Source organism: Kocuria sp. CPCC 205263, assembly GCF_040981075.1.
In the GTDB taxonomy this organism is placed as follows: Bacteria; Actinomycetota; Actinomycetes; order Actinomycetales; family Micrococcaceae; genus Kocuria; species Kocuria rosea.
The window spans coordinates 451,962-507,655 of sequence record NZ_JAVKPV010000001.1; the positions used below are offsets into that span (position 1 = coordinate 451,962).

The 55,694-nt window shown below is 72.9% G+C and carries 52 protein-coding genes, 3 pseudogenes and 1 riboswitch (2 of these 56 cut by a window edge); of the genes and pseudogenes, 33 read left to right on the forward strand and 22 right to left on the reverse strand.

All coding sequences use genetic code 11. The features are described 5' to 3' along the window. The 4 genes from RF647_RS02130 to RF647_RS02145 form a co-directional block, all read left to right on the forward strand. A protein-coding gene (locus RF647_RS02130; protein WP_368810290.1) for a succinate dehydrogenase crosses the window boundary here: on the forward strand, positions 1-75 show its 3' portion. 684 nt of this gene lie to the left of the window's left edge; 75 of the gene's 759 nt are visible here — the last part of the coding sequence; the start codon falls outside the window, past its left edge; its stop codon occupies positions 73-75. A 5-nt stretch (positions 76-80) separates the two neighbouring features. Next, positions 81-203: a hypothetical protein gene (locus RF647_RS02135; protein WP_368810291.1), complete on the forward strand. Its 123-nt coding sequence runs from the start codon at positions 81-83 to the stop codon at positions 201-203. Continuing rightward, positions 200-922: a 2Fe-2S iron-sulfur cluster-binding protein gene (locus RF647_RS02140; protein ID WP_368810292.1), complete on the forward strand. Its 723-nt coding sequence runs from the start codon at positions 200-202 to the stop codon at positions 920-922. Before RF647_RS02135 ends, RF647_RS02140 begins: the two co-directional genes overlap by 4 nt. A gap of 79 nt (positions 923-1,001) precedes the next feature. Further along, on the forward strand, positions 1,002-2,621 hold the full coding sequence (locus RF647_RS02145; RefSeq protein WP_368810293.1) for an SLC13 family permease: 1,620 nt from the start codon (positions 1,002-1,004) through the stop codon (positions 2,619-2,621). 67 nt (positions 2,622-2,688) lie between these two features. Here RF647_RS02145 and RF647_RS02150 read toward each other — a convergent pair whose 3' ends face one another. Beyond that, positions 2,689-3,756, reverse strand: a complete 1,068-nt coding sequence (locus tag RF647_RS02150; protein WP_368810294.1) for a tartrate dehydrogenase — start codon at positions 3,754-3,756, stop codon at positions 2,689-2,691. 332 nt (positions 3,757-4,088) lie between these two features. On the opposite strand from RF647_RS02150, the gene RF647_RS02155 reads away from it, so the two are divergent. After that, positions 4,089-5,501: an O-acetylhomoserine aminocarboxypropyltransferase/cysteine synthase family protein gene (locus RF647_RS02155; RefSeq protein WP_368810295.1), complete on the forward strand. Its 1,413-nt coding sequence runs from the start codon at positions 4,089-4,091 to the stop codon at positions 5,499-5,501. Further along, the gene (locus tag RF647_RS02160; protein ID WP_368810296.1) at positions 5,498-5,992 is read left to right on the forward strand and encodes a CoA-binding protein; all 495 of its coding nucleotides are present in this window, start codon (positions 5,498-5,500) and stop codon (positions 5,990-5,992) included. The genes RF647_RS02155 and RF647_RS02160 overlap by 4 nt, the downstream gene beginning before the upstream one ends. 66 nt (positions 5,993-6,058) lie before the next feature. Here the strand turns inward: RF647_RS02160 and RF647_RS02165 are convergent, their stop codons facing one another. The 3 genes from RF647_RS02165 to ilvD form a co-directional block, all read right to left on the reverse strand. After that, complete coding sequence (locus RF647_RS02165; RefSeq protein ID WP_368810297.1) at positions 6,059-6,580, reverse strand: OsmC family protein; 522 nt, start codon at positions 6,578-6,580, stop codon at positions 6,059-6,061. A 71-nt stretch (positions 6,581-6,651) separates the two neighbouring features. Beyond that, complete coding sequence (locus tag RF647_RS02170) at positions 6,652-8,136, reverse strand: alanine/glycine:cation symporter family protein (protein ID WP_368810298.1); 1,485 nt, start codon at positions 8,134-8,136, stop codon at positions 6,652-6,654. 178 nt (positions 8,137-8,314) lie between these two features. After that, the gene (gene ilvD, locus RF647_RS02175; RefSeq protein WP_368810299.1) at positions 8,315-10,147 is read right to left on the reverse strand and encodes a dihydroxy-acid dehydratase; all 1,833 of its coding nucleotides are present in this window, start codon (positions 10,145-10,147) and stop codon (positions 8,315-8,317) included. A 216-nt stretch (positions 10,148-10,363) separates the two neighbouring features. Between ilvD and RF647_RS02180 the strand changes: the two genes are divergently transcribed. Beyond that, positions 10,364-11,890 (forward strand): gluconokinase, encoded by a 1,527-nt coding sequence (locus tag RF647_RS02180; protein ID WP_368810300.1) that lies wholly within the window; start codon positions 10,364-10,366, stop codon positions 11,888-11,890. 210 nt (positions 11,891-12,100) lie between these two features. After that, positions 12,101-12,394 carry a hypothetical protein gene (locus RF647_RS02185; protein WP_368810301.1) on the forward strand — a complete coding sequence of 98 codons (294 nt, stop codon included), beginning with the start codon at positions 12,101-12,103 and terminating at the stop codon, positions 12,392-12,394. 69 nt (positions 12,395-12,463) lie between these two features. Here the strand turns inward: RF647_RS02185 and RF647_RS02190 are convergent, their stop codons facing one another. From RF647_RS02190 to RF647_RS02205, 4 genes are all read right to left on the reverse strand, one after another. Further along, complete coding sequence (locus RF647_RS02190; RefSeq protein ID WP_368810302.1) at positions 12,464-13,831, reverse strand: short-chain fatty acid transporter; 1,368 nt, start codon at positions 13,829-13,831, stop codon at positions 12,464-12,466. Positions 13,832-13,947: 116 nt separating this feature from the next. After that, positions 13,948-15,168 (reverse strand): fumarylacetoacetase, encoded by a 1,221-nt coding sequence (gene fahA, locus RF647_RS02195; RefSeq protein WP_368810303.1) that lies wholly within the window; start codon positions 15,166-15,168, stop codon positions 13,948-13,950. 83 nt (positions 15,169-15,251) lie between these two features. Next, positions 15,252-16,124 carry a hypothetical protein gene (locus RF647_RS02200; RefSeq protein WP_368810304.1) on the reverse strand — a complete coding sequence of 291 codons (873 nt, stop codon included), beginning with the start codon at positions 16,122-16,124 and terminating at the stop codon, positions 15,252-15,254. After that, positions 16,121-17,347 carry a homogentisate 1,2-dioxygenase gene (locus tag RF647_RS02205; protein WP_368810305.1) on the reverse strand — a complete coding sequence of 409 codons (1,227 nt, stop codon included), beginning with the start codon at positions 17,345-17,347 and terminating at the stop codon, positions 16,121-16,123. The genes RF647_RS02200 and RF647_RS02205 overlap by 4 nt, the downstream gene beginning before the upstream one ends. Positions 17,348-17,444: 97 nt before the next feature. On the opposite strand from RF647_RS02205, the gene RF647_RS02210 reads away from it, so the two are divergent. Together RF647_RS02210 and RF647_RS02215 are read left to right on the forward strand one after the other, a co-directional pair. Next, complete coding sequence (locus tag RF647_RS02210; protein ID WP_368810306.1) at positions 17,445-18,056, forward strand: MarR family winged helix-turn-helix transcriptional regulator; 612 nt, start codon at positions 17,445-17,447, stop codon at positions 18,054-18,056. 306 nt (positions 18,057-18,362) lie between these two features. After that, the gene (locus tag RF647_RS02215; protein WP_368810307.1) at positions 18,363-19,280 is read left to right on the forward strand and encodes a type IV toxin-antitoxin system AbiEi family antitoxin domain-containing protein; all 918 of its coding nucleotides are present in this window, start codon (positions 18,363-18,365) and stop codon (positions 19,278-19,280) included. A gap of 73 nt (positions 19,281-19,353) precedes the next feature. Here RF647_RS02215 and RF647_RS02220 read toward each other — a convergent pair whose 3' ends face one another. The 3 genes from RF647_RS02220 to RF647_RS02230 are packed head-to-tail and all read right to left on the reverse strand — an operon-like array spanning position 19,354 to position 21,976. Then, positions 19,354-20,544 carry an acetyl-CoA C-acetyltransferase gene (locus RF647_RS02220; RefSeq protein WP_368810308.1) on the reverse strand — a complete coding sequence of 397 codons (1,191 nt, stop codon included), beginning with the start codon at positions 20,542-20,544 and terminating at the stop codon, positions 19,354-19,356. Continuing rightward, positions 20,541-21,242, reverse strand: a complete 702-nt coding sequence (locus tag RF647_RS02225; RefSeq protein WP_115163072.1) for a CoA transferase subunit B — start codon at positions 21,240-21,242, stop codon at positions 20,541-20,543. The genes RF647_RS02220 and RF647_RS02225 overlap by 4 nt, the downstream gene beginning before the upstream one ends. Beyond that, positions 21,239-21,976 (reverse strand): CoA transferase subunit A, encoded by a 738-nt coding sequence (locus RF647_RS02230; protein ID WP_368810309.1) that lies wholly within the window; start codon positions 21,974-21,976, stop codon positions 21,239-21,241. The genes RF647_RS02225 and RF647_RS02230 overlap by 4 nt, the downstream gene beginning before the upstream one ends. Before the next feature lie 142 nt (positions 21,977-22,118). Between RF647_RS02230 and RF647_RS02235 the strand changes: the two genes are divergently transcribed. Continuing rightward, positions 22,119-22,898 (forward strand): IclR family transcriptional regulator, encoded by a 780-nt coding sequence (locus RF647_RS02235; protein WP_368810310.1) that lies wholly within the window; start codon positions 22,119-22,121, stop codon positions 22,896-22,898. 103 nt (positions 22,899-23,001) lie between these two features. Here RF647_RS02235 and RF647_RS02240 read toward each other — a convergent pair whose 3' ends face one another. Further along, a complete protein-coding gene (locus RF647_RS02240) occupies positions 23,002-23,766 on the reverse strand; it encodes a 3-hydroxybutyrate dehydrogenase (protein ID WP_368810311.1) in 765 nt (254 codons plus the stop codon). Positions 23,767-23,958: 192 nt separating this feature from the next. Beyond that, positions 23,959-24,062: riboswitch (SAM riboswitch) on the forward strand. A gap of 13 nt (positions 24,063-24,075) precedes the next feature. Between RF647_RS02240 and RF647_RS02245 the strand changes: the two genes are divergently transcribed. From RF647_RS02245 to RF647_RS02260, 4 genes are all read left to right on the forward strand, one after another. Continuing rightward, complete coding sequence (locus RF647_RS02245) at positions 24,076-25,278, forward strand: cobalamin-independent methionine synthase II family protein (protein ID WP_368810312.1); 1,203 nt, start codon at positions 24,076-24,078, stop codon at positions 25,276-25,278. Between the two features lie 40 nt (positions 25,279-25,318). Then, positions 25,319-26,536 (forward strand): cobalamin-independent methionine synthase II family protein, encoded by a 1,218-nt coding sequence (locus RF647_RS02250; RefSeq protein ID WP_368810313.1) that lies wholly within the window; start codon positions 25,319-25,321, stop codon positions 26,534-26,536. Between the two features lie 249 nt (positions 26,537-26,785). Continuing rightward, positions 26,786-28,195 carry an MFS transporter gene (locus RF647_RS02255; protein ID WP_368810314.1) on the forward strand — a complete coding sequence of 470 codons (1,410 nt, stop codon included), beginning with the start codon at positions 26,786-26,788 and terminating at the stop codon, positions 28,193-28,195. 139 nt (positions 28,196-28,334) lie between these two features. Further along, the gene (locus RF647_RS02260) at positions 28,335-29,999 is read left to right on the forward strand and encodes a thiamine pyrophosphate-binding protein (protein WP_368810315.1); all 1,665 of its coding nucleotides are present in this window, start codon (positions 28,335-28,337) and stop codon (positions 29,997-29,999) included. Between the two features lie 48 nt (positions 30,000-30,047). Here RF647_RS02260 and RF647_RS02265 read toward each other — a convergent pair whose 3' ends face one another. Continuing rightward, positions 30,048-30,851 carry an alpha/beta fold hydrolase gene (locus tag RF647_RS02265; protein WP_368810316.1) on the reverse strand — a complete coding sequence of 268 codons (804 nt, stop codon included), beginning with the start codon at positions 30,849-30,851 and terminating at the stop codon, positions 30,048-30,050. Between the two features lie 88 nt (positions 30,852-30,939). Between RF647_RS02265 and RF647_RS02270 the strand changes: the two genes are divergently transcribed. Both RF647_RS02270 and RF647_RS02275 read left to right on the forward strand, forming a co-directional pair. Next, positions 30,940-32,253: a condensation domain-containing protein gene (locus RF647_RS02270; RefSeq protein WP_368810317.1), complete on the forward strand. Its 1,314-nt coding sequence runs from the start codon at positions 30,940-30,942 to the stop codon at positions 32,251-32,253. A 103-nt stretch (positions 32,254-32,356) separates the two neighbouring features. Continuing rightward, the gene (locus tag RF647_RS02275) at positions 32,357-32,629 is read left to right on the forward strand and encodes a hypothetical protein (RefSeq protein ID WP_052132991.1); all 273 of its coding nucleotides are present in this window, start codon (positions 32,357-32,359) and stop codon (positions 32,627-32,629) included. A 24-nt stretch (positions 32,630-32,653) separates the two neighbouring features. On the opposite strand, the gene RF647_RS02280 is transcribed toward RF647_RS02275, so the two are convergent. The 3 genes from RF647_RS02280 to RF647_RS02290 all read right to left on the reverse strand — a co-directional run bounded on the left by RF647_RS02280 (position 32,654) and on the right by RF647_RS02290 (position 35,833). After that, positions 32,654-33,034, reverse strand: a complete 381-nt coding sequence (locus RF647_RS02280) for a DUF1622 domain-containing protein (protein WP_368810318.1) — start codon at positions 33,032-33,034, stop codon at positions 32,654-32,656. A 77-nt stretch (positions 33,035-33,111) separates the two neighbouring features. Next, positions 33,112-34,821: an FAD-dependent monooxygenase gene (locus RF647_RS02285; protein WP_368810319.1), complete on the reverse strand. Its 1,710-nt coding sequence runs from the start codon at positions 34,819-34,821 to the stop codon at positions 33,112-33,114. Positions 34,822-34,864: 43 nt separating this feature from the next. Next, positions 34,865-35,833, reverse strand: a complete 969-nt coding sequence (locus RF647_RS02290; protein ID WP_368810320.1) for an MBL fold metallo-hydrolase — start codon at positions 35,831-35,833, stop codon at positions 34,865-34,867. A 256-nt stretch (positions 35,834-36,089) separates the two neighbouring features. Here RF647_RS02290 and RF647_RS02295 point away from each other — a divergent pair, with 256 nt between their 5' ends. From RF647_RS02295 to RF647_RS02310, 4 genes are all read left to right on the forward strand, one after another. Further along, positions 36,090-37,298, forward strand: a complete 1,209-nt coding sequence (locus tag RF647_RS02295; RefSeq protein ID WP_368810321.1) for an acetyl-CoA C-acyltransferase — start codon at positions 36,090-36,092, stop codon at positions 37,296-37,298. Next, positions 37,298-38,083 carry an enoyl-CoA hydratase/isomerase family protein gene (locus RF647_RS02300; protein ID WP_368810322.1) on the forward strand — a complete coding sequence of 262 codons (786 nt, stop codon included), beginning with the start codon at positions 37,298-37,300 and terminating at the stop codon, positions 38,081-38,083. The genes RF647_RS02295 and RF647_RS02300 overlap by 1 nt, the downstream gene beginning before the upstream one ends. Before the next feature lie 13 nt (positions 38,084-38,096). Next, positions 38,097-38,966: a 3-hydroxyacyl-CoA dehydrogenase family protein gene (locus tag RF647_RS02305; RefSeq protein ID WP_368810323.1), complete on the forward strand. Its 870-nt coding sequence runs from the start codon at positions 38,097-38,099 to the stop codon at positions 38,964-38,966. Between the two features lie 79 nt (positions 38,967-39,045). Continuing rightward, positions 39,046-39,756, forward strand: coding sequence for a tyrosine-protein phosphatase (locus RF647_RS02310; RefSeq protein ID WP_368810324.1), 711 nt, complete (start codon positions 39,046-39,048; stop codon positions 39,754-39,756). Positions 39,757-39,816: 60 nt separating this feature from the next. On the opposite strand, the gene RF647_RS02315 is transcribed toward RF647_RS02310, so the two are convergent. After that, positions 39,817-40,254, reverse strand: coding sequence for a PaaI family thioesterase (locus tag RF647_RS02315; RefSeq protein WP_017833096.1), 438 nt, complete (start codon positions 40,252-40,254; stop codon positions 39,817-39,819). A 157-nt stretch (positions 40,255-40,411) separates the two neighbouring features. Here RF647_RS02315 and paaZ point away from each other — a divergent pair, with 157 nt between their 5' ends. From paaZ to RF647_RS02330, 3 genes and pseudogenes are all read left to right on the forward strand, one after another. Next, positions 40,412-42,502, forward strand: a complete 2,091-nt coding sequence (gene paaZ, locus RF647_RS02320; protein WP_368810325.1) for a phenylacetic acid degradation bifunctional protein PaaZ — start codon at positions 40,412-40,414, stop codon at positions 42,500-42,502. 239 nt (positions 42,503-42,741) lie between these two features. Continuing rightward, positions 42,742-42,891, forward strand: a pseudogene (locus tag RF647_RS02325) (gamma-glutamyltransferase); the annotation flags it as partial. A 73-nt stretch (positions 42,892-42,964) separates the two neighbouring features. Then, a pseudogene (locus tag RF647_RS02330) lies at positions 42,965-44,253 on the forward strand (gamma-glutamyltransferase family protein). 70 nt (positions 44,254-44,323) lie between these two features. Here RF647_RS02330 and RF647_RS02335 read toward each other — a convergent pair. From RF647_RS02335 to RF647_RS02345, 3 genes and pseudogenes are all read right to left on the reverse strand, one after another. Next, entirely contained in the window at positions 44,324-44,947 is a 624-nt protein-coding gene (locus RF647_RS02335) for a TetR/AcrR family transcriptional regulator (RefSeq protein WP_368810326.1), read from the reverse strand. Between the two features lie 87 nt (positions 44,948-45,034). Further along, positions 45,035-46,378, reverse strand: a complete 1,344-nt coding sequence (locus tag RF647_RS02340) for a phenylacetate--CoA ligase family protein (RefSeq protein ID WP_368810327.1) — start codon at positions 46,376-46,378, stop codon at positions 45,035-45,037. Positions 46,379-46,490: 112 nt separating this feature from the next. Beyond that, positions 46,491-46,883, reverse strand: a pseudogene (locus tag RF647_RS02345) (hotdog fold thioesterase); the annotation flags it as partial. Positions 46,884-47,095: 212 nt separating this feature from the next. Between RF647_RS02345 and paaA the strand changes: the two are divergent. The 7 genes from paaA to RF647_RS02380 all read left to right on the forward strand — a co-directional run bounded on the left by paaA (position 47,096) and on the right by RF647_RS02380 (position 53,997). Continuing rightward, positions 47,096-48,112: a 1,2-phenylacetyl-CoA epoxidase subunit PaaA gene (gene paaA, locus RF647_RS02350; RefSeq protein WP_017833091.1), complete on the forward strand. Its 1,017-nt coding sequence runs from the start codon at positions 47,096-47,098 to the stop codon at positions 48,110-48,112. A gap of 2 nt (positions 48,113-48,114) precedes the next feature. Further along, positions 48,115-48,432 carry a 1,2-phenylacetyl-CoA epoxidase subunit PaaB gene (paaB, locus tag RF647_RS02355; RefSeq protein ID WP_017833090.1) on the forward strand — a complete coding sequence of 106 codons (318 nt, stop codon included), beginning with the start codon at positions 48,115-48,117 and terminating at the stop codon, positions 48,430-48,432. Continuing rightward, positions 48,429-49,256, forward strand: coding sequence for a 1,2-phenylacetyl-CoA epoxidase subunit PaaC (paaC, locus tag RF647_RS02360; protein ID WP_368810328.1), 828 nt, complete (start codon positions 48,429-48,431; stop codon positions 49,254-49,256). Before paaB ends, paaC begins: the two co-directional genes overlap by 4 nt. Positions 49,257-49,263: 7 nt before the next feature. Beyond that, entirely contained in the window at positions 49,264-49,809 is a 546-nt protein-coding gene (gene paaD, locus RF647_RS02365; protein WP_017833088.1) for a 1,2-phenylacetyl-CoA epoxidase subunit PaaD, read from the forward strand. Further along, positions 49,809-50,969 (forward strand): 1,2-phenylacetyl-CoA epoxidase subunit PaaE, encoded by a 1,161-nt coding sequence (gene paaE, locus RF647_RS02370; protein WP_368810329.1) that lies wholly within the window; start codon positions 49,809-49,811, stop codon positions 50,967-50,969. Before paaD ends, paaE begins: the two co-directional genes overlap by 1 nt. A gap of 144 nt (positions 50,970-51,113) precedes the next feature. Next, positions 51,114-51,890, forward strand: coding sequence for an enoyl-CoA hydratase/isomerase family protein (locus tag RF647_RS02375; RefSeq protein ID WP_368810330.1), 777 nt, complete (start codon positions 51,114-51,116; stop codon positions 51,888-51,890). A 124-nt stretch (positions 51,891-52,014) separates the two neighbouring features. Then, the gene (locus RF647_RS02380; protein WP_368810331.1) at positions 52,015-53,997 is read left to right on the forward strand and encodes a M13 family metallopeptidase; all 1,983 of its coding nucleotides are present in this window, start codon (positions 52,015-52,017) and stop codon (positions 53,995-53,997) included. A 31-nt stretch (positions 53,998-54,028) separates the two neighbouring features. Here the strand turns inward: RF647_RS02380 and RF647_RS02385 are convergent, their stop codons facing one another. Next, complete coding sequence (locus tag RF647_RS02385; protein WP_368810332.1) at positions 54,029-54,214, reverse strand: hypothetical protein; 186 nt, start codon at positions 54,212-54,214, stop codon at positions 54,029-54,031. A gap of 48 nt (positions 54,215-54,262) precedes the next feature. Continuing rightward, a complete protein-coding gene (locus RF647_RS02390; protein ID WP_368810333.1) occupies positions 54,263-55,069 on the reverse strand; it encodes a carbon-nitrogen hydrolase family protein in 807 nt (268 codons plus the stop codon). Positions 55,070-55,221: 152 nt separating this feature from the next. On the opposite strand from RF647_RS02390, the gene RF647_RS02395 reads away from it, so the two are divergent. Further along, positions 55,222-55,608 (forward strand): YidH family protein, encoded by a 387-nt coding sequence (locus RF647_RS02395; protein ID WP_133408975.1) that lies wholly within the window; start codon positions 55,222-55,224, stop codon positions 55,606-55,608. 1 nt (position 55,609) lies between these two features. After that, positions 55,610-55,694, forward strand: the 5' end (the start) of a protein-coding gene (locus tag RF647_RS02400) for a DUF202 domain-containing protein (protein WP_368810334.1). It continues 284 nt past the right edge of the window; only the first 85 of its 369 coding nucleotides appear in the window; it begins with the start codon at positions 55,610-55,612; its stop codon lies off the right edge, out of view.

Sequence of the window (55,694 nt, forward strand, 5' to 3'; positions counted from 1 at the left end):
AACGCGTTCGGCGCCGCGGTGGCCGCCGGCAACACCACGATCCCGGTGGCCGTGCTGACCCGCGCGGTGCGCTGAGCCCCGTGGCCGCCCTCCCCCGCCTGCGGGACGACCTCCCGCGGGACGCCCTGCTGCGGGACGACCTCCTGCAGGACGACCTTCTTCGAGACGACTTTCTTCGAGACGACAAGGACCCGAGCGAGTGAGCACCTTCTCCCTGACCGTGGACGTGTGGCGCCAGCCCTCCCCGGAGGAGCCCGGGGACTTCACGGCCTACGACGTCCCGGACGCGAGCCCCGACATGACCGTGCTCGAGCTGCTCGACCGGATCAACGCGCAGCTGGAGGCCTCCGGCGAGGACCCGGTGGTCTTCGACGACGGCTGCCGCGAAGGGGTCTGCGGCAAGTGCGGGGTGACGGTCGACGGCGTGGCGCACGGCCCCGAGCGCAACGCCGCGAGCTGCATGCAGCACCTGGGGGCCTACCGGGACGGGGACCGCGTGCGCATCGAGCCGCTGCGGGCGGCGTCCTTCCCGGTCAAGCGGGACCTCTCCGTGGACAAGAAGGCGCTGCGCCTCGTGGCGAAGGCGGGCAAGTTCCCGGTGGCGATGAAGGCCCTGGCCAACGGCGGCTGCATCAGCTGCGGGGCGTGCGTGGCGTCCTGCCCCAACGGGTCCGGCCAGCTGTTCGTGGGCACGATGCTGCGGGAGCTGCCGCCGCTGGCCAAGGACGACGCCGAGCGCCGGGAGCGTTCCGCCCGGGTGATCGACGCCTCCGAGGAGCAGTTCGGGCCCTGCTCCTTGCTCGGCGACTGCGTGGAGGTCTGCCCGGCCGGGCTGCCGATCGAGAACCTCTCCGCGGTGGCGCAGGAGAACCTGCGCAACCGTTTCCCGCGCCGGAGCAGGGACACCCCGGACCCCGGATGACCCGGCGCGGCGCGCCTTGCCGCCCGGTGACGTGACTGCTACCTTTCGGGCACACCCCCGAGACCATGAGGTGGATCACATGAGCGAGCGCCCCGGAAAGATCGTCCCCGAGCAGGGCGAGTTCGACTACGAACCCGACGACCGCGAACCTGCCCGTCCGGCGGCGAAGACCTGGCTCTTCCGCGGCCTCGGCCTGCTGCTGGCCTTCCTGGTCTGGTTCCTGCTCGGCGGCGCGGACGTCTCGGCCGACGCCCGGGTGGTGGGTGCGGTCGCCACGCTGATGGCGGTCTGGTGGATGACCGAGGCGGTGCCGCTGTCCATCACCTCGCTGCTGCCCATCGTGCTCTTCCCGGTGCTCACGGCGCTCACCGTGGCCGAGACGACCGCACCCTACGCCAACCCGATCGTGTTCCTGTTCCTCGGCGGCTTCCTCATCGCGATCGCCATGCAGAAGTGGAACCTGCACCGCCGGATCGCGCTGCTGACCCTGCGCCGGGTGGGCACCCACCCGCGGCAGATCATCCTCGGCCTGATGATCTCCACGGCCTTCCTCTCCATGTGGGTCTCCAACACCGCGACCACGCTGATGATGCTGCCGATCGGGCTCTCCGTGCTGACCCTGGTGGTCGAGAACAGCCGCAACGCCGGCACCCAGGCGGAGTCCGACGCCATGACCGAGGACATCCGCGGCGGCAAGGCCATCAGCGACGTCATCGACGACCGCGACGTGCGCCTGTTCGGCGTGGCCCTGGTCCTGGCGATCGCCTGGGCCGCCACCATCGGCGGCCTCGGCACCCTGCTGGGCTCCCCGCCCAACGCCATCGTGGCCGGCTACATCAGCGACGAGCTGGACCGGACCGTGGGCTTTGCGCAGTGGATGATGCTCGGCGTGCCGATCGTGGTGGTCTTCATCGGTCTCGCCTGGCTGCTCATCACCCGCGTCATCTTCCGCTTCAACCTGGCGGAGGTGCCCGGCGGCAAGGAGCTGATCAACCAGGAGATCGCCGCCCTGGGGCCCATGAGCAAGGGCGAGAGGACCGTCCTCGCCGTGTTCGTCATCGCGGCGTTCTTCTGGATCGTCCCGGGGCTGCTGTCCGGCATCGGCACCATCGGCGAGCAGCTGCCCTGGCTGGACCTCTTCGACGACACGGTGGTCGCCATCGGCGCCGGCGTGCTGCTCTTCCTGCTCCCCGGGGACAAGCAGGGCAACATGACCCTGGAGTGGAAGGACGCCGAGGAGGGCCTCCCGTGGGGCGTGCTCCTGCTCTTCGGCGGCGGCCTGTCGCTCGCCGCCGCCGTGGCCGGCACGGGCCTGGACGCCTGGTTCGGCGCGCAGGTCTCCGGGCTCGGTGCGCTGCCGATCGTCCTGCTGCTCGCGGCGGTGGTCACGATCGTCCTGCTCCTGACCGAGATCACGTCCAACACCGCCACGGCGGCCACCTTCATCCCGATCCTGGGCGGCGTCGCCGTCGGCATCGGAGTGGATCCCATGACGCTGCTCATCCCGGCGGCGCTGGCGGCCACGTGCGCGTTCATGCTCCCCGTGGGCACTCCGCCCAACGCCATCGTCTTCGCCACCGGCCAGGTCAAGATCGCCGAGATGGTGCGCGGCGGCATCGTCCTCAACATCGTGGGCGTCATCCTGATCACGATCTTCACCGTGCTCATCGGGCCCTTCGCCCTGGGCCTGGTGATCTAGCCCGTCCTCGTCCCGGCACAGGGGGCCCGTGGTGTCCACGGGCCCCCTGGTCGTGCCACCGGCGCCGTCAGGGCGCGATGGTGCATCGGGCCAGCACGGCCTGCGTGAACTGCTCCGTGCTCGCCGTCCCGCCGAGGTCGCCGGTGCGGGTGCCGTCGGCCAGGGCCTGCTCGAAGGCGGACTCCAGGTGCCGGGCCGCCCCGGTCTCCCCGAGGTGGTCCAGCATCATGGCGGCCGCCCACATCGTGCCCACGGGGTTGGCGATGCCCTGTCCTGCGATGTCGGGGGCGGAGCCGTGCACCGGCTCGAACATGGACGGGTGGGACTTCTCCGGGTTCAGGTTCGCGCTGGGTGCGACACCGATCGAGCCGGCGGCCCCGGCGGCGAGGTCGGAGAGGATGTCGCCGAAGAGGTTGGAGGCGACGATCACGTCGACGCTCCGCGGCTTGAGGACCATCCGGGCGGCCAGCGCGTCGATGAGAACCTTCTCGACCGTCACGCCCGGGTACTCGGCGACCGTGGCCTCCACGACCTCGTCCCAGAACGGCATGGTGTGGATGATGCCGTTGGACTTCGTGGCCGAGACCAGCCGGCCCGTGCGGCGCTGGGCCAGCTCGGCGGCGTAGCGAGCGATCCGGGTGACGCCGGCGCGGGTGAACACGGACTCCTGGACGGCCATCTCCTCGGGCCGGCCGCGGTAGAGCCGGCCGCCGACCTCGGAGTACTCGCCCTCGATGTTCTCGCGGACGACGACGAGGTCCAGCTCGTCGAGCCCGCGCAGGGGCGAGGTCACGCCCGGGAGGATCCGGATCGGCCGGAGGTTGACGTACTGGTGGAACTCGCGGCGGATGGGGATCAGCAGGCCCCACAGGGTGACGTCGTCGGGGATGTCAGGGGCGCCCACCGCCCCGAGCAGGACGCCGTCGCCGGAGGCGAGCTGCTCGATGCCGTCGACGGGCATCATCCGGGAGTGGGCCCGGTAGTGGTCGGAGCCCCACCCCCGTTCGCGCCAGTCGACGGTGAAGCCGTGCGCCTGCGCCAGCGCGTCGACGCAGCGCAGCGCGGACGGCATGACCTCCTGGCCGATGCCGTCGCCGGCGATCACGTCGATGGTGTAGTGCCGTGTCCTCGTCACCAGGTCCTCCGCAGCGTCGTGGGCGCGGGAAAGGCGGGCGCCTTCCGCGCATGGCGCAGATCATAGCGCCCCGGCCGGCCCGCCCGGTGTGCGGGCGGCCCGCCCCGGGCCCGCGGTTGGCGCGGGGCGGCCCCGGGCAGCACAATGGGAGGCAGCCATCCCGAGCGGCCGAGGGACCTGGACCGACGACGCCGCAGCAACCGTGGTCGACGTCGCAGACCGCACGGTGCTACCGCCAGGACCGATGGGGCACCGCACCCCCGGCACCCCCGCCGGGACCCTCCTGACGCCCGGGACCGTCCAGCGGCACCACTCGCACGAGGAGCTTCCCCATGGCCGACCACCAGTTCGGGTTCCGCACCCGCGCCCTGCACGCCGGGGGCACCCCCGACGCCGAGCACGGCGCCCGCGCGGTCCCGATCTACCAGACCACCTCGTTCGTCTTCAAGGACGCCGACGACGCCGCCAACCTGTTCGCCCTGCAGAAGTACGGCAACATCTACTCCCGCATCGGCAACCCGACCGTCGCGGCGTTCGAGGAGCGCATCGCGTCCCTCGAGGGCGGCATCGGCGCCGTGGCCACCGCCTCCGGCATGTCCGCCGAGTTCCTCGTGTTCGCCGCGCTCGCCCAGGCCGGGGACCACATCGTGGCCTCCGCCCAGCTCTACGGGGGCACGGTCACCCAGCTGGACGTCACCCTGCGCCGCTTCGGGATCGAGACCACGTTCGTCCCCGGCACCGACCCCGCCGACTACCGGGCGGCGGTGCGCCCGGGCACCAAGGCCGTCTACACGGAGGTCGTGGCCAACCCCTCCGGCGACGTCGCGGACCTGGAGGGCCTGGCGGCGGTCGCGCACGAAGCCGGCGTGCCGCTGGTCGTCGACTCGACCATGACCCCGCCGTACCTGGTCCGCCCGATCGAGCACGGGGCGGACATCGTCATCCACTCGGCCACCAAGTTCCTGGGCGGGCACGGCACCACGCTGGGCGGGGTCGTCGTCGAGTCCGGCCGCTTCGACTGGGCGAACGGCAACTTCCCGTCCATGACGGAGCCGGTGCCCACGTACAACGACGTCACCTGGTGGGGGAACTTCGGGGAGTACGGATTCCTGACCCGGCTGCGCACCGAGCAGCTGCGGGACATCGGCCCCGCCCTGGCGCCCCAGTCTGCCTGGAACCTGCTCCAGGGCGTGGAGACGCTGCCGCAGCGCATGGACGCGCACCTGGCCAACGCGCGGGCCGTCGCGCGGTGGCTGGAGGAGGACCCCCGGGTCTCCTACGTCAACTGGGCCGGGCTGCCGAGCCACCCCCACCACGAGCGGGCCCGGCGGTACCTGCCCCTCGGCCCGGGCTCCGTGTTCGCGTTCGGGGTCTCCCCCACGGACCGACTCGGAGGGCGGGAGGTCGGCGCGCGCTTCATCGAGAACCTGCAGCTGGCCAGCCACCTCGCCAACATCGGCGACGCCCGCACCCTCGTCCTGCACCCCGCCTCGACCACGCACCAGCAGCTGAGCGCCGAGCAGCTGGTCGGCGCGGGGGTGCGGGAGGACCTCATCCGCCTGTCGGTGGGCCTCGAGGACGTCGAGGACATCCTCTGGGACCTCGACCAGGCCCTCACGGCGGCCACGGGCCTGCCTCGGGAGACCCCCGGCCGCGCGGCCGGCGCCCCGGCCGGTGCCACCGCCGACGACACCGCCGCTGCCGACGTCCCTGCCGACGTCACGACCGAAGGAGCGCTCCGATGACCGCCGAGACCCGCACGTGGACGGGGCCGAGCGCGCCCGAGCGGCTGAGCATCCTGCACGGCACCGAGTCGATCGCCGTCGTGGGCGCGTCCGACAAGCCGTCCCGCGCCTCCTACTTCGTCTCGACCTACCTGCTGTCCTCCTCGCCGTACCGGGTGTACTTCGTCAACCCGACGCTGCGGGAGATCATGGGCCGGCCCGTCTACCCGTCCCTCGCGGACCTGCCGGAGACTCCCGACGTCGTCGACGCGTTCCGGCGCCACGACGATCTCCCCGGCGTGGCCCGCGAGGCCGTGGCCGTCGGGGCGAGGACCCTGTGGCTGCAGCTGGGGTCCTGGCACGAGGAGGCCGCCCGGATCGCCGAGGAGGGCGGGCTCTCCGTGGTCATGGACCGCTGCCTGAAGATCGAGCACGCCCGCTTCCACGGCGGGCTCCACCTGGCCGGCTTCAACACCGGGGTCATCTCGTCGAAGCGCCAGGTCCTGTCCTGAACGCGGAACGGCTCCGTGCGCCCCGGGGCGCACGGAGCCGTTCCGCGTCCGGCGAGGGTGCGGCCGCTACACGCGCTCGACGACGAACGCCACGTCCGTGTTCAGGCTCTGGCTGACCACGCAGTACCGCTCGGTCGACTTGGCCAGCCGCTGGAGAGTGGCGTCGTCGGCGTCGGTGTCGAGGCGGACGGTGAGGACGACGTCCTGGACCCCCACGGCCACGGACCGGTCCAGGCCCAGCGTCCCGCGGGCGTCGAACATGCCCTCCGCGCGGAGCTCGGCCGACCGGATCGGCACGCCCATGGCCGTCGCCACGCTGCGCAGGGTCACGCCCGCGCAGGCTGCGAGCGCGTCGAGGAGCATGTCCCCGGAGCAGGCGTCGCTGCCGTCACCGCCGGTGGCGGCGTGCAGGCCGGCCCGCACCGGCCCGGCCCACGTGTCGACGGTGCTCGTGAGCCCGGGGTCGCGGAAGTCGCCGCGGGCGCCCAGGGGCGTGCGGGCCTCCTCGGGGTGCTCCCGGTAGTGTTCCTTAAGGGGGGCCTGCAGCTGTCGCAGGGCCGAGGCGTCGATGTCCGTACGAGATTCCATGGCCCCACTGTAGATGGGCCGGGGCCGGGGCCGCCACGCGGTCCCGGCCCCGGCCTGTTGCTCCGTGCCCGTCAGCGGGTCCTCGTGGGCTTCTGCGCCAGCTCCTCCCAGTAGCCGCGGGTGGTGACCACGTCGGTGCCGTCCCACGCGCCGAGCCCGGACAGGCCCGGGACGTCGCCGCTGTGGAAGATCGGCTCGAGCCCCTGCTTGCGCTGGGCCTCGTAGTTCCGGAGCACCCGGACGGCCACGCCGGCGAGCAGGACCAGGGCCACCAGGTTGATGGTGGCCATGACCGCCATGAACAGGTCGGCCAGGGACCAGACGAGGTCCAGGGCCAGCACGGCGCCGCCGAAGACGAACACCAGCACGAGCACGCGGTAGGCGGTCATCGCCGCGGGCGAGCCCGTGAGGAAGCGAACGTTGGACTCGCCGTAGTAGTAGTTGCCGATCACGGACGTGAACGCGAACAGGAAGATCGCCACGGTCAGGAAGTGCACCGCCCAGCTGCCCAGCTGCAGGGCCAGCGCGGACTGGGTCAGGGACGCGCCCTCCCGGCCGCCGAACTCGGGGTTGGAGAGGAGCACGATGAACGCGGTGATCGAGCAGATCAGCCAGGTGTCGAAGTACACGCCGAGGGCCTGCAGGAAGCCCTGCTTCGCCGGGTGGGACACGGACGCGGTGGCGCCGGCGTTGGGGGCCGACCCCATGCCGGCCTCGTTGGAGAACAGGCCGCGCTTCATGCCCTGGATGATGACGCCGATCAGCCCGCCGGTGACGAACTCACGGATGCCGAAGGCCCCCTCGAGGATCCGGCCGAGCACGGCGGGGACCTCGCCGAGGTTCAGGAAGACCACGAGCAGGCCCAGCAGGAGGTAGAGCACCGCCATGATCGGGACGACGATCTCGGAGACCGCGGAGATCCGGCGGATGCCGCCGAAAATGATCGCGGCGGTCAGCCCCACGAGCACGGCGCCGACCAGGATCCGGAACCACAGGGCCTCCGCCGCGGCGATGTCCACGCCGAGGGAGCCGCCGAGCGCGTCCACGATCGAGTTGGACTGCACGGAGTTGAACACGAACCCGTAGGTGAGGGTGATGACGACCGCGAAGAGCAGCCCCATCCAGCGCGCGCCGAGGCCGCGCTCCATGTAGTAGGCGGGCCCGCCCACGTAGCCGGTGGGCGCCTTGATCTTGTAGAGCTGGCCCAGCAGGGACTCCGTGAACGCGCTGGCCGCGCCGATGCCGGCGATCACCCACATCCAGAACACGGCGCCCGGCCCGCCCAGGCTGATGGCGATCGCGACGCCGGCGATGTTGCCGGTGCCCACCCGGGACGCGGCGGAGACGGTGAAGGCACGGAACGCGGAGATGCCCTTCTGGCCGTCCTCGGCCAGACCGGGCTTGTCGTTGAGCACCCGGAACATCTCCGGGACCAGCCGCAGCTGCACCACGCCGGTGCGGACGGTCAGGTAGAGGCCCACCCCGATGAGGATGGCGAAGACCACGTTCCACACCCAGCCGCCGAGGGTGCCCACGAGATCGGTGACGAGTTCCATTGCAGCTCCGAACTGTGACGGACGCGGGTCCCCGGCGTGGGGTCTGCGGGGCCCGCGTGAACGACCGGGCGCAGCGGTTGCGCGCCCCGACGGAACTCTAGTGGAAGTGACCCGCGTCTCGATGCCCCCGCGGGCCCCGCGATCACGGCCGACGGCGACCGGCACGGGCCGGAGCGGGTCAGATCACGCGCACGGCGCCCTTGTCCGCGGAGGTGACCATCGAGGCGTAGGCGCGCAGGGCCTTGGAGACCTGACGCTCGCGCGGCTTCGTGGGGTACCACGGGGCCGGCCCCCTGGCCTGCCGCCGGGCGGCCAGCGTCGCGTCGTCCACGTTCACGCGCAGCACGCGCCGGGCGACGTCGATCTCGATCTCGTCGCCGGTCTCAATGAGGCCCACGGCGCCGCCGGCGGCGGCCTCCGGGGAGATGTGCCCGATCGAGAGGCCGGAGGTGCCGCCGGAGAAGCGGCCGTCGGTGATGAGCGCGCACTCCCGGCCGAGGCCGAGACCCTTGAGGTAGGAGGTCGGGTAGAGCATCTCCTGCATGCCCGGACCGCCCTTGGGGCCCTCGTGGGTGATGACCACGATGTCGCCGGGCTCCACGTTCTTGGACAGGATCTCGAAGACGGCCTCGTCCTGGGACTCGACCACGAAGGCCCTGCCCACGAAGTGGAACAGCTCCTCGTCGATGCCGGCGGTCTTGATGACCGCCCCGTCCTCGGCGATGTTGCCGTAGAGGATCGCCAGGCCGCCGTCCTGCGTGTAGGCGTGTTCCACCGAGCGGATGCAGCCGTCCTCGCCGTCGAGGTCGAGGGACTCGAACGTGTTGGCCGTGGAGAACGCCTGCGTGGTGCGCACGCCGCCGGGCGCGGCGTGGAAGAGCGCCCGGGCACGCTCCGAGGACCGGCCGCTGCGGACGTCCCACTCGTCCAGCCAGGTGGCGAGGTCCGGGGCGTGCACCGCGTGCACGTCCTCGTTGAGCAGGCCCGCACGGCGCAGCTCGCCGAGGAGCGCGGGGATCCCGCCGGCGCGGTGCACGTGCTCGATGTGGAACCGGGTGGAGTTCGGCGCGACCTTGCACAGGCAGGGCACCCGGCGGGACAGGGCGTCGATGTCCGGGAGGGTGAAGTCGACCTCGCCCTCCTGTGCCGCGGCGAGGATGTGCAGGATCGTGTTGGTGGATCCGCCCATGGCGATGTCCAGGGCCATGGCGTTCTCGAACGCGGCCTTGGTGGCGATGTTGCGCGGGAGCACGGACTCGTCGTCCTGCTCGTAGTACCGGCAGCACAGGTCCACCACCCGGCGGCCGGCCTCGAGGAAGAGCTCCTTGCGGGCCACCTGGGTGGCCAGCGTGGTGCCGTTGCCGGGCAGGGACAGGCCGAGGGCCTCGGTGAGGCAGTTCATGGAGTTGGCGGTGAACATGCCCGAGCAGGACCCGCAGGTGGGGCAGGCGTTGCGCTCGATCTGGCCCAGCTGCTCGTCGGTGACGGACTCGTCGACGGCCATGGACATCGCGTCCACGAGGTCCAGGCGGTGCTCCACGACGCCCTCGACGCCCTCGCCGGACTCCATGGGCCCGCCGGAGACGAAGACCACCGGGATGTTCAGCCGCAGCGCGGCCAGCAGCATGCCCGGCGTGATCTTGTCGCAGTTGGAGATGCAGACCAGGGCGTCGGCCCGGTGGGCGTTGACCATGTACTCCACGGAGTCCGCGATGATGTCGCGGGAGGGCAGGGAGTAGAGCATGCCGTCGTGGCCCATCGCGATGCCGTCGTCGACCGCGATGGTGTTGAACTCCTTGGCCACGCCCCCCGCCTCCCGGATCGCGGAGGCCACGAGGTCGCCCATGTCCTTGAGGTGCACGTGGCCCGGCACGAACTGCGTGTAGGAGTTCGCGATCGCGACGATCGGTTTCCCGAAGTCGTCGTCGCCCATGCCGGTGGCGCGCCACAGGGCGCGGGCGCCGGCCATGTTGCGGCCGTGGGTCGAGGTGCGGGAGCGGAGGTGGGGCATGGCGGAGCTGGGTCTCCTCGGTCGGGGATGTCCGGTGGCGGGGCGGGCGACGCACGGGCCGTGGGGCGCCCGGGCCGGCCGCCGGCGGTCCGCCGTCCAGAATACGCTTCTCGACCGCAACGTCCTGGTGGGCGGACCCGCGTCTCACGATGTGACCGTTGCTCCGCGCCGCCTCCTACACTGGGGCCAGCCGCGCAGCCCCAGGAGGAGCCGACCATGAGCCACCACCCGACGCCCCCACGGCCGGACGACGGCGCCGCGTTCAGCGTGGACCTGCGCGAGGCCCTCGACCCGCTGGTGATGGCCCTGGACGTCGGCTCCACGGGCAGCCGGGGCGGTCTGCACGACGCCACGGGGACCCCCGTGCGGGGCTACCGGCACAAGATCGAGCACGAGTTCACCACCGCGGCGGACGGGACCTCCGTGATCGACCCCGACCAGGTGACGGAGGAGCTCGCGGCGGTCCTCGACCTCGTCCTGGCCGACCCCGCGCTGGCCGGCCGGGTCGCGGGCGTCGCCCTGGACACCTTTGCGTCCTCGCTGGTCGGCGTCGGGGCCGACGGCGCCGCGGTCACCACGTGCTTCACCTACGCCGACTCCCGGTGCGCCGAGCAGCTGGCCGGGCTGCGCGGCGAGCTCGACGAGCCCGCCGCCCTGCAGCGCACGGGCGCCCGCCTGCACACCTCGTACCTGGCCCCGCGGCTGCGGTGGCTCCGGGAGACGGACCCGGAGGCGTGGGGGCGGGCCCGGCGGTGGATGTCCCTGGGCGAGTACGTGCACCTGCGCCTGCTGGGCACCGCGCGCGCCGGGACCGCCACGGCCGCGTGGACCGGGATGCTGGACCGCCGCACGGGCCGGTGGGACGAGCCCCTGCTCCTGGCCTGCGGGCTGGACGCGGAGCAGTTCAACCCGCTCGCCGACCCGCACGAGCCGATCCCGGACGTCGCCGCGTCCGTGGCCGAGCGCTGGCCGGTCCTCGAGGGCGCGGCGTGGTTCGCGCCGGTGGCCGACGGGCTGAGCGCGAACCTCGGCACGGGCGGCACCGACGCCTCGACGATGGTCGTCTCCACCGCCACCTCGGGGGCCGCGCGCGTGCTGCTGCACCACGTCCCCGAGCGGGTGCCGGCCGGGCTGTGGTGCTACCGCGTCGACGCGCGGCGGTGCCTGCTGGGCGGGGCTCTCAACGACGTCGGCCGCGCGCTCGCCTGGCTCGAGCGCACGGTGACCCTGCCGGAGGGCACCACGCTCGCGGACGTCGCCGCCGCGGACGTGTCCGGATCCACCCCCGTGGTCCTGCCGTTCTTCACGGGCGAGCGCTCGACGGGCTGGGCCGGCGGCGCCCGGGCGGTGTTCACCGGCGTCTCGGCCTCCAGCACCGGGGCCGACCTGGCCCGCGGGGTGCTCGAGGGCGTCGCGGTCTCGTACGCCCGGGTGGCCGAGCAGCTCGAGGACGCCGCCGGCGGCGTGGACCGCGTGGTGGCCTCCGGCAGCGCGTCGCAGGACGTGCCGGAGCTGCTGCAGCTGCTCGCCGACGCCCTCGGCAAGCCGGTGGCGCGGGCCGAGTTCAAGCGGGCGACCCTGCGCGGCACCGCCCTGCTCGCCCTCGAGAGCCTCGCCCCGGGCGTGGAGCGGGCCTCCCCGCCCTACGGGCCGGAGCACCGGCCGGTGCCCGGACGCGCGGAGCACTACCGCGCCGCGCGCGCCCGCTTCGAGGAGCTTTACGGCGCGGTCGTCGGCTCCTGACCCGGCCGGGCGGCTCGGCGTCGCCTGGGTGCCGGCCGGGCGTTCCCTCACACTCGGACACAATGGTGTACCTCCGCTAATACCGTGGCCCCGGCACGGCCGCTTTCCTACCGTGGAGCCTGTGGGTGCGGGTGGGTGCTCCCTCCGGAGCTCGAGCACCCTGCTGCACCCCCTACCCCCGCACCCCCGCACCGCACGGAAGGAACCACGATGGAGGACTCCCTGGGCCGGGAACAGGCCGTCGGACTGCACCGGGCGCTCGAGCGGGCGTCGATCGGGCACCGCCGGCTCTGGATCCGCTACCTGTACCTGGGCGGGACGGCCGACGAGCTCGAGGTCAGCGCGTACCTGCACCAGTGCCTGGACCTGCCGGTCCGTGAGCGGGACCTGCTGAGCTGGGCGGCCAACACCCTCCTCGACCGCCGGTACCACCCGCGCGTGCCCTCGAGCGCCGACCTCCTGCGCCACGGCACCGGCCGCGGCGCCCCGGAACGCACCGCCTGAGCGCACGCCCCCCGGCCGCCGCGGCACGGATCCAGCGGCGCGGACCCGGCGGCACGGGCCGAGGCCGACTCAGCCCGCGCCGACGAGCAGCAGGGTCGCCCCGAACACCAGGCCCGAGACCACGAGCACCACGGTGGTGTAGCCCAGGATGTCGCGGATCTTGAGCCCGGCGATGGCCAGCAGCGGCAGCGCCCAGAACGGCTGGATCATGTTGGTCCACTGGTCGCCGTAGGAGATCGCCATGATCACCACGGCCGGGTCCACGTCGAGGCGGGCGCCGGCGTCCAACAGGATCGGGGCCTGCACGGCCACCTGCCCGCCGCCGGAGGGGACGAAGAAGTTTACGAACCCCGCCGAGAGGAACGCGAGCAGCCCCAGCGTCTGGGGCGTGGCGACGGCCACGACCGAGTCGGAGAGCACCTGGATCAGACCGGTCGCCGCCATCATCCCCATGATCCCGGCGTAGAGCGGGAACTGCAGGAGGATGTCGCCCACGTTCGCGGCGGCGTTCTTGATCAGCGCCATGACCTCGAAGGCGTTGCGCGCGAGCAGGAAGATCAGGCCCAGGAACATCCAGTTCACGACGTCGAGCGTCACCGTCCCGCCCTCGGCGAAGTGCAGCACCAGGTAGCCGGCGAGCGCCAGCCCCACGACCAGGGTGGGGGCCCGGCTGGCGTCGAGCCGGTCGGCGGGGGTGACGACCTCCTCCTCGGTGACCGTCTGCTCCGAGGCGGCGAGGGCGGCGGCGGTCATCCGGTGGGCGGGTTCCACGGCCCGGGGCGCGATGAGCCACAGGGCCAGCGCGACGAGGACCACGGTGGCGACGACGGCGGTGAGGTTCCAGGCGGAGAACGTGGTCTCGGTGATGGGCACGGTGCGTCCGAGCTGCTCCTCGATGAAGGAGCCGGGGGTGGCCGCGGTGAGCGGCCCGGACCCGGAGTAGCCCATGTGCCAGACCACGAATCCGGAGAACCCGGAGGCCACGAGCATCGGGAAGCTCAGCTCCAGGCCGCGGCGGTCCCCCGCGGCGGCGACGTCGCGGGCGAGCAGGGCGCCGACGACGAGGCCGAGCCCCCACGTGATGAGGGAGGCGACCGCCGCGACCAGGAACACGAACACGTACGCCTGGAGGGGAGTCCGGGGCACCTGCGCCAGGGCGCCGAGCAGCCGGCGCACGGGACGGGTGTTGGCGAGGGCGTGGCCCAGCAGCAGGATCAGCGCCATCTGCGTCATGAACGCGAGCAGCCCGGCGAGCCCCTCGCCCCAGCCGCGCAGCACGTCGGCGGGTCCGGCGTCGGTGAGCAGCAAAGCCATGAGCCCGACGGCGACGCTCAGCAGGATGGCGAAGTTCAGCGCGGACGGGATGTACTTCTCGACGACCGAGTTGACGGGCCGCATCGCCCGGGCGATCGCGGGTTCACGGGTGCCGGTGCTCATGGCGGGGACTCCTGCTGTCGGCGGGCGCGCGGGCGACCACGCCCTCCCCCGCCGGCCGCGGCGCGGCGGGGTCGGCGGGGGTGATCGTGGTCACCGGCGGGGGACGGGACCAGTATTCAGGTGGCGGGCAGGATCGTGGCGGTGCACTCGCCGAAGTCGATGACGGAGGCGCCGGGGCCGGGCGCGGTGCCGGTGAGGGTCACGCTCTGGCCGTCGGCCAGGAACGTCATCTCGGTGCCGCCGGGCAGGGCGAACGGCTCCTTGCCGCCCCAGGAGAGCTCCAGGAAGGACCCGCGCTGGTCCTTCTCCGGGCCGGAGACGGTGCCGGAACCGAAGAAGTCCCCCGGGCGCAGGGACGCGCCGTTGACGCTCATGTGCGCGACCATCTGGGGTGCGGTCCAGTACAGGGTGGACGCCGGGGGGTGCGAGACGGTCCGGCCGTCCACGCTCACGCCCAGGGTGATGTCCAGCCCCCACGGCTCCTTGCCCTCGTCGTCGAGGTAGGGGGCGAGCTCGTGCTCGCGCGCCGGGGGCGCCACGCGGGCCGCGGACAGGGCCTGCCAGGGCACGACCCACAGCGAGATCGAGGACGCGAAGGACTTGCCCAGGTAGGGGCCCAGGGGGACGTACTCGTAGGCCTGGATGTCGCGGGCGGACCAGTCGTTGAACAGCACCACCCCGAAGAGGTGCTCGGTCGCCGCCTGCTCCAGGGAGACCTCCCCGGCCGGGGCCGCCCCGCCGAGGACGAAGCCGAGTTCCGCCTCGATGTCCAGGCGGCGGGAGGGGCCGAAGCGGGGCGGCCCGTCCTGCTCGGGGCGCAGGCCCTTGGGCCGGGGGAAGTCCATGCCGGAGGGGATCACGGTGCCGGCCCGGCCGTGGTAGCCCACGGGCAGGTGCTTCCAGTTGGGCAGCAGCGGGGCCTGGTCCGGACGGAACATCCTCCCCACGTTGGAGGCGTGGTGCTCGGAGGCGTAGTAGTCGACGTAGTCGGCCACCGTGAACGGCATGTGCAGGGTGATCCCGTCCACCGGGTGGGAGGCCTGCTCCACCGTGTCCGCGAGCCCGTCGGCGGTCACGACCTCGACGAGCCACGCCCGCAGCGCGGTCCAGGTCCCGTGGCCGGCCGCGAGCAGTGCATCCAGGTTCGGGGCCGACACCGCCGTGCGCGCGGCGCCGTCGAGCCCCTCCACCGTGGCGGCCAGGGCGGCGACGTCGATCGCCCGGTCTCCCAGGCGCACCCCCAGGCGCGGGTCCCCGCCGGTGGGCGAGAAGGAGGCGTAGGGCAGGTTCTCGGGGCCGAAGCCCTCGGCGGCGAAGCGGTTGGCGGCGGTGCTCACGGGGTGGATCTCCTTGGACGTGGGGGACGGTGGTGACACGGCGCCCTCCCGCCCCGGTGGTCCCGGGGCGGGAGGGCGCCGTGTCAGGTGAGGCCGTGCGGGAACAGGCCCAGGCGCTCGAGGCTGGCGGCGGGCTCGCCGACACTGCACGTGCCGAACGAGACGAAGGATTCACGCCAGGCCCCGTCGGAGGCCCGGGCGAGCTCGACCAGCGGTTCCGGGTCGGTCTCGGTGAGCAGCCGGGCCACCCGTTCGGCGGGCTCGTGGGCGCGGGCGGCCTCGGTGGCCATCGCGATGTTGAGGAAGCCGTGGTGGGTGAACCCCGTGGCGGGGTTCGTGTGCCGCACGGCCTCGTGCAGCCCGGCGGTGAGCTTGAACGGGATCCTCGCGGCCACGGCCCCGGTGAGCACCGCGGCCAGCTGCTCGGGGCTGGGGAACAGGTGCGCCTCGATCCCACCGGTGCGGTGCTTGAGGCGCAGCCCGGTCCCCTCCAGCAGCTCCAGCGCCCCGCCGCGGACCTGGTCCGCAGTCAGCTCCACGTAGACCGGGAGGTTCTGCACCCGGGCCGCTTCGGCGATCTGCGCCCTCCAGGTGTCGGTGTCCGACGGGTCGGTCCTGAGCTCGACCGAGACGACCTGCAGCTCCGGACCGAGCTCCCCGGCCTCTTCCAGGGCTGCGTGCAGCTGCCCGGCGGGAACGACGGCGGAGACCTCCACGGGCCTCCCCTCCCGGTCGAGGCCGGCCGCGATGCGCCGGGCCTCCGGCAGGTCGTGCAGCGCCAGCACGGCCGGCCCCACGGCGGCGACGAGCGGGTCCGCCCACCGCGCCACGTGGTCCGCGACGGCCTTCTGCAGCGGGGCGAGTCCGGGCGGGAAGGTCGCGGCGTCGTCGAAGAACCCGACGAACTGGGCCGGGACGCGCCGCTCCGCGGTCTCCGTGGTCGGGGCGGCGCTCACGAGTTCGACCAGAGCCCGCCGGTCCACTCCCGGCCGGGGGTCCAGGACGTGACGTACTTGCCGTCGTCGCCGGCCAGGCCGGCCTCGCCCAGCTCCAGCGGGGCGAAGGTGTCGACCATGACGGCGGTCTCGTCGAAGTACTCCACGCCCAGGGACTTCTCGATCGCCCCGGGCTGCGGGCCGTGCGGGTGCCCGCCCGGGTGCAGGGAGATCGACCCCCTGCCGATGCCCGAGCCCTTGCGCGCCTCGTAGTCCCCGTCCACGTAGAACATGACCTCGTCCGAGTCCACGTTCGAGTGGTAGTAGGGCACCGGGACGGCCAGCTCGTGGTAGTCGACCTTCCGGGGCACGAAGTTGCAGATCACGAAGTTGCGCCCCTCGAAGACCTGGTGCACGGGCGGCGGCTGGTGCACCTTGCCGGTGATCGGCATGTAGTCCTTGATGTTGAAGGTGTACGGGTAGAGGCACCCGTCCCAGCCCACCACGTCGAAGGGGTGCTGCGGCAGGACGTGGACCGTCCCGTCCAGGCCCGAGGGGCCGCGGCCGCGGTGCTTGACGTAGACGTCCACGTCGGTCTCGTCCCGCAGGAGCACGCCGGAGGGACCGTGCAGGTCGCGCTCGCAGTAGGGGGCGTGCTCGAGCAGCTGCCCGTACTTGGAGAGGTAGCGGTGCGGCGGAGTGATGTGGGAGTTCGCCTCCACGAAGTAGAGCCGGGCCGTCTCCCCCTCCCGCAGCACCCAGCGGTGGATCGTGGCGCGCGGGATCATGACGTAGTCGCCCTCGACGGCCTCGAGCGGGCCGAACTGGGTCTCCACCAGGGCGGAGCCGCGCTCCACGTAGACGCACTCGTCGCCCACGGCGTTCTTGTACAGCGGGGAGGTCTTCCCCACCCAGGCGTAGGAGAGCCGCACGTCCGGGTTGCCCATCACCAGCCGGCGGCCGGTCACCGCGTCGGTCCCGGCGGCCTGCTCCTCGGTGCACAGCTCGTGCAGCTTCACGTGGCGCGGCAGCAGCGGGTCGTTGGGGGTCAGGGTCTGGTCGGGCAGCTCCCAGCCGCGGGTCCCGACGATCGCCGAGGGGATGTGCCGGTGGTAGAGCAGCGACGAGTCGGAGGAGAAGCCCTCCTCGCCCATGAGCTCCTCGTAGAGGATCCTGCCCTCGTCGTCCTTGAACAGGGTGTGACGCTGCCGGGGCACCGGGCCCAGCTGCCGGTAGTAGGCCATGGCCGTCTCCTTGCGTGTGGCGGTCTGTGATCCAGCTCTCCCCCAGATAGTAAAGCGTTGTATTATATGGGGCAACCCCTCCCCTAGAATCGACACCATGCCCCTCGCCGACCGCACCGAGCCCCCAGCGACGCCCACCGAGGCGCCCACCGAGGCGCCCACCGAGGCGTCCACCGCGACGCCCTCCGCCGCCGCGCTGCCCGACTACTGGTCCTTCGTCCGGGCCGCCCAGCGCCGGATCTCCGAGGAGTTCCCCGACGCCGACCTCGCGGCCAACCGGGTGTTCCTCTCGCTCAACCGGTCCTCGTCCACCGCGGTCTACGACTTCGAGTCGTCGATCCACCGCCCCGCCGGCGGGACCTGGTCGAGCTTCCGGCTGCTCCTGGCCCTCTGGGTGGCCGGCCCCCTCAACCCCCACGAGGCCGCCCGCCTGACGGGGATGAGCCGCGCGGCGGTCTCCAACCTGACGGGCACGCTGGTCGGCAAGGACCTGCTCCGGCGCGAGGCCTCCGCCGCCGACGGCCGGTCCGTGACCCTGCACCTCACCGAGGCCGGGCAGGAGAAGATCCGCACGGCGTTCCGGGCCCAGAACGACCGGGAGAGCCAGTGGGCCGAGGCCCTCACCGAGGAGGAGCAGCACACGCTCGTGACGCTGCTGGAGAAGCTCATGGAGCAGCGCGAGCGGATCGGCGCCCGCGCCCGCAAGTAGCCCCGCGGGCGGAGCACCCCCGGGACCGCAGATCTGCCCGGGCGCACCGCCGAGGCCCAGGAAGCGCTCGTCCTGGCGGCCCAGCAGCGCTGACCACCCTCTCGCCGGATGACCCGCCGGGGCCCGGGCGACCACGAAAAATCGTGGTCACCCGGGCCCCGGCGGGTCATCGGGCCATTCCGGGGTCAGGAGCGTCGAGCTCCGTCCGCACTGCACTCCGGGCGCCCACGCATCCCCCTCCGGGCACCGTCCCCGTGCCGGGCCGGACCTCGGACGGACTGGCCCCGCCACGGTGAGCCTGGCCCCATGACCACGCTGCCCGGCCGGCTCCTGACCCTTGAAGCGCTGCAGGACCTCGGCCTCTCGCCGTCCACCGTCACCCGGGCCGTCCGCCGGGGCGACCTCCTCCGGATCCGGCAGGGGGTGTACGCGACACCGTCCTGGTGGCGGGACCTGGGAGCGGAGGGACGGCTGCGGCAAATGCACGCCGCCCTGGCCCTGCGCGCCGCCACCGCCCCGGTGTTCGGGCACTCCTCGGCGGCCCTGCTCCACGGCCTGGACCTGCTGCACCGACCGGCGGCACCGCACGTCGTCTCTCCTCCCGGCCGCGGTTCCCGGAACAACCGGACCTGCGTCCACCACTGGGCCGAGCTGCCGCCGGAGCACATCGTCCGGGTGGGCGGGCTGCTGGCCACGTCCGTGCCCCGCACCGTGCTGGACTGCGCGTCCACCCTGCCCCTCCGCGAGGCGGTGGTGACCGCCGACCACGCCCTCCGCCGGGGCACCGAGCGCGCGGAGCTGCTCGCCCTGCTCGAGCGCCGCGCCGGCGCGCCGGGGTGCCGCCGGGCCCGGCGGGTGCTCGACCTCGCCGACGGTCGCTCCGAGTCGCCCGGCGAGACGCTGACCCGGCTGGTGCTGCTCCGCGCGCGACTGCCCCGGCCGGAGCTGCAGGTGCGCATCCGGACGCCGCACGGCCTGTACCGCGGGGACTTCGGGTGGCGGGTGCAGCGCCTGCTCCTGGAGTTCGACGGCGACACCAAGTACTACGACCACGGCCCCACCGACCGGGTCCTCGTGCAGGAGCGGCGGCGGGAGAAGGACCTCGCCAATGCCGGGTGGCGGATCCCGCGGACGGACTGGGCCACCGTGGTACACCGGCCGGACGACCTGGTGGCCCTCGTGCGCAGGGAGCTCGACGCGCGTGACCTCAGGATCATCGAATGACCCGTGGGGGCCCGGGTGACCACGAGAATTCGTGGTCACCCGGGCCCCCGCGGGTCGGCGGACGGGACGCGGGTCAGTCGCGGTAGAGCAGCAGCGCCTCGCCCTGGCCGCCGCCGCCGCACAGCGACACCGCGGCCCGGCCGGAGCCCCGGCGGGAGAGCTCGAACGCCGCGTGCAGCGCCAGCCGGGCCCCGGAGGCGCCGATCGGGTGCCCGACGGCCACGGCGCCGCCGTGGATGTTGGCCTGCTCCTGCGGGTAGTCGAGGTCGCGCAGCGACTGGATCAGCACGGACGCGAACGCCTCGTTGATCTCGATGAAGTCCAGGTCCTGCACGGACCAGCCGGCCCGCTCGAGCGCGGCCTCGATCGCCCGTGACGGCTGGGAGTGCAGCGAGGTGTCGGGCCCGGCCACCTGGCCCGGGGCACCGACCACGGCCAGGTACTCGAGGCCGTGGCGCTCGGCGTACTCCCGGCTGGTCAGGACCACGGCGGCCCCGCCGTCCGAGAGCGGCGAGGAGTTGCCGGCGGTGATCGTGCCGTCCTTCGCGAACGCGGGGCGCAACCTCGCCATGGACTCCGCGCTGGAGTCGGGGCGCACGCCCTGGTCGGTGTCGACGACCAGCGGCTCGCCCTTGCGCTGCGGGACGGACACGGGGGCGATCTCGTCGCGGAAGACGCCCTCCTCCGCGGCGCGGGCCGCGCGCTGGTGGCTCCGGGCGGCGACCTGGTCCTGCTCCTCGCGGGAGATCGAGCGCTCGCTGTTGCCGGACTCGGTGAGCGAACCCATGGACACGCACGCGGCGACGTCGACGAGCCCGTCCTTGGCCACGGCGTCCTCGAGCTTGAGGTCGCCGTAGCTCTTGCCCTGCCGCACGCCCATCGCGAGGTGCGGGGCGTTGGTCATGGACTCCTGGCCGCCGGCCACGACGATCTCGGCCTCGCCCGCGCGGATCATCCGGGCGGCGTTGGTGATCGCCACGAGCCCGGAGAGGCAGACCTTGTTGACGGTCTCGGCGGGCACGCTCAGCGGGATGCCCGCGGTGACGGCCGCCTGGCGGGCCGGGTTCTGCCCGGCGCCGGCCTGCAGGACGTGGCCCATGAGCACGTAGTCCACCTGTTCGGGGGCGATCCCGCCGCGCTCGAGCGCGGCCCGGATGGCGTGGGCGCCCAGCTCGGCCGCGGTGAAGGACGCCAGGTGGCCCAGGATCTTGCCCTGGGGCGTGCGGGCGCCGGACAGGACGACGACGTCGGTGGCGGTGCTCATCGGTTCTCCTCAGCGCCGCCGGCGGCGGCGGTCTCGGTGGGGACGGTGTCGGGGGTGACGTCCTGCAGGTCCGTGCGGAAGGACGCCTCGGTCTTCTCGCGGATCTCGTCCTCGGTGACCCCGGGGGCGAGGCTGCGCAGCACGAGCCCGCCGTCCTCGACGTCGAACACGCACAGGTCCGTGACGATGCGGTCGACCACGCGCACCCCGGTGAGCGGGAGGTCGCACTCGGTCTTGATCTTGGCGGAGCCGTCCTTGGTGACGTGCTCGGTCAGCACGACGACGCGCGGGGTGCCGGCCACCAGGTCCATGGCGCCGCCCATCCCCTTGACCATCTTGCCGGGGATCATCCAGTTGGCGAGGTCGCCGGTGCCGGAGACCTGCATGGCGCCGAGGATCGCGATCTTGACGTGGCCGCCGCGGATCATCCCGAAGGACGTGGCGGAGTCGAAGATGGAGGCCCCGGGCAGCAGCGTGATGGTCTGCTTGCCGGCGTTGATGAGGTCCGGGTCCTCGTCGCCCTCGTAGGGGAACGGGCCCATGCCGAGCACGCCGTTCTCGGACTGCAGCACCACGTCGACGCCCTCGGGCAGGTTGTTGGCCACGAGGGTGGGGATGCCGATGCCGAGGTTGACGTAGTCGCCGTCGGAGAGCTCGACGGCGGCGATCGCCGCCATCTCGTCGCGGGTCCAGCTCATGCCTGGTCTCCGTTCTGCTGGGTGGTCCGCCCGGCGGGGCGGGGGCGGACGGTGCGCTGCTCGATGTCCTTGGGCGCGCCGCTGTACTGCGCGACGTGCTGCACGTAGACGCCCGGGGTCACGATGTGGTCGGGGTGGATGTCGCCGACCGCCACGACGTGCTCGACCTCGGCGAAGGTGACCTTCCCGGCGGTCGCGACGATCGGGTTGAAGTTGCGCGCGGTGTAGCGGTAGACGAGGTTGCCGTCGGTGTCCCCGGTGTGGGCGTGGACCAGGGCGATGTCGGCGACGATGCCGCGCTCCTGCACGTAGGTCTCGCCGTCGAACTCGGCGTGCGGCTTGCCCTCGGCCACCAGGGTGCCGACCCCGGTCTTCGTGTAGAAGGCGGGGATGCCCGCGCCGCCGGCCCGGAGCCGCTCGGCGAGGGTGCCCTGGGGGTTGAACTCGACCTCGAGCTCGCCGTCCAGGTACTGCTGGGCGAACAGCTTGTTCTCGCCCACGTAGGAGGCGAGGACCTTCTTCACTTGGCGGTTCTCGAGCAGGACCCCGAGGCCCTTGCCGTCCACGCCCATGTTGTTCGAGACCACCGTGAGGTCCGTGGCCCCGGAGTCCCGCACCGCGTCGATGAGATCCCGGGGGATCCCGCTCAGCCCGAACCCGCCCACGGCGAGCGTCATGCCGTCCCGCAGGCGTTCCGCCAGCAGCTCGGCGGCGTTGTCTCTGACCTTGGACACCCTTGTCCCTTCCTCTCGTCCGACTGTGACCCAGCACTCAATCTAGGGAGCCTCCACATGCCGGTCAACAGATTTGGCGGGATGACGGCGCTTCTCCTCAGCATCCGGCCATTCGTCCCCCGACTGTCCATATAGTGGAGCCATGGGAGAGGAGCGGACGACGGGCCAGGGGACCCAGGTGGTCCACCGGGTGGGGCAGCTGCTGCGGGCCGTCGCGGGGCGGGAACGGGGCACCACGGTGGCGGAGCTCGCCGCCGAGACCGGGCTGACCCGCCCCACCGTGCACCGGCTGCTCACGGGACTGGCCGAGGAGGGCCTCGTGGACCGCGACGCCGGGACCGGGGCCTGGCAGCTGGGTCCCGAGCTGTACGTGCTGGGCGCGGTGGCGGCCCACCGCTATCCGATCCGGGAGCTGGCCGGGCCCTCGCTGCGCCGGCTCGCGGAGGCCACCGGCGAGAGCGCGTTCCTCTCGGCCCGCCGGGGGCTGGAGACCGTCTGCCTGGCGCGCGTGGAGGGCGCGTTCCCCATCCGCTCCCACGTCCTCTACGAGGGGCTGCGGCTGCCGCTCGGCGTGGCCTCGGCGGGGCTGGCGGTCCTGGCCCACCTCCCGGACGCGGAGGTGGACCGGGTCCTCGCGGCCACGGCCGGGGCCCGCGCCGAGTGGGGCCCGCTGCACACGCCCGAGCGGATCCGGGAGCTGCTCGCGGACGTCCGGCAGGAGGGCTTCGCAGTGAACCCGGGGCTGATCGTCGAGGGCAGCTGGGGCATGGCCGCCGCGGTCTTCGACGCGACGGGCGCGCCGGTCTACGCGCTGAGCCTCACGGGCATCGAGCCCCGGTTCAGCGGCGAGCGGCGGCAGCTCCTGGGCCGGGCCCTGCTCACGGAGGCCCACCGGCTCTCCCGGGAACTGGGTCACCGCTGAGCGGCCCGGACCGGCGGCGGGCCGTCCGGGCCGCCGGACGGTCCGGGCCGCCGGGCTGTCCGGACGGCGGCGCCGCAGTGCGCCGCCGCGGCTCGGGGCGGGCTCAGCGCGCCGTCCAGCCGCCGTCCATCGTGTAGGAGGCCCCGGTGACCATGGACGCGTGCGGTCCGGCCAGCCACGCGACCAGGCTGCCGACGTCCTCCGGGTCCACGAGCTTCTTGATCGGCGTCTCGCCGAGCATGATCCGCTCCACCACCTCGGACTCGGGGATCCCGTGCACCCTCGCCTGGTCGGCGATCTGCTTCTCGACGAGCGGGGTGCGCACGTAGCCGGGGTTGATGCAGTTGCTCGTCACCCCGTGGGCCGCGCCCTCCACCGCGACGGTCTTGGACAGCCCCTCCAGGCCGTGCTTCGCCGAGACGTAGGCGCTCTTGTAGGGGGACGCCCGCAGCCCGTGCACGGAGGAGACGTTGATGACGCGCCCCCACCCCCGCTCGTACATGTGCGGCAGCGCGGCGCGCACCAGCAGGAACGGGGACTCCAGCATCAGCACCAGGATCCGGTGGAAGTCCGCGGGGTCGAACTCCTGGAGAGGGGCGACCTTCTGGATGCCGGCGTTGTTGACCAGCACGTCGACCTCGAGGCTCAGCTCGGCGAGCGCCGCGGTGTCGAGCAGGTCGACGGCCCACGCGCGGCCGCCGAGCTCGTCCGCGACGCGCTGCGCCCCGGCCTCGTCGACGTCGGCCACGACCACGTGCGCGCCGGAGCCGGCGAGGGCCCGGGCGGCGGCCAGGCCGATGCCGCTCGCGCCACCGGTGACGAGCGCCGTGCGGCCCTCGAGATCCTCCTGCTGGGGCGTCTGGGACATGGGGGTCCTTCCTCTGGTCCGTCGTGCCCGCGGGGTGAGGGGCACGGATCACCGCCACGGTATGTGATCCAGGCCATATTCGCGAAGGACAGCGCCGCCCGGGAGCGCGCGCCGGGTTGCGTCACACGGCGTCATGTCCGTCATCCGGGCGCCGAATGGCGCAGCGCGCACGGGTGCGCTTGGATGACAGGGTCACCATCCAGAGCGGCCGAGAGATCTGGCTCGACGACGCCGCAGCAACCCGGGCGACGGTTCCCCCGTCCCGCCTCCGGTGCTACCGCCAGGACCGATGGAAAGGACGCACGAACCATGCTGCACAGCGCCGACCGCATCCGCACGACCCACGCCGGGTCCCTCCCGCGCACCCCGGCGCTGCTCGAGGCCAACCGGGCGAAGGGCGCCGTCCCGGAGGCGGAGTACGACCGGCTCCTGCAAGACTCGGTGGTCGACGTGGTCCGCCGGCAGGCCGAGCTCGGGATCGACGTGGTCAACGACGGCGAGTACGGCCACGTCATGGCCGCGGAGGTCGACTACGGCGCGTGGTGGCACTACATCTTCGCCCGGATTTCGGGCCTCACCCCCGGCGACGTGGACCTGTGGGAGCAGGAGCCGCAGCGCTCCTCGCCAGGCAAGGTGGTCCTGACGAGCTTCGGGGACCGCCGGGACCGCCGGCTGTTCCACGAGGCGTACACGGACCCCTCCTCGGGCATCACCACGGGCAAGCAGGCGCCGTTCCCCAGGATCACCGGGAAGCTGGAGTACACGGGCCACGCGGCGCTGGAGGCGGACATCCGCAACCTCAAGGCCGGGCTGCAGGCCACGGGCGCGAGCGAGGGCTACCTCGCCGCGCTGTCCCCGGGCTCGTGCGCCCGGCTGGAGAACACCCACTACGCGGACGAGGACGAGGTGCTGACCGCCTGCGCCGAGGTGATGCGCGAGGAGTACCGGGCGATCACCGACGCCGGGCTGATCGTGCAGATCGACGACCCCTCCATCGCGGAGAACTGGGACCAGGTCAATCCCGAGCCCGGCGTGGAGGACTACCTCGCGTTCACCCGCAAGCGGGTCGAGGCCCTCAACTACGCCCTCGAGGGCATCCCGGAGGAGCAGGTCCGCTTTCACCTGTGCTGGGGCTCCTGGCACGGCCCGCACACCACGGACCTCGGGTTCGAGCACCTGGTGGAGCTCATGCTCTCCATCAGGGCCGGCGGCTACAGCTTCGAGGCCGCCAACGCCCGGCACGAGCACGAGTGGAAGGTTTGGCAGGACCACGAGCTGCCCGAGGGCAAGGTCATCATCCCGGGGATCGTCTCCCACGCCACCAACGTGGTGGAGCACCCGGAGTTGGTGGCCGACCGGATCGAGCGCTTCGCCCGCCAGGTGGGCCGCGAGAACGTCATCGCCTCGACCGACTGCGGCCTGGGCGGGCGGATCCACCCGCAGATCGCCGCGGCGAAGCTCGAGACCCTCGCCCGCGGGGCCGAGCTCGCCTCCCGCCGGCTCTGGTCCTGACCGGCCCCCGACCTTCCCGCAGACCCTCAGGAGGACACGCATGACCATGCAGAACACCGACCACGTGCAGACCACCCACGTGGGCTCCCTGCCGCGGACCCCGCGGCTGCTCGAGGCCAACCAGCGGCACGCCGAGGGCGCCATCACGTTCGAGCAGCTCACCGCCGAGCTCGCCGCGGGCGTCGAGGACGTGGTCCGCCGGCAGCGCGAGATCGGCGTGGACGTGGTCAACGACGGCGAGTACGGGCACACGATGTCCAGCGCGGTCGACTACGGCGCGTGGTGGAACTACTCCTTCTCCCGCCTCGGCGGGCTCACCCCCTCCGACGAGGACCGGTGGGCGTCCACGGAGAAGAAGCGCTCCTCGCCCGGCAGCATCGTGCTCACGAGCTTCCCGGACCGCCGGGACCGCGAGCGCTTCCGGGATGCGTACGAGGACCCGTCGTCGGGCATCCTCACCGGGCGCTCCTCGACCACGCAGCCCAAGATCACCGGGCCGCTGACCTACACGGGACAGGAGGCCGTGGCCTCGGACGTCCGCAACCTCCGGGCGGCCATGGCGGCCACCGGGGCGCAGACCGGGTTCGTGGCCGCCCTCTCCCCCGGCTCCGCCGCGCGCGTGACGAACGAGTACTACAGGACCGACGAGGAGCTCGTCTACGCGTGCGCCGACGCGATGCGCGAGGAGTACCTGGCGATCACGGACGCCGGGCTGACCGTGCAGATCGACGACCCGTCCATCGCGGAGTCCTGGGACCAGATCAACCCCGAGCCCACGGTCGAGGACTACCTGGCGTTCACGCGGCTGCGCGTCGAGGCGCTCAACCACGCGCTGCGGGGGATCCCCGAGGAGCAGGTCCGCTTCCACCTGTGCTGGGGCTCCTGGCACGGCCCGCACACCACGGACCTCGAGCTGAAGCACCTCGTGGACCTGATGCTGACCATCAACGCCGGCGGCTACACCTTCGAGGGCGCCTCCGCCCGGCACGCCCACGAGTGGAAGGTCTGGAAGGACCACGCGCTGCCCGAGGGCCGCGTGATCATCCCCGGCGTGGTCTCCCACTCGACGAACGTCGTGGAGCACCCGGAGCTGGTGGCCGACCGGATCGAGCAGTTCGCCTCGGTCGTGGGCCGCGAGAACGTCGTCGCGTCGACCGACTGCGGTCTGGGCGGGCGCCTGCACCCGCAGATCGCCTGGGCCAAGCTCGAGTCCCTCGTCGAGGGAGCGCGCCTGGCCTCGGAGCGGCTCAACCGCTGAGCCGCCGACCCCGACGTCCTCGACGTTCGCTGCCGCGCCGCCGGGCCCGGTCCTCCTGCGAGGGCCGGGCCCGGCGGTTTCCATCCACGGTGGTCTGTGTCACATTGGTGATACATGGTTTGATTATTCCGTGCTGAGGGTGACAGGCGTCACCTCCGCCCGTAGTATCGCACTGAACTACCGAACGTTCGGTCATGATGCGTTCGGTTCCGCCGCGGACGTCGCCGTCCCCGATTCCCTGGAGATCCCATGGTGCACCCATCCTCCGCCCCGGCCGGGCGGCACGAGATGTCGCGCGAGGAGCGCAAGGTCCTCGCCGGCACCCTCGTGGGCACCACCATCGAGTGGTACGACTTCTTCATCTACGCCCAGGCCGCGGCCTTCGTCCTGGCGCCGCTGTACTTCGCGCCGCTGTCCGAGGAGAACGCCGGCCTCGCCCAGGTGGTCGCGTGGGCCTCCCTTGGCATCAGCTTCCTCTTCCGCCCGCTGGGCGCGGTGGTCGCCGGCCACCTCGGCGACAAGTACGGCCGCAAGATCGTCCTGGTCCTCACGCTCGTGGGCATGGGTGCCGCGACGATGCTGATCGGCATGCTCCCGACCTACGCGACGATCGGCATCTGGGCCCCGATCTTCCTGGTGCTCCTGCGCATCATGCAGGGCTTCTCGGCCGGCGGCGAGTGGGGCGGCGCGGCCCTGATGTCCGTCGAGCACGCCCCGCGGAACAAGCGCGGGCTCTTCGGCGCCTACCCGCAGATCGGCGTGCCGCTGGGCATGCTGCTCGCCACGTCCTTCATGTTCGCCCTCACCTCGATGATGTCCCCCGAGGACTTCCAGGCCTGGGGCTGGCGCATCCCGTTCCTGTCCTCCGTGGTGCTGATCGTGGTCGGCTACCTGATCCGCAAGACCGTCGACGAGTCCCCGGTCTTCAAGGAGATGCAGCTGCGCAAGAAGGAGTCCTCCGCTCCCCTGGGCCAGCTGTTCAAGCACCACAAGAAGCCGGTCACCCTCGCGGCCCTGATCTTCGCCGCCAACAACGCCGCCGGCTACCTCGTGATCGCGTTCTTCGCCTCCTACGGCTCCAACGTGCTGGGCATGCCGCGCTCGCAGACCCTCATCGCGTCCCTGATCGGCGGCGTGGGCTGGCTCGTCTTCACGATGTTCGGCGGCTGGATCTCGGACAAGATCGGGCGCGTGCGCACCTTCCAGATCGGCTACGCCATCATCATCCTGTGGGCCGTGCCGATGTGGTTCCTGCTGGACACCGCGTCCCTGCCGCTGTTCGCCCTGGCGATCGTGATCCTCACCGTGGGCCTCGGCCCGTCCTACGGCCCGCAGTCGGCGCTCTACGCCGAGATGTTCCCGGCCCGCGTGCGCTACTCGGGCGTCTCGATCGGCTACGCGTTCGGCTCCATCATCGGCGGCGCGTTCGCCCCAATGATCGCGCAGCTGCTGCTCAACGAGACCGGGATGTCCTGGACGATCGGCGTCTACATCGCCGGCATCGCGATCGTCTCCTTCATCGCCGTCTCGATGGTGCCAAAGGACATCCAGGAGATCGACCTGCACGTCCAGGAGGTGCACGAGGACTACGTCGCCGAGCACCCCGAGGCCGCCGAGATCCTCGCGGCCTCCCAGGCCGCGGAGAAGCAGCGCGACTGAGCGCCGCCCCGGCCGAGGACGGAGCCGCCCGCCGGCACCCACGGGTGCGGGCGGGCGGCTCCGCTCGTGCGGGCACCCCCGAGCACACCCCGCTCCCACCCCCGGGCTCCCACCGGAGCCCCACCGAAAGGACCCCTCCATGACCACCGACCTCCTGCTCCCCACGGTCTCGACGGCGGTGGCCGACGTGCTCGCCGAGCGCACCGACCACCTGTTCGGCCTGATGGGCAACGGCAACGCGCACCTGATCAGCTCGCTGACCTCCCGCGGCTTCGGCTTCACCTCCGCCCGGCACGAGTCCGCCACCGTGGCCATGGCCGACGCCTACCACCGGGCCACCGGACGGACCGGGGCCGCCACGACCACCTACGGGGCCGGGTTCACCAACACCTACACCGCCCTGGCCGAGGCGCGGCTGGCCCGGATCCCCCTGGTCCTGGTCGTCGGCGACGCCCCGACCACCGGGCGGCGGGCCTTCGACGTCGACCAGACCACCGCGGCCGCCGCCGCCGGGGTCACCACCCTGGTCGCGGCCCCGGACAACGCGACCGCGATCACCCACCGGGCCTTCGACCTCGCCGCCCGGACCGTGCAGCCGGTGGTGCTGGCCCTCCCCTACGACCACGCCACCGCCCCCCTCACCGAGCAGACGGTCCTGGACCCGCTGCCGGCGAAGCCCACCTTCACGGCCTCCACCGAGGACCTCGACCGCATCGCCGGGCTCCTGCGCGCCGCGAGCAGGCCCCTGATCCTCGCCGGGCGCGGAGTGCTCCTGGCCGGGGCCTCCACCCCGCTCACCGAGATCGGGGACCGGCTCGGGGCGCTGTTCATGACCTCCGCCATGGCCACCGGGGTCTTCGACTCCCCGTGGGACCTGGGCATCGCCGGGGGCTTCACCCGCGCCCACCGCCTGGAGCTGGCCCGGCAGGCCGACGTGGTGCTGGTCGCCGGGGCATCGCTGAACGCCTTCCAGCTGCGCTACGGCACGCTCTTCGCCGAGGGCACCCGGGTGATCCGCATCGACAACGAGCCTGAGGACCGCACGCCCCCGGTCACCGACTACGTGCGCGCGGACCTGGGACCGTTCCTCCAGGGACTCACCGGCCGGATCTCCGCCGCCGCCCCGGAGAGCACCTGGCGGGCGGCCGCCCCCGAGGTCGCCACCGCCGCCTTCCGCGGCTCCGCCCCGGTCGAGGACCCGGCCGAGTTCGGCCCGGACGGCCGGCTCAACCCCCGGGCCGTCGTCGCCGCCCTCGAGCACGTCCTCCCCGCCGAGCGCTCCGTGGTGATGGACGGGGGCCACTTCATCGGCTGGGCCCCGATGTACCTGACCGTGCCGGACCCGCAGGCCATGGTCCTGGTCGGCACCGCCTTCCAGTCCATCGGCCTCGGCTTCGGCTCCGCGGCCGGGGTCTCGGTGGCCCGCCCCGACCGCACCACCGTGTTCGTCACCGGTGACGGCGGCGGGCTGATGGGCCTGGCCGACCTCGAGACGTTCCTGCGCGCCACGAAGCGCGGGGTGATCGTGGTGCTCAACGACTCCGCCTACGGCGCCGAGCTGCACCAGTACGCGTCCAAGGGCCTGGACCCCACCGCGATGCTCATCGACGAGGTCGACTTCGCCGCCGTGGGCCGGGCGATGGGCGCGGCCGGGGCCAAGGCGCACACCCTGGCCGACCTCACCGCGCTCACCGACTGGCTGGCGACCCACGACGAGGGCGTCTTCGTCCTGGACGTGGCCATCTCCCAGCAGGTCGTCGCCGAGTTTATGTCCGCCTCCCTCACCGCCGGCCGCCGGCTCTGACCCGCCGGCCCCGGCGAGGCCGCGGCGAACCCCGGCGACCCCCGCGGATCAGCCGGGCGAACCGGCCCCCCGGCCCGCTTCCACCGCCCGGACGAAGTCCGCGCACCGGCGCGGCCACTCGGCCAGCTCGGCGGGCGTGCCGGCCACGTGCAGGCCGTCGCCGGGCAGGGCCGCGCGCAGCGCCTCGGCCGTGGACAGCGGGTGGGTGGCGTCCTCGGACCAGGCCAGCACGAGGGTCGGCACGCCGATCCGCGACAGCTCCTCGACCGGCGGGAGGTCGGTGCCGGCCGCGCCGCGCAGCACGGCGGGCAGCAGGCCGGGGTCGACGCGCGGCGGGTGCACCGGCCGGTCCGCCACGGCGGGCGGCCGGGTCGCGGCCCGGCCGGCCCGGAGGTAGGCCTCGAGGCCGTGGCGCTCCACCAGGTCCGCGCCCTGCCGGTACGTCCCCGCCTGGCCGCGGCGCGAGGCCCAGGCCGTCGAGGGCACGCAGAGCGTCAGCGAGCGGAACCGACCGGGCTCGGCGAGGGCGGCGTGCAGCAGCGTGGCCGCCCCCATGGACGGGCCGATCCCGTGCACCGGCTCACCGGGCGCCACGGCGTCCAGCAGGCGCAGCAGGTCCTCGGCCAGCCGGGGCCAGGTCCAGTCCGCGGCCACGGGCTCCGCGGCGGAGCCGCCGTGGCCCCGGGCGTCGTAGCGCACCGTCCGGTGCCCGCTCAGCCCGGCCGCCAGGTCCAGACCGCCCGCGGTGTTGGCGGCCCGGTCGGACAGCAGCCCGTGCAGCTGGACGACCGGCGGGCCGGAGCCGGTCACGTCGTAGGTCAGGCGGCAGCGGGGGAGCTCGAGCGTCGGCATGCCGCCACGGTACGCGTAGATTGTGACCACCGGTGGACCGGACGCGTCCTCGGCGGCCGGACCGCTCCGGCCCGACCAGGAGGTGCGCATGCGGCTGACCAGCATCACGCACGCCCGGCTGCCCGAGGGCCGCCTGTCCAGCTGCACCGTCCCCGCCGAGGGCGCTGGCCGGCCGCTGCCGGTGTCCTTCGACCAGGGCATGCACGTCGGAGCCGGTCCCCGCCCGGGGTCCTGGATGGCCGTGGCCGTGGAGCTTCCCGCGCCGGTGGACGCCGCGCACCTGGGCGAGGCCTGGGCGGGTGTCGTGCGGCGGCACCACACGCTGCGCACCGTCTTCTCCGCCGACGACGACGGCCGCGTCCGGCTGCACGAGATCGCCGACGCCGTGCGCCCCGTGTGGACCCGGCACGAGGTAGGCGCCGCGGGAACGCGGGCGGCCCTGCAGGCGGTGGCCGACGTCGCCTGCTCCCCGCTGGCCCGGCCCTCGCACCGGCTGTGCCTGATCGAGCCCGCGGCCGGGCCCGCCGTCGTCGTGCTCGCCGCCGACCACGCGCACGTGGACGCCTGGTCCCTGCCCCTGCTCGCCCGGGACCTGCTCGACGGGCTGGACGATCTCCGCGCCGGCCGCCCGGCCGGCGCGGGCCGGGCGCCCGCGGCGTCCTTCGCCGAGCACACGCGGGAGCTCGCCGCGCGCCCCCCGGCACCGCCGCACGTGGTGCGGCGCTGGGCGCGGATCCTCGCGGACGGCGACGGCGCCCTGCCCGTCTTCCCCCTGCCCCTGGGCGAGCCCGGTGCCCCGGCGCCCGAGACGGTGACCACGCACGACGTCCTCGACGCCGAGGGCCTGGCCCGCCTGGAGGCCTGCGCCGACGCGCTGCACGTCCGGCTGCTGGTCCTGGTGGTCTCGGTGCTGACCCGGGCGACCGCCGAGCTGGCCGGCCGGCCCCTGCGCGCGGTCCTGCCCGTGCACAGCCGCACCGAGCCGCACTGGCGCGACGCCGTGGGCTGGTTCATCACCAACTCGGTGCTCGAGTGCTCGGACCCCGATCCGCAGGCCTGCCGCGCCGCCGTGCGAGAGACGCTGGAGCTGGGCTCGCACGCCCTGGAGCCGATCCTGCGGCCCCACGGCGGCATGCCCGTCCCGCCGGGGATGTTCATGCTGTCCTACCTCGACTACCGGCGGCTGCCCGCCACCCTGGCGCCGGAGCTGCGGGCGCAGCACATCTCCGCGTCGGCGCCGACCACCGGGGTGCAGGTGTGGTTCGTGGTGGGCGAGGGCGGCCTGCACCTGCGGGCGCGCTACCCGGGCACCGGGCAGGCCCGCTCGTCGGTGGAGGCGTGGCTGGGCGCCGTCGGCGCGGGGCTGCGCGCGCAGGCGCGCCCGGAACCGGACCGCGGATAGCCGCGGCCCCGGACGCCCCCGAGGGCCCGGTCCGGGCGCCCGTGCGCCCTGCCCCCGCCGTGGTCCGCCGACTATCCTGGTGGCAGCGGGCAGAAGGGGTCAGATGGACGACCGGACGATCGCCAGGACGCAGGCCAGGTTGATTCGCACCGCGCTGACGAGCACCGGGCTGGGTGCGCGCGACCTGTGGCTGCGGTACGTCCACCTGGGCGGAGAGGTCGGGGAGCTGGAGCTCGACGCCTACCTGCACCACGCCCTGTACCTGCCGCCCCGGCACCGGGACAGCCTGGCGCGGGCCGCCAACCAGCTGGTGCCCGGCCACCGGGTCCCGTGCAGCCGGGACCTGCGCCCGGAGGAGTACCCGCCCGAGGCCTGAGCGCCCGGCCGGGGCCCGGCGGGCCTACGCGGCGCGCTCGGGCAGGGGCGCCGCCTCGTCCTGCTTCTTCTGCCACGGCCACCGCCCGCTGATCTCGAGCTCGAGGGACCAGCTGAGGAAGGTCCGCACGACCACGATGAGCGCCAGCACCCCCACCGACTCGAACGTGGGGGTGATGGCGACGGTTTTGATGATGTCCGCGGCCACGAGCAGCTCCAGGCCCAGCAGGATCGAGCGGCCGAGCCGCTGCCGGTAGCTCTCGTAGGTGTCGCGCTCCCCGCTCCCGCGGCCCAGCAGGTCCCGCCCGGCCAGGAGGGTCGCCACCACCGTCCCGACGACGATGGCGACCACGCCGGCGACGTCGATGGCCTCCCCGACCAGCTCCATGGACTCCTGGAACGACATCCTGCACCTCCGGTGACCCCGGCGGGACGCGCCGGCTCGAGTCTGCGATGAGGACGCCAGGATCTCACGGTCCGCCGTCAGCCGGCGGCGACGACCTCCCGGGGCACGGTCTCCGGCGCGGAGCCCCGCCGCCTGGGGGGCCCCGGCGGCCGCTCGCGCTCGGCGAGGACCCGGGCCGCCTCCGAACCGGGGGCGGCGACGGTGTTCTGCAGGGCCCGGCTCAGCGCCCGGTGGTCCGTGCCGTCCACCACGGCCGCGATGTGCGAGTCGGGGCGGATCACCCACACGTCGGTCGGCTCCGGCTTCAGCGCCTCGGCGAGCTTGCCGGTGGTGTCGATGTCCGCGATGGCGTGCAGGCGCAGCGGGGACCTGATGGCGGCGAGCGCGGTCCCGCGCACGAGCTCCTGGTCGACCGCCGGGCCGGTGAGGAGCAGGATCCCGAAGCGGGCGAGCTCGCGGACGCGGTCGGCGGCGATGCCCGGGACGGCGACCGGGACGTCCGGCAGCAGCACGCCGGGGACGGGGGCGGGGACCTCCCCCTTGGGCGGGCGCCCGGGGAAGGTCCGGGTCGGGTGCGGGGTGGTGAGCGGGGAGTCGACGTACCAGAAGGGCTCGGCCAGGCGCCCGGAGTCCACGTAGGTAGACGCGGCCGGGTCTCCGATCGCCCGCTCGAGCTTGGCGAGCCGCTCGGCCAGCTGCTCCTCGGTGCGGGGCACCAGGAAGTCCATGGTGGCCTCGGTGACCTCGAGGTTCTCGACGGCGGCGGCGCGGCGCTCGACGTCGTAGGACTCCAGCAGCGCCGGATCGGCGTTGCCGCGCAGCACCGAGGTCAGCTTCCAGGCGGCGTTCTCGGCGTCGCCCACGCCCGAGTTGAGCCCGCGGGCGCCGAACGGGGAGACGATGTGCGCGCAGTCCCCGGCCAGCAGCACCCGGCCCACCCGCATCCGGGAGGCCAGCCGGGCGTGGAAGCGGTAGACGGACTTCCAGACGATCTCGTAGTCCGTGTCCCCGATGATCTGGCGGATCCTCGCGTCGAGGGCCCCGGAGGCCTCCTCGGCGGCGAGGTCGTAGTCGCCGGGCACCTGCCAGTCGATCCGGAAGGTCGAGTCCGGGCACGGGTGGATGAGCACCTGCCGGCCAGGGTTCCACTCGGGGTCGAAGTAGAAGCGGCGCTCGGTGGCCCAGCCGGGGATGTCGGCCCGGATGTCGCAGATCAGGAACTTGTCCTCGAACGAGCGGCCGTCGAAGCTCACCCCGAGCTGGTCGCGCAGCGACCGCGCCTTCGAGCCGAGTGCGGCGATCGCGTAGTCGGCCACGATCTCGGCCCGGCTCCCGTCGAAGCAGGAGCACACCACGGTCACGGAGCGCTCGTCCTGGGTGATCGAGACGATCTCGTGGCCCCAGACCTCCTCGATCAGCGGCTCGGCGGCGATCCTGGCCGCGAGCAGCTCCTCGGTGCGGGTCTGCGAGATGTTCACGAACGGCGGGAACGGGGACTGCCCCCTGTCCCGGAAGGGCTGGGCGAACAGCTCCTTCTCCCGGTAGAAGGTGCGCGCGGTGTCCCACGTGACGCCCTCGGCGGCCACCTGCCGGCCCACGCCCACGGCCTCCCAGACCTCCAGGACGTCGCGCTGCTGGCAGATCGCCTTGGACCCGATGGGGTCCCGCTCGGCGCGGGCGTCCAGGATCGTGACGGGGATGCCCCACCGCGCCAACAGCAGCGCCGCGGTCTGGCCCACGGGCCCGTTGCCGAGCACCAGCACCTTGCCGGAGTCGATTCGTCTCACTGTCGCCCTCCTCGTTCTCGTGTCGCTGCTCGTGCGGCCGGGGTCAGCCGTTCTGGAGCTGGTCCCAGACCTCGCGGTCGCGCTCGGCGGTCCAGATGACGGGGCGCTCGATGCCCGAGAGCTCGTCCCACAGCCGGGAGACGTCGAAGGGCAGGCAGTGCTCGAAGATCGGCCAGTGGCCGAAGTCGTCGTAGAGGGCGGTGTGCACGGCCTCGAAGGCGTCCTTCAGGGTGCCGCCGTTGCGCTGGACGGCCCCGACCTCCTCGATCATGACGTCCAGGAAGCGGCGGGTCTGCTCGATCGCCGCGTCCACGGCCTCCCGGCCCCTCGAGACCGCCCCGCGCCCGCCCACGAGCTGCTCCGCACCCAGCGCCTTGACGGCGTCGAGGGTGTGGCTCGCCCAGTCGCGGTGGAAGGCGTCCCCGGTGTAGAGGGCGGCCTCGGCCTCGACCAGGTCCCCGGCGAAGAGGATCTTCTGCTGGGGCAGCCAGGCGACGATGTCGCCCTCGGTGTGGCCGCGGCCGAAGTGCTGGAGCACGAGGTCCCCGCGGTCCCCGCCGAGGTCGATGGTCAGCTTGTCCCGGAAGGTCACCGTGGGCCAGGTCAGGCCCGGGACGGTGTCCGCGCCCTTGGCCAGGCGCGGCATGCGGCCGAACTCGGAGGCCCAGTCCTCCTTGCCGCGCTCCACGATGAGGTTGTAGGTGTTCTCGTGGGCGACGATCGTCTCGGCGTGGAAGGCCGAGGCGCCGAGCACGCGCACCGCGTGGTAGTGGGAGAGCACCAGGTAGCGGATCGGCTTGTCGGTGTGCTTCCGCAGCTCCGCCAGCCACTCGTCGGCCACCACGGGGGTGGCCAGGGCCTCGAAGCAGACCAGGAAGTCCTCCCCCTCGATCGCCCCGATATTCGGGTCCCCCTCGGCCGTGAGGGCGTAGACGCCCTCGGCCAGGATCTCGAGGGTCTTCTGCTTCTCGCCGAGGTCGGCCGAGGACGCGAACGACTTGGTGGTGCCCATGTGCCGTCTCCTTCGTGGGGCCGCGCAGGACCCGGGGTCTGGCCCGGGCCGGTGCCGCCCGGGATAGTCAAATGCTGTATCAGTTCCACGGTAGCCCCCGGACCCCGATTTGTGAAGCACGCCACAGGCGATTGCGGTCGTGGCTCTGTTGACCCCGCGGGCGCACGCGTGGGAAGGTTTGATGAACGATCGGTCAGTAAAGTCGGGCGACGGTGCCCGGATGCTGGCCGCACCCCGTCGCGACAGGAGTTCACCCATGCCCTCAACCCCTCAGGCCCTCCTCGTCGGTGGGGCCCGCACCCCGGTGGGCCGCTACGGCGGCGCGCTGGCGAGCGTGCGCCCCGACGACCTCGCCGCCCTCGTGGTCAGGCACGCGGTGACCGACGCCGGGATCGACCCGCACGACGTGGACGAGGTGATCCTCGGCAACGCCAACGGCGCCGGCGAGGAGAACCGCAACGTCGCCCGCATGGCCTGGCTGCTCGCCGGCTTCCCCGACACCGTCCCCGGCATCACCGTCAACCGGCTCTGCGCCTCCGGGCTCTCGGCCATCATCATGGCCTCCCACATGATCAAGGCCGGCGCCGCCGACATCGTCGTCGCCGGCGGCGTGGAGTCCATGTCCCGGGCCCCCTGGGTGATGGAGAAGCCCACCAAGGCCTACGCCAAGCCCGGCGACGTCTTCGACACCTCCATCGGCTGGCGCTTCACCAACCCCGAGTTCAAGAAGCAGGACAAGATGACCTACTCGATGCCGGAGACGGCCGAGGAGGTCGCGATCGTCGACGGGATCTCGCGCGAGGACGCCGACGCCTTCGCCGTGGCCTCCCACGAGCGCGCGATCGCCGCGATCGACGCCGGACGCTTCGCTCCCGAGATCGTCCCGGTGACCGTCACGGGCCGCAAGGGTGCGACGACCGTCGTCGACACGGACGAGGGCCCCCGCCCGGGCACCACGATGGACGCCCTCGCCCGGCTGCGCCCCGTGGTCGACCACGGGACGGTCGTCACCGCCGGCAACGCCTCCTCCCTCAACGACGGCGCCTCGGCGATCCTCGTGGTCTCCGAGCGCGCGGCCGAGAAGTACGGGCTGCAGGCCCGGGCCCGGATCGTCGACGGCGCCTCCGCCGGCGTGGCCCCGGAAATCATGGGCATCGGCCCCGTCCCTGCCACCCAGAAGGTGCTCGAGCGCACCGGGTGGGGCATCGGCGACCTCGGGGCGGTCGAGCTCAACGAGGCCTTCGCCTCCCAGTCCCTGGCCTGCATCCGCCGCCTCGGCCTCGACGCCGGCACCGTCAACAACGACGGCGGGGCGATCGCGCTCGGCCACCCGCTGGGCTCCTCCGGCTCCCGGCTCGTGGTGACGCTGCTGGGCCGGATGGAGCGCGAGGGCGCCGACCGCGGCCTCGCCACCATGTGCGTGGGCGTGGGCCAGGGCACCGCGATGCTCGTGGAGAAGCTCTGATGGTCGGGCCCAGCGAGATCCTCGGCACGGAGTTCACCGCCCTGCGGCTCGAGGAGCGCGAGGACCGCCTGCACGTGGTCCTGGACCGCCCCGCCGTGCGCAACGCCATCGACGCGACCATGGTCGAGGAGCTGCACACCGTGTGCGGCCACCTCGAGCGGCACCCGAAGATCCTGATCCTCTCCGGCACCGAGGTGAACGGCCGGGGGATCTTCGCCTCCGGCGCCGACATCGCGCAGCTGCGGGAACGCCGCCGCGACGACGCCCTGGCCGGGATCAACTCCCGGATCTTCGACCGGATCCACAAGCTGCCCATGCCGGTGATCGCCGCGATCGACGGCTACGCCCTGGGCGGCGGCGCGGAGCTGGCCTACGCCGCGGACTTCCGCATCGCCACCCCGCACCTCACGATCGGCCAGCCGGAGACGAACCTGGGCATCATCGCCGCCGCCGGCGGGCTATGGCGGCTCAAGGAGCTGGTCGGCGAGGCGGTCGCCCTGGACATCCTGCTCGCCGGCCGGATCCTCGGCGCGGACGAGGCCCTGGCCCTGCACCTCGTCACCGAGCTGCACGAGCCCGCGGAGCTCGTCGGCGCCGCCCACGCGCTCGCCGACCGGATCGGCGCCCAGGACCCCCTGGCCGTGCGGATCTCCAAGCGGGTCTTCGCGGCGCCCCCGTCCGCCCACCCGCACATCGACGAGCTGGCCCAGGCCGTGCTCTTCGAGTCGGAGGCGAAGTTCGACCGCATGCAGGCCTTCCTGGACCGCAAGAAGAACAAGAAGTAGGAGCACCCTGACCATGACCGAGAAGCACGCACTGGCCGTTCCCGCCGTCGTCGGCGTCCTGGGCGGAGGCCGCATGGGCGCGGGCATCGCCCACGCTTTCCTGCTCGCCGGGGCGAGGGTGACCGTGGTGGAGCGGGACGGGCAGGCCGCGGAGGCCGCCCGCGAGCGGATCGAGCGGGACCTCGCCAAGTCCCTGGAGCGCGGGGGCGTGGACGGCAACCTGGACGAGTGGGCCGAGAACCTGACCGTCTCCCTCGACCACGCCGACTTCGCGGACTGCGAGCTCGTCGTCGAGGCCGTCCCCGAGGCGTGGGACCTGAAGGTCTCGGCCCTGCAGGAGGTCGAGCGCCACCTCGCCGAGACCGCGTGGCTGGCCACCAACACCTCCTCGCTGTCCGTGGACGGGCTGGCCGAGCAGCTGGGACGCCCCGAGCGGTTCTGCGGGCTGCACTTCTTCAACCCCGTGCCGGCCTCGAAGCTCGTGGAGGTCGTGAACTCGAAGCACACCGGCCAGCAGCTCAGGCGGCTCTCGGTGCAGTGGGTCGAGGGCCTCGGAAAGACCCCGGTGGTCGTCAACGACGCCCCCGGCTTCGCCTCGTCGCGGCTGGGCGTGGCGATCGCCCTCGAGGCCATCCGCATGGTCGAGGAGGGCGTGGCCTCTCCCGCCGACATCGACAACGCCATGGTCCTGGGCTACAAGTTCCCGGTCGGCCCCCTGGCCCTGACGGACATCGTGGGCCTGGACGTGCGCCTGGGCATCGCTGAGTACCTCGAGTCGCAGCTCGGCCCGCGCTTCGCTCCCCCGCAGCTGATGCGGGACATGGTGGCCCGCGGCGAGCTCGGCCGCAAGACCGGCAAGGGCTTCTTCGACTACGACCACTAGCACCCACCCCCTGCCGCCCCGCCCTCCCGGGCGCGGGCGGGCGGGGCGCGCCGTCGGACGCGGGACCTAGGGTGGGGGCATGCACGCACAGCCCGGGACCCCCGCCGCGTGGGACGGCGCGCTCAACGCCCGGCGCCTGGCCGGCGACGTGTGGCGGATGGGCCGCTCCGAGCGGCTGAGCCCCTCGGGGTGGCGCGCCGCCGCGGCGGACGGGGTGTGCACGGTCGTGGACCTGCGCAACGCGGACGAGCGGCGGCGCCGGCCTACGGACCCCGCGGACGACCCGGCCGCCCGCGCCGGCATCACGGTGCTGCACCGCCCCACCGAGGACCCCACCCATCCGCAGTTCCCGCTGGTGGGCACGCCCTATCTACACCACCCGCGCGGCTACCGCGACTACCTGCGGCTGTTCCCGGCCTTCCTGGCCGAGGCGGTGCGGGCGGTCGCGACCGCCGAGGGCGCCGTGGTGGTGCACTGCTCTGCCGGCCGCGACCGCACGGGGGTGCTCGCGCTGCTGCTCCTGGGGCTGGCCGGAGCGCCCCCGGAGCGCCTCGTCGCGGAGGACGAGGCCGCCGCGCGCGGGATCAACGAGTGGCACCGCGTCTCGCCCGTCCCCCACCCGGTCGAGCGCCACCACCCCGAGCACGAGCTCGCCCCGCTGCTCGCGGGGCGTCGCGCGGCCCTCGAGGAGCTGCTGGACGGGTTCGACGCCGAGCGCTGGCTCGTGGACGCCGGGCTGTCGCCCGAGGAGCTGGCCGCCCTGCGGCGGCGGCTCCACGGTCCGTCCTGATCCGCCCCCGGCCGGCGTCCCGACCCGCCGGCCGGCGGATCCCCGGGCGTGGCTCCCGGTCTAGCCCTCGGCGGGGTTCGTGGCCTGCTGCGGCTTGTCCTTGAGGAAGTTCGTGATCCGCACGGTGCACAGCCGGGCGCCGTCCTCGTGCTCGAGGACAACCTCGTGGCACGTGAGGGAGCGCCCGAGCTGCAGGGCGGTGGCCGTGGCGGTCACCGTGCCCGTGCGGGACGACCGGTGGTGGGTGGCGTTGACGTCCACGCCCACGGCGACCTTGCCCATCGTGGAGGCGTGGATCACCGCGGCCCAGGAACCGACGGCCTCGCCGAGGGCCACCATGGCGCCGCCGTGGAGCAGGCCCAGCGACTGGCGGTTGCCCTCGACGGGCATGGAGGCGACCACCCGCTCCGCCGACTCCTCGAGGACGGTGACGCCCATCTTCTCGTCGAGCTCGCCCAGGACGATGCGCCAGGGCTCGTGGGTCTCGGTCGTGGTCATGGCACTCCTCGGGCGCTCGGCGACGGGGCAGGACCACCGTGGGGCAGTGGTCCCGGGGTGTGACGTAGGTTATCGTGGTCATAATACCGAACGATCGGTCAGGATGCGGGCGACGGACCGGCCGCCCGCGCGCACCCGAGCGAAAGGACCACGCACCGTGGCAGCACAGACCCAGACCATCCTCCCCAGCTACCTGAGGGGCCGGTGGTGGTCGCCGGAGAACCCGCAGAAGGTGACGGAGGTGGCCGACGCCTCGACCGGCGAGGTCGTGGCGCGCGTGTCCACGGACGGCATCGACATCGCCTCCGCCGTGGACTACGGCCGGACCGTGGGCCAGGACTCCCTCGGGGAGCTCACCATCCACGAGCGGGCGCTCAAGCTCAAGGAGCTCGCCCAGTACCTCACCGAGCACAAGCAGGAGCTCTACGACGTCTCCTACTCGACCGGGGCCACGCTGAAGGACCACTTCTTCGACGTGGACGGCGGCATCGGCACCCTCTTCACGTTCTCCTCCAAGGGCCGGCGCGAGCTGCCCAACGCCAACGTCGTCGTGGACGGGGCGGTGGAGCAGCTCTCCAAGGACGGGTCCTTCCTGGGCGAGCACATCTACACCCGCATGCCCGGCGTCGCCGTGCAGATCAACGCGTTCAACTTCCCGGTGTGGGGCATGCTCGAGAAGTTCGCCCCCGCCTTCCTCGCCGGCATGCCGACCCTGGTGAAGCCGGCCACGCCGACCGGCTACGTCACGGCCGCCTGCGTGCGCCTGATGATCGACTCCGGCATCCTGCCGGAGGGCTCCCTGCAGCTGGTCTCCGGCTCCGCCCGGGACCTGCTCGACCACCTGGACTACCGCGACCACGTGGCCTTCACCGGCTCCGCCGGCACCGCGCAGTCGCTGCGCCACCACGACAACGTCATCGACGGCGGGATGCGCTTCACCGCCGAGACGGACTCCCTCAACGCCGCGATCCTCGGCCCCGACGCCACCCCGGAGACCCCGGAGTTCGACGCCTTCGTGAAGGCCGTCTTCGTCGAGATCACCTCCAAGGCCGGGCAGAAGTGCACGGCCATCCGGCGCGTCATCGTCCCGCAGGACCGTGTGGAGGACGTCGTGGCCGCCGTCGCCGAGCGCGTGCAGCAGCGCGTGGTCATCGGCGACCCCCGCACCGAGGGCGTCACCATGGGCGCCCTGGCCTCCAAGGAGCAGCAGGGCGAGGTCCGCAGGGCCGTGGAGCGCCTGGTCGCCGCCGGCGGCACCGTCCGCCTGGGCGGCCCTGACGCCTCCGTCAGCGACGCCGACACCGGGGCGGGCGCCTTCTTCCCCGTCACGGTGCTGTCCTTCGACGACCCGGACACCCCGGAGGTGCACTTCGTCGAGGCCTTCGGCCCCGTCACCTCCGTGCTCGGCTACACCGACGTCGACGACGCCGTGCGGCTCGCCGCGCTCGGCGGCGGCTCGCTCGTGGCGACCGTGTGCACGAACGACGGCGCGACCGCCGCCCGGTTCACCGCGGGCATCGGCTCGCACCACGGGCGTGTGCACTTCCTCAACCGCCAGGACGCGAAGACCTCCACCGGCCACGGCTCCCCCATGCCGCACCTGGTCCACGGCGGCCCAGGCCGCGCCGGCGGCGGCGAGGAGCTGGGCGGCGTGCGCGGCGTCAAGCACTACATGCAGCGCACTGCGATCCAGGGGCCCCCGGACATCCTCACGGCGGTGACCGGGGTCTGGCACCGGGGCGCCGCGGCGAACACCGTGACCCGCGAGGCGGTCGAGAACGGCACCGGCGAGCACCCGTTCCGCAAGTCCCTGGAGACGCTGCGGATCGGCGACCAGTTCGCCTCCGAGCTGCGCACCGTGACCCTCGAGGACATCACCGAGTTCGCCGAGAAGACCGGCGACACCTTCTACGCGCACACCGACGAGGAGGCCGCCACGGCCAACCCGTTCTTCCCGCGCCGGGTGGCCCACGGCTACCTGCTGGTCTCCTGGGCGGCCGGGCTGTTCGTGGAGCCGGCCCCCGGTCCCGTCCTGGCGAACTACGGCCTGGAGAACCTGCGCTTCATCATGCCGGTGACCTACGACGACCACATCCGGGTGACCCTCACCGCCAAGCAGATCACCCCTCGGGTCACCGACGAGTACGGCGAGGTCTGCTGGGACGCGATCCTGCACAACCAGCACGACGAGATCGTGGCGACCTACGACGTGCTGACCCTGGTCGCGAAGACCTGGCCCGCCGTCTGAGCGGCTGACGGGGGCGGGACCGGGAGACCGGGGCGGCCTGTTCGCGGCGGGGCGGACGGCGCGGGGACCGTGCCGGGTCCGGCCGGCACCGCGGCCTCGGCGCCGGTGTCCCCGGACGGCACCGCAGGAGCAGCGCCGGGCTCCGGCACGGCGCCCGCCCCGGGGCGGCGCCGAGGCCCCCCGCCCCGCACGTCCAGGCGGTGGTGTCCTCGCACGAGCTGGCCACCGCCGCGGGCGCGGTGATCCTCGAGGCCGGTGGCACCGCCGCCGACGCCTCCGTCGCGGTCGCCGCCCTGCTGAGCGTGGTGGAGCCCTACTACTCGAGCGTGCTCGGCGGCGGCACGTGGGCGCTGTACTACGACGCGGACAGCGACGACGTGACGAGCCTGAACGGTGTGGGCCCGGTCGGTGGGGAGCGCGGCGACGCTCGACGACTACCGTCCGCGTGCCGGCGACTTCGGCATGCACCAGGCCATCCTCCCCGGCGCCTGGGACGGGTGGATGCTCTGGCTCGACGAGTACGGCGAGCTGGGACTGGGCGAGGTCCTCGCGCCGGCGATCGCCGTGGCCCGCGAGGGGTATCCCGCGAGCTCCGAGATGGTCTACTGGCTGACCCGGGAGGAGGCGAACATCCGGCAGAGCCCGGTCATGACGGAGCTCTACACCGCGGCGGCGCCCTGCTGGAGGCGGGCGACACCGTGCGCCAGCCGGACATGGCCGGCACCTTCGAGGACCTGGTGGCCGCCTACGACGGCGAGGCCGAGGACGGGGCCGACCGCGCCGCCGGGATCCGGGCCGCCCCGGACCACTTCTACCGCGGGCCCGTCGCGGAGGCCGTCGTGGCCTTCTCGGAGCAGGACGGCGGATACCTCACCCTGGAGGACTTCAGCGGCTATGCGGCGCAGATCGTCGAGCCGATCTCCATCGACTACGGCGAGGACGTGACGGTCCACCAGAACCCGCCCAACAGCCAGGGCATCGCGATGCTGCAGGCACTCCACATCCTGGCGGAGGACGACTTCTCCGGCCGCTCCCCCGACGACCCCGACGTGCCGGTGGCGGAGCTGCTGTCGGACGAGTACGCCCGGGCGCAGCGGGCGCGCATCGACGACGACCGGGCCGCGCGGTGGCCGATCGGCAGCGGGATCGACCGGCAGGCCTCCGACACCACCACGTTCCACCTCACCGACTCCTCGGGCAACGCCGCCGCCGTGACCACGAGCCGGGGCGGGCAGTTCCTGGTGGTGGGCGACACGGGGATCCACATCAACGAGCGCATGAGCTTCCTGTCCCTCGACGAGGGCAACGTCAACGCGGTGGCGCCCGGGGCCACGGTGCGGCACACCTCCGCGCCCTTCATGGCCCTGCGCGACGGCCGGCCGTACCTGCTGGGCGGCACCACCGGGATCGACACCCAGCCCCAGGGTCAGCTGCAGCAGTTCATGAACGTGGTCGACTTCGGCATGACGCCCCAGCAGGCGGTGGCGCAGCCGCGCTTCGTCAGCACGGCCTTCCCCGCGTCCAACCACCCCCACGAGGTCGGCAACACCCTCCAGGTGGAGGCGGACTTCTCGCCGGCCGCGGTCCAGGATCTGCGCCGCAGGGGCCACGACGTCGCGGTGGGAGCGGGGATCTTCGGCACGGCGAACATGCTCGCCGTGGACGGGGACGGGACGGGGGCCCGGCTGGGCGTGGAGCCGCGGAACGAGACCGCCCGCGGGACGGTGCTCCCCTCGCCGCAGGACCGGTAGCACCCTTCCCGGCCGGTGACGGCCCGGACCGGTGGGTCCTCGGAGGCATCCGGCGGGACCGGCGCCGGGCTCAGGGGGCCCGCAGCCCCGAGAAGGCGAGCGCGACCACGGTGTCGGCCAGCCCGTCGTCGGCCTTGTCCGGGTCCGGCCGGTACCAGTCGACGATCGAGTTGATCATGCCCAGGAGCAGCCGCGAGGCGGACCGGCCGCTGAGGTCGCGGCGCAGGTCACCCTCCGCCTGCGCCTGCTCGATGAGCGCACCGACCCGGCGGGTGACCGTGCGGCGGCGCTCGAGCGCCCTCGTCTCGACCTCGGAGTTGCCCCGCAGCCGCAGCAGCAGGGTCACGTACGGCATCTGCTCCACGAGCACGTGCACGGTCCCGCGGATCACCTGCTCGAGCCGCTCGACCGCCGGGGCCTCCGTCCGCTCGGCGGCGGCCAGGACCTCCTCGAGCGCGTCGAGGGCCCGGCTCAGCGCCTGCTCGAGGATCTCCTCCTTGGACTCCACGTGGTGGTAGATCGCGGACTTGGAGATCCCCAGGTGCTTGGACAGCGTCCCCATCGACGTGGCGTCGTAGCCGTGCACGTTGAAGACCTCCACGCACACGCCGAGCAGCGTCTCGCGGTCGTAGCCGGGCCGGCCCCGGCGCGGGGCCGCGCCGTCCGGAGGGGCGGGCGCCGGTGCGTGCGTCATGGGGACCTCGATCTCGGTGGGGACGGGCAGGACAACGATCTTATGCCGCCGCGGGGGCCCGCCGCGGCGCGGGTCGGCGCCGGGGCGTCACGCGTCCTTGCGGTGGTCGTAGACGCGGCGCAGCTTGCCGGAGGACCGGGCGAGGGTCCCCGGCTCGGCGATCCGGATCGAGGCCGAGGAGCCGATCTTCGTCTTGATGGCGTGCAGGAGCTTCTGGCCGCCCGCCTCGGCGGCCTCGACGGTCACCTGCTCGCGCCGCTCGATGTTGATGGTCATCTGGTCCATCCGGTGCGGGCGGGTGATATCGAGCGTGAAGTGCGGGCTCAGCTCCGGCACCTGCAGGGCGAGCTCCTCGATCTGGGAGGGGAACAGGTTGACCCCGCGCAGGATGATCATGTCGTCGGAGCGGCCCGTGATCCGGCCCATTCGCCGGTGCCCGGGCCGGTCCGTGCCGGGCAGCAGGCGGGTCAGGTCGTGGGTGCGGTAGCGGATGATCGGCAGGGCCTCCTTGGTGAGCGCCGTGAACACGAGCTCACCGGGCTGGCCGGTGTCCTGGACCTCGTCCGTGAACGGGTCGATGATCTCGGGGCGGAAGTGGTCCTCCCAGATGTGCGAGCCGTCCTTGGACGCGGCGGACTCGCCGGCCACGCCGGGGCCCATGACCTCGGAGAGTCCGTAGATGTCGCACGCGTCGACGTCGAAGGCCGTCTCGATCTCGCGGCGCATCTCCTCGGTCCAGGGCTCCGCCCCGAGCACCGCGGTGCGCAGCGACGTCTCCCGCGGGTCCAGGCCGAGCTTCTTGAAGCCGTCGGCGATGGTCAGCAGGTAGGTGGGGGTCGAGAGGATGGCCTCGGGCTCGAAGTCCCGGATCATCTGGACCTGCTTCTCGGTCTGCCCGCCGGACATCGGGATGACGGCGCAACCCAGGCGCTCGGCGCCGTAGTGGGCACCGAGCCCGCCCGTGAACAGACCGTAGCCGTAGGCGTTGTGCACCTTGTCCCCGGGCCGCACGCCAGAGAGCCGGAAGCAGCGGGCCACGAGGCCCGCCCAGGTGTCGACGTCGTTCTGCGTGTACGCCACCACGGTGGGCTGCCCGGTGGTGCCGGAGGAGGCGTGGATCCGCCGGACGTCGCTCATCGGCACCGCGAGGGACGTGAACGGATACGCCTTCCGCAGGAACTCCTTGTCCGTGTACGGGAAGAGCCGGAGGTCCTCGAGCTCCTTGAAGTCGCCGGGGTGCACGCCGTGCCCGTCGAAGAGCTCCGTGTAGGCGGTGACATTCTCGTAGGCGTGGTGCAGGGTCCAGCGCAGCCGCTCGACCTGCAGGGACTCGACCTGGTCCCGGCTCATCGTCTCCTCGGGGTCCGGCTGCGACCGGTCCGCCGGGGCGGGGGCGGGGGTGTAGGGGTTCGGGACGGAGCACTCGGTCATGTCAGACTTCCTCGGGCTGCGGGGCGGACGGCTGGGCGGACTGCAGGACGGGCTGCGCGGCCGGGTCCCCGGCCGGGCGCTCCGCGGGCGTCGCCGCGCGGAGGGCGGGGTTGGGGATGGTGCGGCTGCGGCCCCGGAACTCGGCGATGAGCCGGCCGTCGGCCAGGACCTGGATGTCGTAGACGCCGCTGCGCCCCGCCTGGGCGCGCACGGTCCCCACGGCGGTGAGCTCCTGCCCGCGGTAGGCCGAGGCGAGGAAGTTGATGTCCACTCCCGCGGCCACCGTGATGGTGGTGCCGTCCCCGGCGGGGTCGTTGCAGGCGAGGGCGAAGCAGGTGTCCGCGAAGGCGAAGACCATGCCGCCGTGGGCGATGCCGAACCCGTTGAGCATCTCCTCCCGCAGGGTCATGCGGATCTGGGCGTGGCCGTACTCGGCACGGTCCACGGTGATGCCCATCCAGCGCGAGGTGTGGTCCCCCGCGAGGATCGGATGGCCCTGGGACATGTAACTCTCCTCACAGTTCACGACCGAATGTTCAGTAGACAATCCCACTCCGCCGCCCGTGTCAACCCGTGCCGCCCCGGAGGAGCGCGGCGGCACACCATCGGCGCCACCTGTTGACGCCGCCCCCGGGGGCTTATATTCTGAACGAACGGTCAGTTAGTCGCGTGCGGCCCTCCCGCCCCGCGGCGCCATCTCGTCGGAAGAGGGACACCATGACTACGCAGAACACCGGGCTCCACGCCGTGCCCGCCGCGGACGCGGCCGAGCAGGCGGAGCTGGACCGCGCGGGCGAGGAGCACTTCGACCGCATCATCGCCGAGGACTCCCGGATCGAGCCGCGCGACTGGATGCCCGCCGCCTACCGCAAGACCCTGGTCCGCCAGGTCTCGCAGCACGCCCACTCCGAGATCATCGGCATGCAGCCGGAGGGCAACTGGATCTCCCGGGCGCCGTCCCTCAAGCGCAAGGCCATCCTCATGGCCAAGGTGCAGGACGAGGCCGGCCACGGGCTGTACCTCTACTCCGCCGCCGAGACCCTGGGCACCCCCCGCTCCGAGCTCAACCAGCAGCTGCTGGACGGCCGGGCCAAGTACTCCTCGATCTTCAACTACCCCGCGCGCACCTGGGCCGACATGGGCGCCATCGGCTGGCTCGTGGACGGCGCGGCGATCGCCAACCAGGTCCCGCTGTGCCGGGCCTCCTACGGCCCCTACGGCCGGGCCATGGTCCGCATCTGCAAGGAGGAGTCCTTCCACCAGCGCCAGGGCTGGGAGATCCTCTACGAGCTCTCCCACGGCACGCCCGCCCAGAAGCAGATGGCCCAGGACGCCGTGAACCGCTTCTACGGCCCCTCGCTGCAGATGTTCGGCCCCCCGGACGACGACTCGCCCAACTCGAAGCAGTCCATGGCGTGGAACATCAAGCGCTTCTCCAACGACGAGCTGCGCCAGCGCTTCGTGGACATGATCGTGGAGCAGGCCGCGGCACTGGACCTGACCCTGCCGGACCCGGACCTCAAGTGGAACGAGGAGCGCGGCCACTACGACTACGGACCGCTGGACTGGGACGAGTTCAAGGCCGTCGTCGGCGGCCGGGGCCCGTGCAACCTCCAGCGCATGCAGCGCCGCCGCACGGCGCACGAGGACGGCGCCTGGGTCCGCGAGGCCGCCGCCGCCTACGCCCGCAAGACCGCCGCGGAGCGCGCCTCCGCCGAACTCATCGGAGCCTGAGCATGAGCGAGAACACCGTGAGCCCGATCGGCGCGCCCTCGGACGAGTGGCCCCTGTGGGAGGTGTTCGTGCGGTCCTCGCGCGGGCTCTCCCACGTCCACGCCGGATCCCTGCACGCCCCGGACGCCACGATGGCCGTGCGCAACGCCCGGGACCTCTACACCCGCCGCAACGAGGGGACCTCCGTGTGGGTGGTGCCCTCCGCGGCGATCACCGCCTCGGACCCCGACTCCAAGGGCGGGTTCTTCGAGTCCGCCCAGGGCAAGAGCTACCGCCACGCCACGTACTACACCAAGAGCGAAGGGGTGAAGCACCTGTGAGCTTCGCATCCCACGAGTCCGCGACCCGGCAGAGCGCGGGCGACGCCATCACCGCGGAGGACATCCGGGCCGGCGGCGCGAAGGCCCCCGAGGACGTGGCCCGCTACGCCCTGTACCTGGGCGACGACGCCCTGATGCTCGCCCAGCGCCTCGGCTGGTGGATCGCCCGGGCCCCGGAGCTCGAGGAGGACATCGCGCTGGCCAACATCGCCCTGGACCTGCTCGGGCACGCCCGCTTCCTGCTCACCTACGCGGGCACCGCGTGGGGGAAGACCGAGGACGACCTCGCCTACTTCCGCGACGAGGAGGAGTTCCGCTCCTGCCGCCTCGTGGAGCAGGAGAACGGCGACTTCGGACAGACCATCGCCCGGCAGCTGATCTTCTCCTACTACCAGTACGAGCTCTACCGCCGCCTCGTCCGCTCCACCGACCCGACGCTCGCGGCCATCGCACACAAGGCGCTCAAGGAGGTCGAGTACCACCAGGACCACGCCAGCCAGTGGATCCTGCGCCTGGGCCTCGGCACGGAGGAGTCCAAGCGCCGCGTCCAGGCCGGCCTCACCTACATGTGGCCCTACGTGGACGAGCTGTTCCACGACGACGAGCTCGTCGAGTCCCTTGGGGACGTCGCCGTGCTCCCGTCCTCCCTGCGCGCCGACTTCGACCGCCGGATCACCGCGATCCTCGACGAGGCGGGGCTGTCCGTCCCCGAGGTCCTGGGCGCCTGGGGCGGCGACCGCTCGGGGCAGTTCAGCGAGCAGCGCGGCCACATCCTCGCCGAGATGCAGGTGCTGGCCCGCCGGCACCCCGGCGCCACCTGGTGAGCAGGCGATGACGATGACGGGCTCCGAGCAGACGGGCGCCACGCAGGTGACCGGCCGCGAGCTGCGCCCCCGGGACGAGGCCGCCGGCCGCGTCTGGGACATCGCCGCCACGGTGAACGACCCGGAGGTCCCCGTGCTCTCCATCGCCGACCTCGGCATCCTGCGGGACGCCCGGCTGGAGGGCGCGCGCGCCGTCGTCGTCATCACCCCGACCTACTCCGGGTGCCCCGCGATGGAGACCATCACCACGGACGTCACCCGGGCGCTCAACGCCGAGGGCTACGACGACGTGCGGGTCGACCTCGTGCTGCAGCCGGCGTGGACCACGGACTGGATGAGCGACGAGGGCAGGCGCAAGCTCGACGAGTACGGCATCGCCCCGCCCAGCGGCCGGGCCGCCGCCGGCCCCGTCCGGCTGGGGCTCACCGTCAAGTGCCCGCGCTGCCACTCCCTGAACACCCGCGAGCTGACCCGCTTCGGGTCCACCGCCTGCAAGGCGCTCCACGTCTGCAACGAGTGCCTGGAACCCTTCGACTACTTCAAGGTGCACTGATGACCGAGATCACCGCCCCTGCCCGGCGCCGGGCCACGTTCAACACCCTCGAGGTCTCCCAGGTCCGCAAGCTCACCGCGGACTCCGTCGAGGTGGCCTTCGCGGTGCCCCCGGAGCTCGTGGACGACTACGACTACCTGCCCGGGCAGTACGTGGCGCTGCGCGCCCGGATCGACGGGCAGGAGGTCCGCCGGTCCTACTCGATCTGCGCGGAGCCGCGGCCGGGCGAGATCCGGGTGGCGATCAAGCAGGACATCGGCGGGGTCTTCTCCACCTGGGCCAACAGCTCCCTGAGTGCCGGCGACACGCTCGACGTCATGAACCCGCAGGGCGCGTTCATCTCCAAGCTCGGGCTCACCAGCATGAACGACCCCGAGCGGCTCGCCGCCGAGGAGGTCGCGAAGAACGCCTCGGTGCACCTCGTGGCCTTCGCCGCGGGCTCGGGGATCACCCCGATCATGGCGATCGCCAAGGCCGTGCTGCGCGCCTCGGAGTCCTCCACGTTCGACCTCGTCTACGCGAACCGCTCCGCGATGGAGGTCATGTTCGCCGAGGAGCTCGGGGACCTCAAGGACAAGTACCCGTCCCGCCTGGCGGTCCACCACGTGCTCTCCCGCGAGCAGCGGATCAGCCCGCTGATGTCCGGGCGGATCGACGCCGACAAGCTCCAGGACATCCTGGACGAGGTGCTCCAGGTGGACCGGACGGACGAGTGGTTCCTGTGCGGGCCGTTCGAGCTGGTCCAGCTGTGCCGGGACACCCTCGCGGAGCGCGGCGTGCCGGAGGAGAAGATCCGTTTCGAGCTCTTCAGCACCGGCCGTCCCGAGACCCCCCAGGGGCAGCAGGGACGCGTGGTCCCGGCGGACCCCTCGGGCGAGAGCTACGACATCACGTTCACCCTGGACGGGCTCTCCTCCTCGATCGAGTCCCCCAAGAACGCCCAGGAGACCGTCCTCAACGCCGCCCTGCGGGTCCGTCCCGACGTCCCGTTCGCGTGCGCCGGCGGGGTGTGCGGCACGTGCCGCGCGAAGGTCGTCTCCGGGGAGTTCGTGATGGAGGAGAACTACGCCCTCGAGAAGGACGAGATCGAGAAGGGCTACGTGCTCACCTGCCAGACGCGTCCCACCTCCGAGCAGCTCACCGTCGACTTCGACGCCTGAGCCGCGCGGCCCGGGGCCCGGCACCTGCGCGGTGCCGGGCCCCGGGCCGTCCTGCACCGCCCCCGGCGCCGGGCGCCGGCACCACACCCGGCCCCCGGCATCCCGGTTCCCGCACCCAGTCCCCGACCTCACCGAGGAGCAGCAGTGATCGACCTGACCATCGACGGATCCGTGGCCGAAGTGGTGCTGAACGCGCCCGGGAGGATGAACGCCCTGGACGAGGCCGCGCTCGCCGAGCTCGGCGACGCCTACGCCGAGGCGGCGCAGGCGGGCGTCCGCGCCCTCGTGCTGCGCGGCGAGGGCCGCGGCTTCTGCGCCGGCCGGGACATCTCCGCCGTGGACCCCGCGACCGACGACGCCCACGGCTACCTGGCCGGGAAGGTCACCCCGCTGCTGCGCGCCATGACCCGGTTCCCCGCCCCGACGTTCGCCGCCGTGCAGGGCCCGTGCCTGGGCGTGGGGCTCGGCCTGGCGATCGCCACGGACGTGGTCTACGTCGCGGACAGCGCGAAGATCGGCTCCCCCTTCGCCAGCCTCGGGGCGACCCTCGACTCGGGCGGGCACGCCCTGTTCACCGAGCGGCTCGGCGCCCACCGGACCCTGGACCTCATCTACACGGCCGAGCTGATGAGCGGCCAGGAGGCCGTGCGCTCCGGCCTGTTCAGCCGTTCGGTGCCAGCCGACGAGCTGCTCGAGCTCACCCGGGCCAAGGCGGCGGCCGTGGCCGAGGGCGCGACCGGCGCGTTCCTCGCCTCCCGCGAGCTCGTGGCCCAGATCCGCGACGAGCGGCTGGGGCTGTGGGAGTCCGTGGAGAACGAGAACCGGGTGCAGGGCGAGCTGTGCCGCAGCGCCGACTACGCCGAGGGCTTCGCCGCGTTCCAGCAGAAGCGCCCGCCGCGGTTCACCGGCGACCGCTCCTGACCCGGGAGGACGGTCCCGCCGGGGCCGGCCCCGTGGCGGACACGGGCCGCACCCGGGACGAACCGGGTTAAGCGGTCGGGGAACAGCCCGCCCGCTCCGCCGGGAGCCGGTTAACGTGGTGGGCATGACATCCACGGTGACCTCTTCGGTGTTCGACCTCTCCGGCTTCGACCGCTCCGTCCGCCCCCAGGACGACCTCTACCGCCACGTCAACGGCACCTGGCAGCGCCGGACCGAGATCCCCGACGACAAGCCGTCCGTGGGCGCGTTCATCGAGCTGCGGGACCAGGCGGAGGCCGCCGTGCGCGAGCTCATCACCCGGGCCCGCGCCGGGGACCCGGAGGCCGTGGAGTCCAAGATCGCGAACCTCTACGCGTCCTTCATGGACGAGGAGCGGATCGAGGCGCTCGGCGCCTCCCCCCTCGCCCCGGACCTCGCGGAGGTCGACGCCGTGGCGGACGTCCCCGGCCTGGTGCGCCACCTGGGCCGGATGATCCGCCGCGGTGCGGGCGGCCTGGTCGGCGTGGACGTCGACGCCGACCCGGGCGACCCCGAGCGCCAGCTCGTGTTCGTGGGGCAGTCGGGGCTGGGCCTGCCCGACGAGGAGTACTACCGGGACGACCAGCACGCCGCGATCCGCGGGAAGTACCTGGAGCACGTGCGGACCATGCTGTCCCTGGCCGGGGTCGAGGACGCCGAGGAGCAGGCCCGCGCCGTGGTGGACCTCGAGACGCGGATCGCCTCCCACCACTGGGACAAGGTCACGGTCCGCGACCTCACCAAGATGTACAACCCCATGGGCTTCGAGGAGCTCGCGGCCTCCACCGCGGTCCTCGACTGGCGGCTCCTGGCCGAGGGCGCGGAGCTGCCCGGGGCGGCGCTGCGCACCGTGGTCAACGCCCAGCCGAGCTTCTTCACCGGGGTCGAGGAGCTGCTCGTCGACGAGCTGCTGCCGGCCTGGCGGTCCTGGGCCCGCTGGCACCTGGTCTCCGCGCGCGCCTCCTACCTGTCGTCCGCGTTCGTCGAGGAGGACTTCGCCTTCTACGGCACCGTGCTCTCGGGGACCCCGCGGCTCAAGGACCGCTGGAAGCGCGGGGTCGAGCTCGTCAACGGGGTCCTCGGCGAGGCCGTGGGCGAGCTCTACGTCGCCGCACACTTCTCCCCCACCGCCAAGGAGCGGATGGACGAGCTCGTGGCCAACCTCCTGGAGGCCTACCGCGTCTCGATCACGGGCCTGGACTGGATGACCGAGGAGACCCGCCAGGAGGCGCTGAAGAAGCTCTCCCAGTTCACCCCGAAGATCGGCTACCCGGAGCAGTGGAAGGACTACTCCTCCCTGCGGATCGACCCCGAGGACCTCGTGGGCAACCGGATCCGCACCACGGAGTTCCGGCTCGCCGAGCTCGTCCGCAAGGCGGGCCAACCGGTGGAGAAGCACGAGTGGCTCATGACCCCGCAGACGGTCAACGCCTACTACCACCCGCTGCGCAACGAGATCGTCTTCCCGGCCGCGATCCTGCAGCCCCCGTTCTTCGACGAGGACGCCGACGACGCCGTGAACTACGGCGCGATCGGCTCCGTGATCGGCCACGAGATCGGCCACGGCTTTGACGACAAGGGCTCGACCTGCGACGGCGACGGCCGGCTGCGCAACTGGTGGACCGACGCCGACCGGCAGGCCTTCGAGGAGCGCACGGCGGAGCTGGTGCGCCAGTACGACCGCCTGGTCCCGGAGCAGCTGGCGGAGGAGGGCACGCACGTCAACGGCGAGCTCACCCTCGGGGAGAACATCGGGGACCTGGGCGGGCTCACGATCGCCCACCAGGCGTGGCGGATGTCCCGGGAGACCGGCAGCGCCTTCGGCCCCGGGGAGCTGATCGACGGCTACAGCCCTGAGCAGCGGCTCTTCCTGTCCTGGGCCTACGTGTGGCAGCAGAAGTCCCGCGACGAGGCGCTGCGCCACCGCATCGCCACCGACCCGCACTCCCCCAACGAGTTCCGGGCCAACCAGGTGGTCCGCAACGTCCCCGCGTTCTACGAGGCCTTCGGGGTCCGGGAGACGGACGCGCTGTGGCTGCCCGAGGTGGAGCGCGTGCGCATCTGGTGACCGGGGGCCGGGATCCGTCCCAGCCCCCGGCTCAGCCGCCGGAGCTGATCAGGAACACGACGGCGACCAGCCACAGGACGAGGAACAGCACCAGGACGCCGAGCAGGACGGTGCCGACCCAGCAGAGCACCCGCCCGGGAACGGCGGGGGTGCCGAACTTCTCGGCCTCGCGCGCCTGCCGGATCGCGAAGGGACCCAGCAGGGGCAGCACCACCACGCTCAGGATGCCGAGGATCAGCGCGGTGTCGGCGTGGCTGCGGCCGCCTCAGCCCTCGTCGGAGGGCAGCAGATCTGCCGGGCCGAACCGGCGGTTCGCGAGCACGGGCACGTTCTCGCGCACCTCGGCGATGCGCTCGCGCGTGACGTCGGCGGTCAGCACGATCTCGTCCTCCCCCGCCTCGGCGACCACCACGCCGAGCGGGTCGAGCACCGCGGAGCGGCCCACCGTGTGCTCGGAGCAGGTGTCCGCGGCCGCGACCCAGACGGTGTTCTCGATCGCGCGGGCCTTGAGCAGCGCCTGCCAGTGGTCCACCTTGTGCTCGCCGGCGAACCAGGCCGCGGGCACGGTGAGCAGCTCCGCCCCGGCGTCGACCACGGCACGGCAGATCTCGGGGAAGCGCAGGTCGTAGCAGGTGATCATGCCGACCGCGAGCTCCCCGATCCGCACCACCGTGACGCCCTTGTCCCCCGGGCGGATCCGGTCGGACTCCCGGTGGCTGAAGGCGTCGTAGAGGTGGAGCTTGCGGTACGTGCCGAGGATCGCGCCCTGCGCGTCCACGGCCACGAGCGTGTTATAGGGGCGCCCGTCGGCGGAGCCCTCGTAGCCGCCCGCGATCACGGCGACACCGGTCTGCGCGGCCAGGAAGGACAGCTGCTGGACGAACCCGGACCAGCCGCGCAGGACCAGCTCCTCGAAGTCCTCCCCGAGGAGCCGCTCGGAGAACATGGCCTCCTCCGGGAACACCACCAGCTGCGCCCCGCCGGCCGCGGCCTGCTCGGCCAGCCGGCGCATGGTCCGCAGGTTCTCGGCCGTGTCGGCGGTGGGTGCGAACTGTCCGACGGCGATCTTCACGGGTGTCCTCCTCGGCGGGTCGCGGCTGGAGCTCCCACTGTATCCGCGACCGGTGCATCCGCGACCGGCCCGTGCCCCCGCCCGTGGCACGGCCCGTGGCACGGCCCGTGGCAGGATGGGGCCGACACGACCGCGCGAGCGAAGGGCAGGCGATGGGCGAGCAGTCCGAGACCCCGGGGCGACGCCGGCTGTCCGAGCGCGTGCTCGGCGGCGGGACCGCCCCCGACCCCCGGTTCACGCTGGCCAACGAGCGCACGTTCCTCGCCTGGATCCGGACCGCGCTCGCGTTCCTGGCCGGCGGGATCGCCATCGAGGCGTTCACCGCGGACCTGTTCGACGACGGCGTGCGGAAGTTCCTCGCGATCGTGCTGCTGGTGCTGAGCATGCTCCTCAGCGCGGGCGCCACGTTCCGCTGGATCGGGGTGGAGCGGAGCATGCGGCGCCAGGTCCCGCTGCCACTGCCCCTGATCGCACCGGTGCTCGCGGTGGGCGGGGCGATCGCGGCGGGAGTGCTCGTCGTCGTCGTCCTGCAGGGCTGAGATGCCCCGCCCGCAGCTCCGCCGCCCTCCGGAGCCCCCGGACCCTCCGCAGCCGCCGCACGGGGACCCCGGCCTGCAGCCGGAGC

Bases quoted from the DNA above. Each gene is read 5' to 3' on its own strand.
- RF647_RS02145 (WP_368810293.1), top strand. From the start codon at position 1,002: ATGAGCGAGCGCCCCGGAAAGATCGTCCCCGAGCAGGGCGAGTTCGAC.
- RF647_RS02155 (WP_368810295.1), top strand. From the start codon at position 4,089: ATGGCCGACCACCAGTTCGGGTTCCGCACCCGCGCCCTGCACGCCGGG.
- RF647_RS02160 (WP_368810296.1), top strand. From the start codon at position 5,498: ATGACCGCCGAGACCCGCACGTGGACGGGGCCGAGCGCGCCCGAGCGG.
- RF647_RS02165 (WP_368810297.1), bottom strand. From the start codon at position 6,580: ATGGAATCTCGTACGGACATCGACGCCTCGGCCCTGCGACAGCTGCAG.
- RF647_RS02170 (WP_368810298.1), bottom strand. From the start codon at position 8,136: ATGGAACTCGTCACCGATCTCGTGGGCACCCTCGGCGGCTGGGTGTGG.
- ilvD (WP_368810299.1), bottom strand. From the start codon at position 10,147: ATGCCCCACCTCCGCTCCCGCACCTCGACCCACGGCCGCAACATGGCC.
- RF647_RS02180 (WP_368810300.1), top strand. From the start codon at position 10,364: ATGAGCCACCACCCGACGCCCCCACGGCCGGACGACGGCGCCGCGTTC.
- RF647_RS02185 (WP_368810301.1), top strand. From the start codon at position 12,101: ATGGAGGACTCCCTGGGCCGGGAACAGGCCGTCGGACTGCACCGGGCG.
- RF647_RS02190 (WP_368810302.1), bottom strand. From the start codon at position 13,831: ATGAGCACCGGCACCCGTGAACCCGCGATCGCCCGGGCGATGCGGCCC.
- RF647_RS02205 (WP_368810305.1), bottom strand. From the start codon at position 17,347: ATGGCCTACTACCGGCAGCTGGGCCCGGTGCCCCGGCAGCGTCACACC.
- RF647_RS02210 (WP_368810306.1), top strand. From the start codon at position 17,445: ATGCCCCTCGCCGACCGCACCGAGCCCCCAGCGACGCCCACCGAGGCG.
- RF647_RS02215 (WP_368810307.1), top strand. From the start codon at position 18,363: ATGACCACGCTGCCCGGCCGGCTCCTGACCCTTGAAGCGCTGCAGGAC.
- RF647_RS02220 (WP_368810308.1), bottom strand. From the start codon at position 20,544: ATGAGCACCGCCACCGACGTCGTCGTCCTGTCCGGCGCCCGCACGCCC.
- RF647_RS02225 (WP_115163072.1), bottom strand. From the start codon at position 21,242: ATGAGCTGGACCCGCGACGAGATGGCGGCGATCGCCGCCGTCGAGCTC.
- RF647_RS02235 (WP_368810310.1), top strand. From the start codon at position 22,119: ATGGGAGAGGAGCGGACGACGGGCCAGGGGACCCAGGTGGTCCACCGG.
- RF647_RS02240 (WP_368810311.1), bottom strand. From the start codon at position 23,766: ATGTCCCAGACGCCCCAGCAGGAGGATCTCGAGGGCCGCACGGCGCTC.
- RF647_RS02245 (WP_368810312.1), top strand. From the start codon at position 24,076: ATGCTGCACAGCGCCGACCGCATCCGCACGACCCACGCCGGGTCCCTC.
- RF647_RS02250 (WP_368810313.1), top strand. From the start codon at position 25,319: ATGACCATGCAGAACACCGACCACGTGCAGACCACCCACGTGGGCTCC.
- RF647_RS02255 (WP_368810314.1), top strand. From the start codon at position 26,786: ATGGTGCACCCATCCTCCGCCCCGGCCGGGCGGCACGAGATGTCGCGC.
- RF647_RS02260 (WP_368810315.1), top strand. From the start codon at position 28,335: ATGACCACCGACCTCCTGCTCCCCACGGTCTCGACGGCGGTGGCCGAC.
- RF647_RS02265 (WP_368810316.1), bottom strand. From the start codon at position 30,851: ATGCCGACGCTCGAGCTCCCCCGCTGCCGCCTGACCTACGACGTGACC.
- RF647_RS02270 (WP_368810317.1), top strand. From the start codon at position 30,940: ATGCGGCTGACCAGCATCACGCACGCCCGGCTGCCCGAGGGCCGCCTG.
- RF647_RS02275 (WP_052132991.1), top strand. From the start codon at position 32,357: ATGGACGACCGGACGATCGCCAGGACGCAGGCCAGGTTGATTCGCACC.
- RF647_RS02280 (WP_368810318.1), bottom strand. From the start codon at position 33,034: ATGTCGTTCCAGGAGTCCATGGAGCTGGTCGGGGAGGCCATCGACGTC.
- RF647_RS02290 (WP_368810320.1), bottom strand. From the start codon at position 35,833: ATGGGCACCACCAAGTCGTTCGCGTCCTCGGCCGACCTCGGCGAGAAG.
- RF647_RS02295 (WP_368810321.1), top strand. From the start codon at position 36,090: ATGCCCTCAACCCCTCAGGCCCTCCTCGTCGGTGGGGCCCGCACCCCG.
- RF647_RS02300 (WP_368810322.1), top strand. From the start codon at position 37,298: ATGGTCGGGCCCAGCGAGATCCTCGGCACGGAGTTCACCGCCCTGCGG.
- RF647_RS02305 (WP_368810323.1), top strand. From the start codon at position 38,097: ATGACCGAGAAGCACGCACTGGCCGTTCCCGCCGTCGTCGGCGTCCTG.
- RF647_RS02310 (WP_368810324.1), top strand. From the start codon at position 39,046: ATGCACGCACAGCCCGGGACCCCCGCCGCGTGGGACGGCGCGCTCAAC.
- RF647_RS02315 (WP_017833096.1), bottom strand. From the start codon at position 40,254: ATGACCACGACCGAGACCCACGAGCCCTGGCGCATCGTCCTGGGCGAG.
- RF647_RS02335 (WP_368810326.1), bottom strand. From the start codon at position 44,947: ATGACGCACGCACCGGCGCCCGCCCCTCCGGACGGCGCGGCCCCGCGC.
- RF647_RS02340 (WP_368810327.1), bottom strand. From the start codon at position 46,378: ATGACCGAGTGCTCCGTCCCGAACCCCTACACCCCCGCCCCCGCCCCG.
- paaA (WP_017833091.1), top strand. From the start codon at position 47,096: ATGACTACGCAGAACACCGGGCTCCACGCCGTGCCCGCCGCGGACGCG.
- paaB (WP_017833090.1), top strand. From the start codon at position 48,115: ATGAGCGAGAACACCGTGAGCCCGATCGGCGCGCCCTCGGACGAGTGG.
- paaD (WP_017833088.1), top strand. From the start codon at position 49,264: ATGACGATGACGGGCTCCGAGCAGACGGGCGCCACGCAGGTGACCGGC.
- paaE (WP_368810329.1), top strand. From the start codon at position 49,809: ATGACCGAGATCACCGCCCCTGCCCGGCGCCGGGCCACGTTCAACACC.
- RF647_RS02380 (WP_368810331.1), top strand. From the start codon at position 52,015: ATGACATCCACGGTGACCTCTTCGGTGTTCGACCTCTCCGGCTTCGAC.
- RF647_RS02395 (WP_133408975.1), top strand. From the start codon at position 55,222: ATGGGCGAGCAGTCCGAGACCCCGGGGCGACGCCGGCTGTCCGAGCGC.